This is a genomic window from Pseudomonas zeae, assembly GCF_014268485.2.
In the GTDB taxonomy this organism is placed as follows: Bacteria; Pseudomonadota; Gammaproteobacteria; order Pseudomonadales; family Pseudomonadaceae; genus Aquipseudomonas; species Aquipseudomonas neuropathica.
Genome location: NZ_CP077090.1, coordinates 5,315,409 through 5,373,079 on the forward strand (window position 1 = coordinate 5,315,409; position 57,671 = coordinate 5,373,079).

Here is a 57,671-nt window from a genome sequence, read left to right on the forward strand (position 1 = left end):
CCGACACCACGACCCGTCGGCCGACATGGTCATCGGCAGTCGGGGTTTCGATAAACGGAGTCGCCGGCACGACCTTGTAACGCAAACGCTCATTGGGCTGAGAGCGTTGTGGAGTGCCATTGTGGACGAAGGTTTGAAAAGCCCAGATGGTTGTGATTCCCACCGGCAAACTCACTTCGGCTTCCCAGTTGTCTGATGCGTTCACCTCAATATCCGTCAGCAATGGCTCAGTAGCGCCTTCCAGCCAGACCTCCACCCGCGCGCCAGTTCGGCCAGTGCCAGCAATCTTCGAGGTGCGCGGCGCTTTCCCGCCAGGGATCGGCGTCGTGAATCGAGGCGGCGGCACCACCACCTTGAGTTCGTGCACAGCGCTGTTGGTCGACTCTTGCCCGTTAAGTATCTGTTGCGCATGGAGGAAGTAAGGCCTCAGCTCCAGATCGCGTAGTTCGATCGACCATTTGCCCTCCTCAAGCAATTCGAGCGGAGCACCCAGCGTTCTTCCCATCTGGCTGTCATGCAATTGCATCATCGCGCCCTGCATGCCGTTATCACCTTCAATGGTGACGTCGTACCCCACTTCTGTGCCGGATACCGGCGCGACGATGAGCGGTTGCAACATGACTCTGTGGACAGTGAAGGTTTTCGATGCCGGCACTGAAGGGAGATCGACAACGATCTGGGTAACGGTGACGCGGTGGAGGACTCCAGGTTCAAATGCTTTGGTTCGCTGAAATGCCCAGCGCTCACCCTCCACATCCGCTTCGTACTCCAAGCCGTCGTCGCTGAACCGGAGCTTTACCACCGCTCCAGACCAACAAGTGCCACTGAATATCGGCTCCAGCCCTTCCCCGGAAGGATCATCCAGGCCTGGCGCCAGCGGTGGAATCGTGACGTGCAAGCTGAAAGGACGTTGCGAGGAATGGTCTCCCAGATGCTGTGTAATGCGCACTTCCCGCGTTTTGGTTGGCCCCCACTCCACCAATGCCGGAGTCGACCATTGGCCATTCACGACCACTACACTTCGTGCAGCCTCGGTTGTATCGGGAAACCTGAGCGAGACGGTGGCGCCTGTGTAACCTTTGCCGCTGAAGACGGGTAGATACTCCTCGGTGTAGCTCGCCTCGGTGATATCCGGCATGTTGTTGTGGACTTTGAACTCGAGAGGCTGCGATTCGATCCAGCCATTGGCGTTGTCGGCGATCTTTTGAATCACCGTCACATCGTAGCTGCCCAGAGGCCAGACAACGGGGGCAGTTTCCCACTCGCCTTGCCCATCGACGCGGACGTTGGGAGGCAAAGGCAGCGAGCCGTTGCTGGCAGAGAACTGGATTTCGGTCCTGAGGTTTTGATCGAAATGGCCGTTGCCGGAGAATTTCAAGCTTGAATCGGGGAGAAAGGTGACCTCAGGTATTTCCAGTTGTGGAGGGCGGATCCGGAAAGCACGCGGCTCGCCGCGACCGGAAGGGACGTTTTGAAAAACCTGTTCAGCCACCAGGCTGACCGGCCCCGGCGGCAACTCGGCGACAGACACGCTCCAACTACCGTTAACGTTCGACACCCTGCCCACTCCCACCAGGGAAGTTGTCAGGTCCAGGTACACTACAATCGTTGCATCGCGCAGACCGTTATCGCCCTCAAGAACAAATGACTGATCTTGCGCAAATACAGGTTTCGGGATGCGCGGCCAACCAACAACCATAAAGGTACTGGGATCGGTGTAACCAACCCCAATAGCGAGGTGCTGATATTTGACTTTTACGCTCAATTCACCGCTGTTGATATCCGACATCACCCTAGGCATCTCCCACAACACCGTCGTCGTTTCAAGCGGATCACTCAAAATTACAGAGTGGTTATCTGCCCTGACAATCTGAAGAGTCAAGCCAGGATGCCCAGTACCTTTAAACAATAACGTCCCCGCCCCCACGGTCTCATTGACAGAGGGTGAAGTCAGCTTTGGCACAGTGAGATTAAGGATCCTTTTGGTCTTCCCGTCTCTAGAATGATTTTGAGCATTGTGACTAACGGATTGCCGAATAAAGACGTTTATATAGCCGATAGGTAAATTCTGGGAAACATTGACTCTCCAGTTCCCACCGCCAGAAAATTTCTGACCGATAACAGTAGTATCGTCTCCATCGACGAGTACCGGAACGCATTCGCCAAGCTCACCACCCGACCCGCTCAACACGGTTCCTTGAATATTTTCAGCTATAGGTTCGGAAGTAATGAAATAATTTCGAGTGGTGTAGTCTGAAAACTCGGATCCATACCTCCATCGAATACTCAGTTGAGCGATCCCAGACAAAGTTGAAGAAATCTCCCAATCATGAAACCCCTCAGCGTTAAACCATTCACCGGACAATTCATACGCCCATTCATTAACAACATGGACATATATCCAGACTTGATGAACCCCATCAACCATCGGCAATATAAAACGCAAATTGAATGACTTCTCGACCCAAGCAAGGTTATCCGGTTTAACGACCTGTACCGTATCCGGCTTACGGAGTTCATGGCCACCCGATTCGATATTCCCAGCGTTAGATAATGAACCCGCGTCTGACACTGACGGCCGGAGTTCATCCTTTTTAAACTCTGGCTTGTGTCCGATATCCTTTTCTTCGTCAGATGTCATCTGTCGCGCTCCACAGTCGGCAGTCATTTTCCAAAAAATGACGATTGCTCAGACTACGGCTGCTCTCACAATGCGGGCACCTGTAAAACCTGACAGTCCCGACCAACGGTAATTCTTCCAAAAGCGGCAGACCACCGCCTGCCGGCTAGCACCCTTGGCCCGGAACACAAAGCTGCTCCTACGGATACCTGCACGTCATAGATCGAAGGTGAAGCGAGTGCACGCGAAACGTCTGACAGTTTGAATCAGGCCGAAGCCGGCAACGGCTGAAAACTGAAATAACGCTGCAACGCCTGCACCAGCTGCCCAAATTCCGGCGGGGCGCGTTGCAGGACGAAGCCGGCGTCGTAGTGCAGCGGCGTGGCGTCTTCATGGCACCACACGCAGCACGCGGTGAAGTCGATCACCTGTTGGCAGCCATCGCTGGCGGGGATTTTCAGGCGTAACTGAAAGTCCACGCCGACCATCATGGGCAATTGGCTGATGAGCATCAGCCCGTCTTCGGAGAGGTTGCCGAGAAAACCGATGGGCTTGTCGGTGACGCTGTTGAACACTCTGAGGAAATACGGCAACTGATGCCGTTCAATCCGTTCGGTAAACATGCGCAGTTCGCCATGCAAGGCTCCGTCACAGAGCCGCACCTTGCTTCGGAACGTGCCTGCATCGCAGGCTCGCTCTCCCCGCTTCCGGTGTGACGGTCGCTACGTCGCCGTCACCTTACAACTGCCAGTCGCAGGTGTTGCTCCGGGTTCAGAACGCGGTGCCGAATCCGGGTTATTCGACTATAGCTCAGCTTGTACACACGGCCAGATTTTGTATGACAACTGTCATCAGAAACGGGTCGGGCGCACCACGGCAGCGGCACTGCGCGTCGGGTAATGGCCCAGGCTCTGCAAGGTTTCCAGACGTGCACGGGCGCGATAGGCGTATTCGCTGTTCGGGTACGAGGCGATGATGAACTGATAGGTCTGCGCCGCGTCGACAAACATTTTCTGCCGTTCCAAGCACTGGCCGCGCATCATCGACACTTCCGGCCACACGTAAGGGCGGGCACGGCTGGCGCGTTCGACCTTGGACAGTTCGAGCATGACCTGCTCGCAGTTGCCACGATCGTAGGCGCTGTAGGCGTTGTTCAAATGGTGGTTCATCGACCAACGGGTGCAGCCCGAAACGGCGAGGACGCTGAGGGCAAGGGCGGCAATGGGCAACAATCGCATGGGGGTTCTCCTGTCTTGTGCTCTGTATCGACCCGCGACTGGAAATCTTCAATGCCGCCTTGCACGCTGCAGCGAATCGAGTCGTCAGGAGTCAACGGCATCGTTGTGCGGCGCGGACAGCTCGGACGCGAGATGGATTGTGACGACGGGTGAACGTGGCGAGACTTCTCCGTTGGGTGCAACCTCGACAACGTAGAATCCGAACTGCCGCAGGTCTATCAAATTCGACCAGTCGCCACCAGGGCCAACAGCTTGATTGAAAAGCGGACTCAAAGAATCCTTGGTGCTGTAAGCGCGCACGGTACTGCCAGGAGTAGCGGTCCCCTTCACGACAAACCTTGCACCTGGTCTATCCCCATTTTGCGGTGAAGTAATCACTGGTGGCTCGAGTGCTTCAGATGCGTCTTTTTTTACGGTCATGTCGGCAGCCTCTTCACCTCGCCAACCATTGGCGAGATGCGATTTTTTATACCGACAGGAAAACCGGGTGACACCTGTAAGAAATACCAGTTCCGATGAACGGTGTATTGCCTGGAACGTCGAATTGAAAAACGCTGCGTTCAATAAAGAAAACGATAAGTAGTGCAAACGAACAATGACTACACCCTTCGAGCATAGTAGCCTTCGCTAGCGCTTGAACTCAGGAGTCTTTGCATGTCCGTCCGTCGTACCAAAATCGTCGCTACCCTTGGCCCGGCCAGTAACTCGCCGGAAGTTCTCGAACAGCTGATTCTGGCTGGTCTGGACGTTGCCCGTCTGAACTTCTCCCACGGCACCCCCGACGAGCACAAGGCTCGCGCGAAGCTGGTGCGTGACCTCGCCGCCAAGCACGGCCGTTTCGTCGCCCTGCTCGGCGACCTGCAAGGCCCGAAAATCCGTATCGCCAAATTCGCCAACAAGAAGATCGAGCTGAAGATCGGTGACAAGTTCACCTTCTCCACCAGCCATCCGTTGACCGAAGGCAACCAGCAAGTGGTCGGCATCGACTACCCGGATCTGGTCAAGGACTGCGGCGTGGGTGACGAGCTGCTGCTCGACGACGGCCGCGTGGTAATGCGCGTGGATACCGCCACCGCAACAGAATTGCATTGCACCGTGACCATCGGCGGCCCGCTGTCCGACCACAAAGGCATCAACCGTCGCGGTGGCGGTCTGACCGCGCCGGCCCTGACTGAAAAAGACAAGGCCGACATCAAGCTCGCTGCAGAAATGGAGGTCGACTACCTCGCGGTGTCCTTCCCGCGTGACGCTGCCGACATGGAATACGCCCGTCAACTGCGCGACGAAGCCGGCGGCACTGCCTGGCTGGTGGCGAAGATCGAACGCGCTGAAGCCGTAGCGGACGACGAAACCCTCGACGGCCTGATCAAGGCATCCGACGCGGTGATGGTTGCCCGTGGTGACCTCGGTGTGGAAATCGGCGACGCCGAACTGGTCGGCATTCAGAAGAAAATCATTCTGCACGCACGCCGCCACAACAAGGCGGTGATCGTCGCGACCCAGATGATGGAGTCGATGATCCAGAATCCGATGCCGACCCGCGCTGAAGTGTCCGACGTAGCCAACGCCGTACTCGACTACACCGACGCCGTGATGCTGTCCGCGGAATCCGCCGCTGGTCTGTACCCGCTGGAAGCCGTGCAGGCAATGGCGCGCATCTGCGTCGGCGCCGAGAAGCACCCGACCGGCAAGACCTCCAGCCACCGTATCGGCAAGGAATTCAGCCGTTGCGACGAAAGCATCGCGCTGGCGACCATGTACACCGCCAACCACTTCCCGGGCGTCAAAGCGATCATCGCTCTGACCGAAAGTGGCTTCACTCCGCTGATCATGTCGCGTATCCGCTCCTCGGTGCCGATCTACGCCTTCACCCCGCACCGCGAAGCCCAGGCCCGCGCGGCAATGTTCCGTGGCGTGTACACCATTCCGTTCGATCCGGCTTCGCTGGAACCGCACGAAGTCAGCCAGAAGGCCATCGACGAGCTGACCAAACGCGGCGTTGTGGAAAAAGGCGACTGGGTCATCCTGACCAAGGGCGACAGCTACCACACCACTGGCGGCACCAACGGCATGAAGATCCTGCACGTGGGCGACCCGCAGGTCTGAGTGACGCGCTGAAAAACAAGAGCCCCGGCATGTGAGTGCCGGGGCTTTTTGTTGTCTGCGTTGAATCGAAAGCCCCTCACCCTAGCCCTCTCCCAGAGGGAGAGGGAACCGATTGAGAGATATTGCAGAATTGCACCGACCTGATAGCTCTGCGCTGAATCCGACCGTTTCTTTCAAGTCGATGTATGGCGCATTACACCTCGGTCGTCTCCCTCTCGCTGGGGTGAGGGTTGGCTTTTTAATGCCGTTTGATAAACCCGGTCAACGCCACCATTGCTTCTGGCGAACGAAGGCGCTGGGTGAACAATGCGCCCTCCTCCTCGATCACCTTACGAATCAACTCGCGATCCGGCGCTCGCATCAATTGCTTGCTGATACGCACCGCTTCGGCCGGCAGTTCATCGAAACGCAGCGCCATTTCCCGCGCCTTGCTTAGCGCCGCAGCGCCGCTACCCAATGCTTCGGTCGCAATCCCCCACTGCGCCGCCTGTTCACCGCTGAAGCCTTCGCCCAGTAACAACAACTCTGCCGCTTTGGCCTGCCCAAGCAGACGTGGAAGGATCAGGCTGGAGCCGAACTCCGGGCACAAACCCAGGTTGACGAATGGCATACGCAACCGCGCATCGCGGGCCACATAAACCAGATCGCAGTGCAGCAACAATGTGGTGCCAATGCCCACCGCCGCGCCGGCCACCGCGGCGATCACCGGTTTGCGGCACTCAAGCAGGTTAAGCATGAAGTGAAACACCGGGCTGTCGAGGTCACTCGGTGGTTGCTGGATGAAGTCAGCGATGTCGTTGCCGGCCGTGAAGCACTCGGCGCTGCCGGCAATCAGCACGGCGTTGATCGCCGGGTCGCCATCGGCCTGTTTCAGCGCCTCGGCGAGGCGGCTGTACATGGCGCGGGTCAGGGCGTTTTTCTTGTCCGGGCGGTTCAAGCGCAGGGTCAGCAAACCGCGTTCGCGTTCCAGCAGGATGGCTTCGGTCATGATGTGTCTCGCGTCTGAAATATCAGCGCTCAACCACGGGACAGGAACACGTCAGCCAGTAGTTGATTGCGCGGCAATCCGGCCAGGTACAGACGCCGCGCGAAGGCGTCTACGCTGGCCGTCGAGCCGCAGACTAAGGCCAGGGTTTGCCGGGAGACAAGGCGCAGTTGCGCCAAAGCGGCGGCTGACTCGGCCGCCGTCCAAAGCTCGACACTGAGGTTTTCCCGCTGCGCAGCCAGTGCCGCCAGGGGTTTGGCCAGATAGTGCTCGCGATCGTCATGAGCCACGTGAATGACACGGATCAGGCCCTGGTGATCCTGGCGCAAGGCTTCGCGCAGCACGCCGAACAAAGGGCCCAGACCGGTGCCAGCGGCCAGCAGCCACACGGGGCGACTGTGCCAGTCGGGATCGTAATGCAAAGCACCGCCGCGCAGTTCACCGAGACGGATCGGATCGCCGATCTGCAATTTTCGTGCGGCATCGCTGAATTCACCAGGCTGGCGGCAATCGAGATGGAATTCGAGAAAGCGGTCTTCTTCCGGCAGACTCGCCAGCGAATACGGCCGCGCAATGTGCCCGATCCACAACACCAGATGTTGCCCGGCGCTGTAGCGCAACGGCCGTTGCGGGGTCAGACGCAAGCGCAGGACGCTGTCGCTGAGCCAGTCCAGCGCTTCGACCACTGCCGGGCGACCATCGGTGATCGGGTCGAAGGTGTGCACCTGCAAGTCTTCGACGACCTGACACTGACACGCCAGGCGCCAGCCTTGCTGACGCTGTTCGGCACTCAAGGCGTCCGGCCGATTGTCGGCAGGCAGGCCTTGCACGCATTGCACCAGACAGGCATGGCAACTGCCGGCGCGGCAGCTGTAAGGCACGGCGACGCCATTCTGATTGAGGGCATCGAGCAGATTGCAGCCCGCGGCCACTGACCATTGTCGTTCACCGACGCGAAGTTCAGGCATCGACGTTCTCCCACGCGGCCGCACAACGATTGCGCCCGTCACGCTTGGCCCGATACAAGGCCTGATCGGCGCGCTGCAAGGCGTCGTCCAGATCATCGCCCAACGCCAACAGCGTCATGCCGGCCGACAGGCTGAGGTTGCGCACATTCAGGCCGACCAGTTCAACGTCAGTAAAGGCAATACGCAGACGTTCACAGCAAGCAGTCAGCCGTTCGGCGTCGCAATCGGGCAACAACACAACGAATTCCTCACCACCATAACGCGCCAGCACATCGCCGTCGCGCAGACACGCCTGGGCAACGCCGGCGAAGGCCTGCAACACCTGATCGCCGGCGGCATGGCCGTGCAGGTCGTTGATGCGTTTGAAATGATCGAGGTCGATCAGCGCCAGACCGTGCACGACATCGTCGTCCATTTCATTCAGCTCTCGCGTAGCCAGACGCAGGAAATGCCGACGATTGAACAACCCGGTCAATTCATCGGTGGCGACCAGATCTTCCAGTTGGCGCATCATCCCGCGCAGAGTGTCCTGATGCGCCTGCAAGGCAAACCGGCGCTGACGCTGGCGTTGCCGCGAAACCTGGACGAAGCGCGCATAAAGCACCAGCCACGCCAGCACCATTGCCAGAATGCACACCTGCAAAGCGGCAAGCGCCGGCTCGCGCAAGCGGAAGTTGTAACCGTCCCACAGCGTGATGGCACAGAAACTGAAGAACACCAGCAATGCGCAGCGGATGAACGCCCGTCGACTGAGATGGAACAGGCCGAACAGCAGGATCAGCACGTAGAACACCAGAAAGGCGCCGCGGGCTTCATCCAGATGGGCGATCAGCCAGGTCTGCCAGCCGAGACCGATCAACACCTGCGCTTCGGTCAGGCTGGGATCGGCAAAGCGCAGGTTGCGCCCACTCCAGAACAGTGCGAACAGCACCGACTGGCTGATCACCACCAGCGCACTGCCGACGGTCACAGAAGTCAGGGATTGCTCGTAATGCCCCGTGAAAAACGCCAGCCACAGCAGCAGCAAAGCCAATCCATAGGTGGCCGCAGCGAGGGCAAAGCGTTTGAGCAAAAGACGTTGAATGGCGTTATGGGTCAATCGTTGACTCACCGTGCGATAAGAGGCTGACCGAGTGTCCTACTCTACAGACCGGCTGCCACTTTAGAGGCGTAGTCGATAAATGACCACCGATTTTCGGGCTCGAAATTTGACGTCAAAAGTGTGGCCTGCGTATACCGCCAAAAGCCCCTCACCCTAGCCCTCTCCCAGAGGGAGAGGGGACTGACCGAGTCGATTGTTGGCGATACGCCGACCTGAAATACCGAGTCGAACTCAGATTTGAACAGCACTAACATCGCCCCCCCTTTCCCGAGTCGAACTCAGGTTTGAACAGCATGAAGATCGGCTCCCTTTCCCCCTCGCCCCCTTGGGGGAGAGGGCTGGGGTGAGGGGGTAGCTCTTGAAGTGCACACCCGCTGTCCGATATTCGCCACCCATGCGACCAACGAATGATTGCCGGCGCGTGTACGCCCCACCGAGGCGCGTTATACTGCCGCGCCTTTTTAGCGTCGCGCCAGCAGCCCCGGCGTGCCTTGAAAGGTGCTTGCGACCGACCGATGCACCCAAGCCGCAGGCACCTTATTGAATGTTCCCGTCTTTTAGAGGAGCGCGACTCATGACCGTGATCAAGCAAGACGACCTGATTCAGAGCGTTGCCGACGCCCTGCAGTTCATTTCCTATTACCACCCCGTGGATTTCATCCAGGCGATGCACGAAGCCTACCTGCGCGAAGAATCGCCAGCGGCCCGTGACTCGATGGCGCAGATCCTGATCAACTCGCGCATGTGCGCCACCGGCCACCGCCCGATCTGCCAGGACACCGGTATCGTCACCGTGTTCGTGCGCGTCGGCATGGACGTGCGTTGGGATGGCGCCACCATGGGCCTGGACGACATGATCAACGAAGGCGTACGTCGCGCCTACAACCTGCCGGAAAACGTCCTGCGTGCCTCGATCCTCGCCGACCCGGCGGGCGCTCGGAAAAACACCAAGGACAACACCCCGGCCGTGATTCACTACTCCATCGTCCCGGGCAACACCGTGGAAGTCGACGTGGCGGCCAAGGGCGGCGGTTCCGAGAACAAGTCGAAAATGGCCATGCTCAACCCGTCCGACTCGATCGTTGACTGGGTACTGAAGACCGTTCCGACCATGGGCGCCGGCTGGTGCCCACCGGGCATGCTCGGCATCGGCATCGGCGGCACCGCCGAGAAAGCTGCGGTCATGGCCAAGGAAGTGTTGATGGAATCCATCGACATCCACGAACTGAAGGCCCGTGGCCCACAGAACCGCATCGAAGAAATGCGTCTGGAGCTGTTCGAGAAGGTCAACCAGTTGGGCATCGGCGCCCAGGGCCTCGGTGGCCTGACCACCGTGCTCGACGTGAAGATCATGGACTACCCGACCCACGCAGCCTCGCTGCCGGTGTGCATGATCCCCAACTGCGCCGCCACCCGTCACGCACACTTCGTGCTCGACGGCTCCGGCCCGGCATCGCTGGAAGCGCCACCGCTGGACGCCTACCCGGAAATCGTCTGGGAAGCCGGTCCGTCGGCTCGCCGTGTCAACCTCGACACCCTGACCCCGGAAGACGTGCAGAGCTGGAAGCCGGGCGAAACCGTCCTGCTCAACGGCAAAATGCTCACCGGTCGCGACGCCGCGCACAAGCGCATGGTCGAGATGCTCAACAAGGGTGAAACCCTGCCGGTCGATCTGAAAGGTCGCTTCATCTACTACGTTGGCCCGGTTGATCCGGTCGGTGACGAAGTGGTTGGTCCGGCTGGTCCGACCACCGCGACGCGGATGGACAAGTTCACCCGGCAGATCCTCGAGCAGACCGGCCTGTTGGGCATGATCGGTAAATCCGAGCGCGGCCCGACCGCCATCGAAGCGATCAAGGACAACAAAGCCGTGTACCTGATGGCCGTTGGCGGCGCTGCTTACCTGGTGGCTCAGGCGATCAAGAAGTCGAAAGTGCTGGCGTTCGCCGAACTGGGCATGGAAGCGATCTACGAGTTCGAGGTCAAGGACATGCCGGTCACCGTTGCGGTGGACAGCAAGGGTGAGTCGGTGCACATCACCGGCCCTGCGATCTGGCAACAGAAGATCAGCGAAAGCCTGGCGGTAGAAGTGCAGTAAGCGCTTCGCCTCCATTAAAACGGCCGGTTCATCCCATGGATGATCCGGCCGTTTTTTGTTTGTGCAAACCGATCGCGATAAAAAACCTGCCAATGCATACAAAATGATCTTGCGCACCTGTCAGATCTGACAGGTTCATTTCAATGCCTTTCTTGTTAGCGTCAGCCCATTCACGCCCTCCCCGTGCGCAATGGATTCGACCATGCCTGATCAGCAAGAATTGAGCATCACCACCCCCTCCATCGCCAAAAGCGCATCGATCGCCACCATCGGCAAAAGTTGGGGCGCTGTGGGCCCGACCGGAGCCGCCTCGTTCGAGTTGCCGATTCCGACGTCTGCCGGGCGGGGCTGGGATCCTCGGTTCTCGCTGAGTTACAGCAGTCAGAGTGGCAACGGTCCATTCGGCCTTTCCTGGCACCTGGCCGGCGTGGGTCAGATCAATCGCAGAACCAACAAAGGCGTGCCACGTTATACCGATCACGACGAGATCGTCGGTGCCGATGGCGAAGTGTGGATGCCGGAGCTGGATGCAAACGGTGAAATCAAATTCCGTGAAGAAAACACCTACAACGGCGTCGACATCGGCCCGCACAGAGTGGTGCGTTACTGGCCGCAAATCGAAAGCGATTTTGCCTTGCGCGAGTGCTGGCAGCGGCAGACCCGGGAAGCCAATCCAGCGGTGTTCTGGCTGATCCATGGCGCCGACGGTTCGCTGCACCTTTACGGCAAGACCGAAGCGACACGCGTCGCCGATCCCGAGGCTCCCGGACGCATCGCCACCTGGCTGCTGTGCGAAAGCATGAACGCGCGCGGCGAACACATCTGTTTCGAATATAAGGCCGATGATCAGGATCCCGACCCGCTGCATGACTACCGCTCCCAGCGCTATCTGCGCCGCGTGTGCTACGGCAACTTCACGGCCAGCAGCAATCTGTACAGCTGGACCACGGACAATCCGACCGAACTGGACTGGCACTTTCATCTGCTGTTCGATTACGGCGAACGCAGCACATCACTGACCGATATTCCGGCATATGACGGTGCCCCCCTCAAACCCTGGATCGTTCGCCCAGACAGCTTTTCAACCCACGGTCAGGGTTTTGAACTGGGCACTCGCAGACTCTGCCAGCAGGCATTGCTGTTTCATCATTTTCCCGAGCAATCGACTGACCAACCGAAACTGGTACGCCGCCTGCTGTTGGAATATCACCAACCGCAAAATATCGCGCAGTGGGCCTACAGCCAGATCAGCGCGGCGCACTATCAGGCATTCGATGCGAGCGGCATTGTCGAAAACACGCCGCCGGTCGAGTTCGACTATGCCCCCTTCGACATCAATAAAACCCCGGCGCGCTTCTTCGAACCCGATGTCCAGCCGAGTATCGAGGACGGTGGTTTTTACCAGTGTGTGGATCTTTATGGCGAAGGTGTGCCGGGCTTCCTCTGCCGTTATGACCAGGCCTGGTACTACCGCGAACCATTGCGTGCGGCCAAGGGCACCGATGAAATCGGCTATGGGCCATGGACCGCACTGGAAAAGATTCCGCTCGCCGATCGCAACCGTCCGGTCCAGCAACTGCTGACCGACCTGACCGGTGACGGTCGGCTCGATTGGGTCATCGCGCAACCGGGTATCAGTGGTTTTCGCACCCAGACAGAACAACGCGAGTTTGCCGACTTCGTCCCCTTCAGCAAATTTCCGCCGGAGTTTTTCAAAACCCTCTCGACACTCGGCGATTTTAGCGGCGATGGTTTGAGAAGCCTGGCATTGATCGGGCCAAACTCGGTGCGGCTCTATGCCAACGAGCGCGAACAGGGCTTTGCCGCGCCTGAAGAGGTGCTTCACCAACCCGACGACGACCGCTTGCCACTGTTCAGCAATTCGCGCACAGAACTGGTGCTGTTGGGCAACCTGCTGTGTAGCGACATGCCCGAGCTGTGCCGGATACGCCATGACGAAATCCGCTGCTGGCCGAACCTGGGCCACGGCCGGTTTGGCACAGGCCGCAAGATCAGCGCGTTGCCTTTCAGCTACGAGCAATTCGATTCATCCCGCGTACGTCTGGCCGATCTCGACGGTTCCGGTGCCGCATCGCTGATTTATCTGATGTCAGAATCCTTCGAGATCTACCTGAATCGCGGCGGCAATGGTCTGGAGCAAATACCGATCAGCGTGCCGTGGCCCGAAGGCGTGCGCTACGATCGCCTCTGTCAGGTGAGTTTCGCCGACCTGCAAGGCCTGGGCTGCGCCAGTCTGATCCTGACGGTGACGCACATGCAGCCGCAGCATTGGCGCTACGATTTCGTTTCGGCCAAGCCGTATCTGTTGACCAGCAGTAACAACAACATGGGTTGCAGTGCCAGCGTGGTCTACCGCAGCTCGGCGCAGGAATGGCTGGATGAAAAACGCCGCTTGCCAAGCCTTAGACGCTTTCCGGCTTGCCATCTGCCGTTCCCGGTGGCGGTGGTCAAAAAACAGCAGCAACTGGATGAAATCACCGGCAACTGCCTGACGCAGCGCTTCACCTGGTGCGAGGGTTTTTACGACCGCGTTGAGCGCGAGTTCCGCGGTTTCGGCTTGCTGCAGCAAACCGACAGTGAGAGCGCCAGCAACGATGATGGAGAAGGCTTCAGCGAGCCGATGCGGGTCTTCACCTGGTTTCATACCGGGCAATCGATGAACCGGTCGCGTGACGACTATTTCAATCACGACGCACATTCGGTGCCACTGGGCGATACGCTGTTCAGCCGATATCACGAGGCGGACGACTGCGAGGAACAGCTGGATTCCTCTGACGCCGATACTCGCTACCAGATCTGCCGAGCGCTGGTCGGCTCGGTCACGCGCATCGAGACCTATGCCGATACTGGTGAGGATGTTCCGCGGATCACCACGCCTTATACGGTCGAAGAAATGCGTTATCGGGTGCGTCAAGTGCGCGAGCAAGGCGCCTATGCCGCCGCAGTCTTGCTGCCGCTGGTGGTGGAAAGGATCAGCTACCAGTACGACGGTTTCGTCGATGACCCCATGTGTCGCAACGATGTGGTCCTGCGCTACAACACTTACGGCCAACCGACGCATTCAATCACAGTGAGCTACGCCCGGCGGCTCACCGAAACCGATACGCCACCGTTCGACGACCTTGATCAACGGCAGTGGTGGTGCGACGCCCATGACCCGGCACAACGGTCGTTCTACCTCAATGAAAGCCGTTCTGTGTTCATCGATCTGGACAAGGATCCGCAGCATTGGCGTCTTGGTTTGCCCTATCAACAGCGTGGCAATGCACTGGTCTTGCCCAAAGGCACCCTGCCCACCGGGCTTGAAGCCGCGCAAGTGTCCTATGAGTGCCTGAAGGCACATGAGGATTCGGCGCACTGGAACGCTGAACGGGTGCTGACCACGCAGTCTGTACAGCGCTACTTGAGTACCGATGGCCAACGGCTGGACGACGGCGTTGCCGGATTCGAGGCCCTGGTCGGTCCACTGGAAGTGGCACAACTGGACAAGACGGCGCTGGACGCTTACAGCGTGCTGCCTGCGCCCTTCAACGTGCGCGACGAACTGAAGAAGATCGGCTATCTGCCCATGCCGTTTCTGTTCTGGATAAATCCCTTGGGCAGCACGGAGCATGACCTGTGGTCGGCGAATTTCGGCTACGCCGAATACGCCGGCCTCGACGGTTTCTACAAGGTGCGCCGCTATCGCGAAACCCTCAGCCATGGCTTCACTCACGCCGTATACGACGCGTATGCGCTGGCTGTCACCCTCGTGGAATTGCCGGATGGCTGTACCACCTGCATCGAGTACGACTACCACGCGCTGCAACCGCTGAAAATCATCGATGCCAACCTGAACACTCATCAGGCGTTGTATGAACCCTCCAATCAGCCCTTAGCCACCAGTTTTTTTGGCTCAGAGAACAACAGGGAAGCGGGTTTCAGGCCACTGAGCGAATACAGACTTCCGGAGGACCGGAGCCCGGCTACGGCAATTGCCAACCCGACCGATGCCGTGCAAAAAGCCGCGAGTACCCTGCGCAAGGATCTGTTCAGCTGGATGGGGCAGATGGCCAACGACACCCGCGCCGCCCTGGCATGGATCGCTCAGGGTTATCTGCTGCCCAGCGGCCACATCAGGGCCAGTACACGCCGCCAACTGACCCGGCGCAGCGGCGCCTTGACGCCTGATGAACAGGCGCTGCAAGACGCCATCGCAACAGTGCGTCGCGAACCGGTGCACAGCGTGATCCTCAGTGCCGACCGTTACCCCGACGATCCGCTGGCGCAGATCCAGATCACCAAAGCCTGCGTCGACGGTTTTGGCCGGGCTCTGCAAACCCAGCAATTGGTCGACCCGGGCAAGGCGTATGCCGTGGACGACGACGGCTCGCTGATTATCGAGGATGGTCAGATCAAAGTGGTCGATGCCAACCCGCGCTGGCGCATCAGCGAGCGGGTCGAATACAACAACAAAGGCTTGCCCGTTCGTCAGTACCGCGCGTTTTTCGCCAACACCTATACCTACGTCAACGATCAGTCCCTGCGCACACAGAGTCATCACGATCAGCTTCGCTATGACGTCAAGAGCCGGCAGGTCGGAATGGTCAATGCCAAGGGCGACTTTTCCCGAGAGACGTACCACCCTTGGTATCACACCAGCGAAGACTTCAACGACACCGCCGAGCCGTCATCGCCAACCAAGGCATCGCAGCCATGATTGCCAACGTGCATCGCCGTACACCTGCGCTGGCGGTAAGCGATGCGCGTGGTTTGCCAGTGCGGCAGGTCGGGTACTTGCGCAGTGTGACGGCCGACAGCCCCGTAGCGCTGGTAACCCGTCAGCAGCATGACTACGCCGGCCGTCTAAACGAGCAATGGGATTCGCGCTTGTCGGCACCCTGCCTGACCACGGTTTACAGGCTGGACGGCACGGTATTGAAATCCGACAGCGTCGACGCCGGCTGGCGCCTGACTCTGCCGGGCCTGGCCGGCGAGCCATTGCAACGCTGGGATCAGCGCAACAACCATTGGCGCACGAGCGTCGATGAGCAGCTGCGGGTGGTCGCGGTCGAGGAAAATGGCCAACCCGATGTTGATGTTTTCATTTACGCCGATGCCTCGGCCGAAGCCGGGTACAACCGTCGCGGCCAGTTGCAGGAACAGAAAGACCGTTCCGGTTCGTTGCTCACGGACAGTTTTTCCCTGACCGGCCAGCCGCTGAGCGAAACCCGCACGTTCCACGACGGTGAGCCGTTCACCACTCACCATGCGTTCAGCCCGCTCGGCGCGCTGCTCGAGCAGACCGACGCCGGCGGCCATCGGCGACGCTCGCGCTACAGCCTGGCCGGGCAACTCAAGCAAACGGAACTGCTGATCAAGGATACGTCTGACTGGCAACCGGTATTGCTGGACGCACAGTACAACGCCAACGAGCAGATCATTGAACAACTGGCCGGCAATCGCGTCCTCAGTACGTGGACGTACGACCCGGCAGACAGTCGTCTGCACACTCAGTCCAGTCGCAAAGACACCGGAGCTGTGCTACAGAACCTCGAATATTTCTACGATCCCGTCGGCAATATCACCCGCATCGAAGACCACGCCTTTCAACCACGTTACTTCGCCAATCAGTTGATCGATGGCCACCGCGCCTTCACCTACGACTCGCTCTATCGGTTGACCAGCGCCACCGGCTACGACGACGCCCCGCCACCGGACATTCCCGGCCTGCCGCAACCGGGCGACCCGAACAATCGCCTCAACTACACCCAGACCTACCAGTACGACAACGGTGGCAACCTGATCGAACTGTGTCACGTACGCGCCGGCAACAACTCGACCCGGCAAATGTTCATCGATCTGAAGAGCAATCGCGGGGTGCGTTGGAAAACCGGCGACGAGCCGCCGGATTTCGACACTTTGTTCGATCGCCATGGCAATCAACTGACCGTGCAACCGGGCCAACCGCTGCTCTGGAATGCCCGCGATGAGCTGGAAAGCGTGATCCTGGTCCAGCGCGATGGCGGTTCCAATGATGCCGAGTACTACCGTTACAGCCAGGGTACGCGCGTGTTCAAACGCCACGAAACCTTCGCTGCCAACACCGAACATTTCCACCAGGTGCGCTATCTGCCGGGGCTTGAAATCCGCACCCGCGACAACGGTGAAGAACTGCACGTCATCACCCTCAGTAACGCCCGCTGCCTGCATTGGGCAAAGAACAATCCCAAAGACATCGACGGCGATCAATTGCGTTACAGCCTCGAAGACCACCTCGGTTCCTGTGCAATAGAACTGGATCAGCAGGCACAACTGATCAGCGAGGAAGGCTATTACCCGTTTGGCGCCACGGCGTGGATGACCCCACCTCCGGAGACCGGGGTCAGCTATAAATTCATCCGTTATTCGGGCAAAGAGATGGACGTCAGTGGCATGTATTACTACGGCGCACGCTATTACGCGCCATGGTTGCAGCGTTGGGTCAGTGCCGATCCGGCCGGAGATGTGGATGGGTTGAATCTGTATGCGATGGTGTTGAACAACCCGTTAACTTTTGTGGATGTGCAAGGCAACAGCAAAGAGAAATTCGATATCGTCAATTTCTCAAACTTCGTGACCACTCTCGGTGATTACTCAGCCACAACGCTTGACCAAATGCTGAAAGTATCAAGCGGGCAGTACGGGACTGAACTGCTGGCGAATATTGTTGCAGAATCACTGATAGGCACTGCCGGCTTCTTCGCTGGTTATTTCGGCGGCGGGTTCGCAGGCTCAACACTTACCGCCGCTATGCCCGCCGCCGTCGGCTTCTTGTCGGAGATGATTGCCATGCACGTCAGCGGCGATATCGGCGAGGCGATCGCCAGCAAATACACGTCCTTTGCAAATATGACAGTCCCATTGATTCCACAAACTTCGGCAATGAGCGTCGCAGCCATTGATCAAAAGGTCGGCATCACAGAGCGTTCATCGAGTTTCACGCCGGCCGATGCAGCCAACACCTTACTGAACCGCGGCGTCGGAACATTTGTTCCAGGCGTGGGGGCGACACTTAATATCGGTTCGCGGGTGCAGGAGGTGGAGGACATTAAACAGGGTCTGGATCCGGTCAAGATTGAAAAAATCGAAACGATGCTCGCCGACTGGAAACAAGCCCTCACTTCGCGAATGGCCGATATTGAGAAAGCCTTCAGACGCGTAGGACAAAACACGATCAATTCGGCTGACGTGCTACCTGACAAGAGCCGCTTGATGGCTGCCAAGACCATTCGGCTCGATACCTTGCGAGAGCAGACCAGTGCAATCCTGGGATATATCGAAAGCAGCCAGACCACCCTGAAGTGGCACAAAGAAGACTTGCTGACAGACAACAGATTTTTGCGCAAACAAGCGAAACCAGCGTCGAGATTTCAGACATTTGTTCAGCCCTTCACCAAACACAAATTCGCATGAAATACGACCCCGTTCATAGGCGCACTCCAACGGTAGCGGTGGTCGATGGCCGGGGCTCGCCGATCCGTCAGGTCAGTTACTTGCGCACTCTGGCAGACGACACACCAAAAGTACTCGTGTCGTTTCAGCAATACGATGTGGTCGGCCGTATGGTGGCGCAGCGGGATCCGCGTCTGCCCACTGCGAACCTCATTAACGTCTACTCACTAAACGGTGATGGGGTATTGACCGACAGCGTCGACGCCGGCTGGCGCCTGACTCTACCGGGGCTGGCCGGCGAGCCGTTGCGGCGCTGGGATCAGCGCGGTAGCCATTGGCAGACGATCTTCGATGAGCAACTGCGGATGGTCGCGGTCGAGGAAAATGGCCAACCCGATGTCGATGTTTTCATTTACGCCGATGCCTCGGCCGAAGCCGAGTACAACCGTCGCGGCCAGTTGCAGGAACAGAAAGACCGTTCCGGTTCGTTGCTCACGGACAGTTTTTCCCTGACCGGCCAGCCGCTGCGGGAAACCCGCACGTTCCACGACGGTGAGCCGTTCACCACTCACCATGCGTTCAGCCCGCTCGGCACGCTGCTCGAGCAGACCGACGCCGGTGGCCATCGGCGACGCTCGCGCTACAGCCTGGCCGGGCAACTCAAGCAAACGGAACTGCTGATCAAGGATACGTCTGACTGGCAACCGGTATTGCTGGAAGCACAGTACAACGCCAACGAGCAGATCATTGAACAACTGGCCGGCAATCGCGTCCTCAGTACGTGGACGTACGACCCGGCAGACAGTCGTCTGCACACTCAGTCCAGTCGCAAAGACACCGGAGCAGTGCTGCAGAACCTCGAATATTTCTACGATCCCGTCGGCAATATCACCCGCATCGAAGACCACGCCTTTCAACCACGTTACTTCGCCAATCAGTTGATCGATGGCCACCGCGCCTTCACCTACGACTCGCTCTATCGGTTGACCAGCGCCACCGGCTACGACGACGCCCCGCCACCGGACATTCCCGGCCTGCCGCAACCGGGCGACCCGAACAATCGCCTCAACTACACCCAGACCTACCAGTACGACAACGGTGGCAACCTGATCGAACTGTGTCACGTACGCGCCGGCAACAACTCGACCCGGCAAATGTTCATCGATCTGAAGAGCAATCGCGGGGTGCGTTGGAAAACCGGCGACCCGGAACCGGTGTTTGGCGATCTGTTCGACAGTCACGGTAACCAGAAAGCGATGCACCCCGGCAAGCCGCTGATCTGGAATGCCCGCGATGAGGTGGAGAGCGTGACGCTGATCCAGCGTGAAAACAATCGCAGTGACGCCGAGCATTACCTTTACAGCCAGGGCATTCGCGTGTTCAAACGCCACGAAACCTTCGCTGCCAACGCCGAACATTTCCACCAGGTGCGCTACCTGCCCGGGCTTGAAATCCGCACCCGCGACAACGGTGAAGAACTGCACGTCATCACCCTCAGTAACGCCCGCTGCCTGCATTGGGCAAAGAACAACCCCAAAGACATCGACGACGACCAACTGCGTTACAACCTAGAAGATCATCTCGGCTCCAGCGTGATGGAACTGGATCAAGACGCCGTCATGATCAGCCAGGAAGGCTATTACCCCTTCGGCGAAACCGCGTGGATGGCACCGAATTCGGAAACCACGTACCGCTTCATCCGTTATTCGGGCAAAGAGATGGACGTCAGCGGGTTGTACTACTACGGCGCACGCTATTACGCGCCGTGGCTGCAGCGCTGGATCAGTACCGACCCGGCAGCGGATGTGGATGGGTTGAATCTTTACGCCTTCGTCGGCAACGATCCGATTGGCTATGTCGACGTTAACGGGGAAACCAGGTGGCCGTCTTTGAACGATATTAATGCCGGAGTGGATCGCATCATTGCTTCGCAAAACAAGAGCTATGCCAAAAATGCACAAAGCCTTGCAAAAAAGCGTATGGCCCGCCAAATGAATGATCAGATGATGCAGCACATTGAAATCCTGGGGATCACCCAGCGCCGCACAAGCGATGCCGCAAAGCAACTCGACAGAATGGGTTCAGGCAGCGACATTGCCTTGGCAACAACACGCAGAACGCTGGTAATGGTCGCAAGCAAAGCCCTCAGTTATGGCGTCGGTCTAACGGTCGGTGTCGGTGCTCAGGCACTGGGCGTCGCGGCACCCGGTGTCGGCAACGTGATAGGCGGTGCGATGGGCTACGCCGCAAAAATCGGGGTCAGCGCGCTCATCGACTATGCGGCTGAAAGAACCGGTCTGAGCGCGTCGGTCAATTTGAAAACCTCCAAAGTGTCAGCGAACACTATTATTGAAAAAGCCCAACACAAACAAATGCAGCCGCTTGAATATTTAAACGCCAAACTCCAGGGCATGATTCCCCGCGACAAAAAATCCGGACTCAAGTTGGGGAAGGAGGCAGGCGCTCAACTAACGGCGGCGGGTGTGAAAGGAACGCTCAATTCACTACCTCCCGCAGCGGCCGGCGCCATCGCTAGCGGAGCCGCGGCGTTATGGATGTTGCCGGAAATTGTCAATGAAACGGCTAAGGCCATCTCTGGAAAATCCAGCGAAAAAATGCTTGCATTCGAAGGGCAAATTCTCGGACTTGCACAGGCTATCGAGGCGAGTAACGGCACGGTCCATGAGTATGCTCACGCACTTGGCAGAACAAGCATGAACGGCGTCGATCTCAACGATCTAGACCAGGAAACAGCCCGAATCACCGACATGCTCCACGGTCTGGCATTAACGGTGCAAAAGCATAGAACTGCTCACAACGCCGCCGCGTAAATGGGCGGCTTTCTGAGCGGGGACAATGTTCCCGCCTGCCGACATGCTATCGTGCCCGCCCGTCCTGCCGACCCTTCGCCCAGCATGCTGCCGACTTCCCGTACCTTGCGTCTGTCGTTGTATACCCTGCTGATCATTGCCGGTGCAGCGCTTGCCGCCACGCTTGCGATCCGCCACGCCGAACGCCAGGCGCTGGAGGAAGACGCCGCCCGCGCCAACCAGCAACTGGCGTTGTACGCCAATTCCCTGCACACCCTGATCGACCGCTACCGCGCCCTGCCCGCCGTGCTGGCGCTCGACCCGCAATTGCGTTCGGCGCTGGCCGGGCCGGTCGATGCCGACGAGCAGGCGGCGCTGAACCTGAAACTGGAAAAGATCAACGGCGCGGCGCAATCCTCGACCCTTGAACTGCTTGATCATACGGGCCTCGCCGTAGCGGCGAGCAACTGGCGCTTGCCGAGCAGTTACGTCGGCCACAATTACGGTTTCCGCCCCTACTTCAGCCAGACCCGCACCCAAGGCACCGGGCGTTTTTACGCGGTGGGCGTGACCAGCGGAATTCCCGGCTATTTCCTCTCGAGCGCGGTGCTCGGCGACAACGACGAGTTCCTTGGCGCGATGGTGGTCAAGCTGGAATTCCCCGAACTGGAACGCGAGTGGAGTCAGGGCAATGACACCCTGCTGGTCAGCGATGCGCGCGGGATCATCTTCATCGCCAACCAGCCCGGCTGGCGCTATCGCGCGCTGCGGCCATTGAGCGCCCGCGACATGGATGAAATCAAAGCCACCCGACAGTACGACAAGCAGTCGCTGCAGCCCTTGACTCATTTATCGCTGCGCCGCTTCGATGACAACAGCGACCTGCGCCGCGTCGAAGGCCCGCAAGGCACGGCCGATTATCTGTGGGAATCGCTGCCCCTGAGCGCCGAAGGCTGGACCCTGCACCTGCTGCGCCATCCGCAAGTGGCGTTCGAAGACCTGCGCAACGCCGGGCTGGCCGCCGCCGGGGTGTGGCTGGCGCTGGTGTTTCTGTTGCTGTTTCTCAACCAGCGCTGGCGCCTGTCGAAAATCCGCCAGCGCAACCGTGAGGAACTGGAACAGTTAGTGGAAGAGCGCACCCGCGATTTGCGCACCGCGCAGGACGGCCTGGTGCAATCGGCCAAACTCGCTGCGCTCGGGCAGATGTCCGCCGCGCTGGCCCATGAAATCAATCAGCCGCTGACCGCTCAGCGCATGCAACTGGCGACGCTGCGCCTGCTGCTCGAGCATGGCCGGGTCGACGATGCTTATAAAGCCTTGAAACCGGTAGACGAGATGCTCACGCGGATGGCTGCCCTCACCGGCCACCTCAAGACCTTCGCGCGCAAAAGCCCCAGCGGCTTGCGTGAGCGGCTGGATCTGGCGACGGTGGTCGATCAGTCATTGCAGTTACTCGATGCACGGTTGCGTGACGAACAGGTCAGTCTGGTGTTGCACCTGACGCGTCCGGCATGGGTACGCGGCGATGCGATTCGTCTCGAACAGGTGCTGATCAACCTGCTGCGCAACGCCCTCGATGCGATGCAGGGCAAACCGTGCAAGCGTCTGGAGATCCGTCTGGAAGCCGATGAGCAACTGTGGCGCCTGAGCGTCAGCGACAATGGCGGCGGGATTGCCGAAGACCATTTGGGCCAGGTGTTCGACCCGTTCTTCACCACCAAACCGGTGGGCGACGGTCTGGGTCTCGGCCTGGCGGTATCCTTCGCCATAGTGCATGAATCCGGCGGACGCCTGAGCGCCGAGAATGGCGACAGCGGCGCAGTGTTCAGCCTGACTTTGCCGATCGATCTGGAGGCACACATCTGATGCTCAACTCGGTGATGGTGGTTGATGACGAAAGCAGCATTCGCAGTGCTGTCGAGCAGTGGCTGAGCCTGTCGGGGTTCGCGGTGCAGTTGTTCAGCCGCGCCGAAGAATGCCTCGCCGCCCTGCCCGCGCACTTTGCCGGGGTGATCCTCAGCGACGTGCGCATGCCTGGCATGGGCGGCCTGGCGTTATTGGCCGAAGTGCAGAAACGCGACTCCGATCTGCCAGTGATTCTGCTCACCGGTCATGGCGACGTGCCGATGGCGGTCGAGGCGATGCGCGACGGTGCTTACGACTTTCTGGAAAAACCGTTCAGCCCGGAAACCCTGCTCGGCAGCTTGCGCCGGGCGCTGGACAAACGCCGGCTGATTCTGGAAAACCGCGCACTGCACGAGCAGGCCGACAACCGCGCGAAACTCGATGCGACGTTGCTTGGTGTGTCCCGTGGTTTGCAGACGCTGCGTCGGCAGGTGCTGGACCTGGCGGCGTTGCCAGTCAACGTGCTGATCCGTGGCGAAACCGGCAGCGGCAAGGAATTGGTTGCGCGTTGCCTGCATGATTTCGGCCCACGCGCGGCCAAGCCGTTTGTGGCGCTGAACTGCGCGGCGATTCCTGAGCAGTTGTTCGAGGCGGAGTTGTTCGGTCACGAGAGCGGTGCATTTACCGGCGCCTCGGGCAAGCGCATCGGCAAGCTGGAATACGCCGATGGCGGCACCTTGTTTCTCGATGAAATCGAAAGCATGCCGCTGGCACAACAGGTGAAACTGCTGCGCGTATTGCAGGAGCAGAAGCTTGAACGGCTGGGCTCGAACCAGAGCATTCGTGTTGACCTGCGCATTGTCGCAGCGACCAAACCCGACCTGCTCGATGAAGCCCGGGCCGGACGTTTTCGCGAGGATCTGGCCTATCGCCTGAACGTTGCCGAACTGCGCTTGCCGCCCTTGCGCGATCGCCGCGAAGACATCCCGTTGCTGTTCGAAACCTTCGCCCACAATGCCGCTGAACGCTTGGGCCGCACCTTTCCACCCTTGAGTGGCGCGCAATTGAGCCATCTGCTCAGCCACGACTGGCCGGGCAACGTGCGCGAACTGGCGAACGTTGCCGAACGCCAGGTGTTGGGCCTGGATGAACCGGCGCCGGGGATTGATCCGGGGCAATCGCTGGCGGCGCAGCAGGAAGCGTTTGAAGCGCAGTGTCTGCGCGCGGCGCTGACCCGACACAAGGGCGATGTGAAAGCGGTGCTTGAAGAGTTGCAACTGCCGCGCCGCACGTTCAATGAAAAGCTGCAGCGGCATGGGTTGAGTCGGGAGATGTTTTTGAGCGAGTGAGTCGGGCTTGGGATTTTCGGTGTGGCTGAGATCTTTCCCCCTCACCCCAGCCCTCCCGAAACGTCGGACCGCCCCCAAGGGGGCGAGGGGGAAAGGGAGCCGATCTTCATGCTGTTCGAAACCTGAGTTCGACTCGGTATCTCAGGTCGGTGCAACTCGAACAATCCACTCGGTCAGTCCCCTCTCCCCCTGGGAGAGGGTTAGGGTGAGGGGCTTTTGATCTTCGCCCCAATAAGCGGAAATCCGCTCATCGAACCAAATCCTTCGGCAATATCCCGCCCACCAATCCCGTCACCCCCTCTAAACCGGCCCTCCCCCGGTTGGCACACCTCCTGCTATAGCCCTCGCAGGCTGCGTTTCGACGCGCTCCACAAAAACAATTAAACGAAGGATCCTTCAATGGATAACTCCAACGCCCTGCCACTTGGGTCGGCTGCTGCGCCGGCCAAAGAAAGAACCACCGCCAGCCGGATCAAATCGATCTTCAGCGGTTCCGTTGGCAACATGGTCGAGTGGTACGACTGGTACGTGTATGCCGCCTTCTCCCTGTATTTCGCGAAAACCTTCTTCCCCGCCGGTTCCACCACCGCCCAACTGATGAACACCGCCGCGATTTTCGCCGTCGGTTTTCTGATGCGTCCGATTGGCGGCTGGCTGATGGGCATGTACGCCGACAAGGTCGGCCGTAAAAAAGCCTTGATGGCCTCGGTCTACCTGATGTGCTTCGGCTCGCTGCTGATCGCCCTCAGCCCGAACTACGAAACCATCGGCATCGGCGCGCCGATCCTGCTGGTGTTCGCGCGCTTGCTGCAAGGCCTGTCGGTCGGTGGCGAATACGGCACTTCGGCGACCTATCTCTCGGAGATGGCGACCAAGGAACGTCGCGGCTTCTTCTCCAGCTTCCAGTACGTGACCCTGATCTCCGGCCAGCTCATCGCGCTGGGCGTGCTGATCGTGCTGCAGAACGTGCTGACCACTGAACAGCTGTACGCGTGGGGCTGGCGTATTCCGTTCGCCATCGGCGCGCTGTGTGCGGTCGTGGCGCTGTATCTGCGTCGCGGCATGGAAGAAACCGAGTCGTTCACCAAGAAAGAGAAGTCCAAGGAAAGCGCCATGCGCACCTTGATGCGCCATCCCAAAGAACTGTTGACCGTGGTCGGCCTGACCATGGGCGGCACCCTGGCGTTCTACACCTACACCACCTACATGCAGAAATACCTGGTGAACACCGTCGGCATGAGCATCTCCGACTCGACCACCATTTCTGCCGCCACGCTGTTCCTGTTCATGTGCCTGCAACCGATCATCGGCGGCCTCTCGGACAAGATCGGCCGTCGCCCGATCCTGATCGCCTTCGGTGTACTGGGGACGATCTTCACCGTGCCAATCCTGATGACCCTGCACACCGTTCAGACCTGGTGGGGCGCGTTCTTCCTGATCATGGCAGCGCTGATCATCGTCAGCGGCTACACCTCGATCAACGCGGTGGTGAAAGCCGAACTGTTCCCGACCGAGATCCGCGCGCTGGGCGTTGGCCTGCCGTATGCACTGACCGTGTCGATCTTCGGCGGCACCGCCGAATACATCGCGTTGTGGTTCAAGAGCATCGGCATGGAAACCGGTTACTACTGGTATGTGACGGCGTGCATCGCGGTGTCGTTGCTGGTGTACATCACCATGAAGGACACCCAGAAGCATTCGCGCATCGTTACTGACTGACCGGTGTAGATTCAGTCACCATTGTGGTGATTGTTCTGGCCCCTTCGCGAGCAAGCTCGCTCCCACATTGGATCTGTGATCGACACAAATCCCCTGTGGGAGCGAGCCTGCTCGCGAATGCCTCAACCCGGTTTCAGATCAATCAAGACATTTCGGCAGCCGCACCCTGCCTGCCATAACGTTTCTGCGCATACGAAGCGCCAACAATCATCACCAGCAGAATCCCCGCCAGCACCGCCGACGAACCGATGGTGCCAAAGTCCAGCCCGCCCTTCTCATGGGGCTTGGTCATCAAGTCACCCAACGTCGCGCCAAACGGCCGGGTCAGCACGAACGCCACCCAGAACAGCACCACCGTGGAAATCTTCGTGAAGTATTTCAGCAGCACGACCACGGCAATCGTCGAGCCGATCAGTAACGCACCACCGGCAAATCCCAGGCCCGAGTCGTCGGCCAGGTAATCGCCCAGCGCGGTGCCGAGGGTGTTGGAGAACAGAATCGCCATCCAGTAGAACATCTCGCCACGGAAGGTCTGCACCTTGCTGACGTTGAGCGAATCACCGCTCAGGCGCCAAGCGGCGAAGATCGCCAGCAGGATCGCGATAAGGATCATCGAGCCGGTGGCGTAACCGAGTCCGAGGGTGCGGTCCATGAAGTCTGACATGGTCGTGCCGGCGGTGCTGGTGGACAGGATCACGATCCAGTACAGCAGCGGCTTGTAGGTCTTGGCCATCAACTGCGTGATCAGCGTCAGCACAAACACGCTGATCAGGATCAGCGAGCTCATGGCGTAGCCGACGTTGAGGGTCATCGACAACAAATCGCCCGCGGTTTCCCCCAGGGTCGTCGCGCAGATTTTCATGACCCAGAAGGCCAAGGTGATTTGAGGCAGTTTATTCATCGCAGGCAACGCTCCAGTGTGTGACGGCCGGTTCTTGGTTTTCTGGCCACGGGCAGACTGGCGTTGCAACGGTGAAAAAGCGGTCGGCAAAGTATGAAAAATCTGTCATGCCGCACAAAACAACGATTAATCGCTAATTAATGCTGCCCCCTCATCCTGCAATCACCTGATCGATGACCTGCGCGACGCTCGCTGCGACGACGAAAGCGAATTCAACGCGCCGCCTTTAACATCTAGTTAATCGATTGTTTTTAGCATTATTTTGCGCTTTTTAATCAATTTATTTGGCGTAGCATTAGACCCATGCAACACACATCGCCAACGAATCTGGAGTAACCGACATGAAAACCAAACTGATCCTCGCCCTGACCCTGTCCGTACTGGCTGCCAATACCTTCGCTGCCGACGGCTCGGATCGCACCAAATCCGCCGACTTCATCAACGGCGCCAGCGCCGCCATCGAAACCAGCCACACCGGCACTTATGCTGCTGATGGATTTGATAAAACCAACATCGGCAAAGCTGTTGCTGCCGATGGCTTCGATAAAACCAACCTGGGTAAAACGGTCGCTGCTGACGGCTTCGACAAAACCGGCACCGCCGCTGCCATCAGCTAAGTATCAGCAGTCCTCCCACAGCCCGGCTTTGGCCGGGCTTAGTCATTTCTGAATCCCACACAAACCCCTTGTAGGAGTGAGCCTGCTCGCGATAGCAGTGGGTCAGTCAAACATCTATCAACTGACACACCGCTATCGCGAGCAGGCTCACTCCTACAGGGGTTTTGCGTCCGGCTGGAAATATGCGGGGCGTCCTTGCACTATGGCTGCATCCGAAACTCAGCCTCAGGAATTCACCCGCCATGCCCGATGACATCCACTTCTACGAACCCGCCAACGGCCACGGTCTGCCCCACGATCCGTTCAACGCCATCGTCGGCCCACGCCCGATCGGCTGGATTTCCTCGCAGGATGCCAACGGCCGCTTGAACCTGGCGCCATACAGCTTCTTCAATGCCTTCAACTACATTCCGCCGATCATTGGTTTTTCCAGCGTCGGGCGCAAAGACAGCCTGAACAACATCGAGCAGACCGGCGAGTTCGTCTGGAACCTCGCCACCCGGCCGCTGGCCGAGCAGATGAACCAGAGCTGCGCGATGGTCGCGCCTGAGGTCAACGAGTTTGAATTGGCGGGTTTGACGACAGTGGCGTCAAAAGTGATTTCAATACCACGGGTCGCAGAAAGTCCGGTGTCCTTCGAATGCAAGGTCACGCAGATCATTCAATTGCAGCGCGCTGATGGCGAGACGGTGCCGAGCTGGCTGATCCTCGGCGAAGTGGTCGCCGTGCATATCGCCAAGTGGCTGTTGAAGGATGGAATCTACGACACCGCCGCGGCAGAACCGATTCTGCGCGGCGGCGGGCCGGCGGATTATTTCCAGTTGGGGCCTGAGGCCCTGTTCAAGATGTGGCGTCCGGGCGCCAACAAGTAACGCGTTACCAGATCAACTCGGCGTCTTCAGTGACGCCATTGAGGTTATCCAGCTCCTTGATGGCCGCTTCATCAGCGGCAATGGCGCCGGGGAAGATCTGGTCATTCAACAGTTTGTGAAAGCGTGGTGCACCGCCATCGACCAGGGCCTTGACCGCGATTGCCGCGTGATAGCCCTTGTTGCCGCCCAACTCGACGGGGACGACTGCGGAAACTGCTTCGAAGTGTTCGAACTCTTTACGTGCCATGTCACATATCCCGGCTCAGACAAACAAGCCGGACATTAAACCCTCAACCGACGAGTTTGTGTACCGGCGCCAGGCATTGACCGAGGGCTTGCGCCGCCGACACGTCCTTGAAGGTGTGGAAGTCGAGGCTGTTGACCACCAGTTCCTGCACCAGCTCGGCGAAGATTTCCATCGATGGGCTGTTGAAATAGTTGGTCATCATTTGCTGGCTGCTCCAGAAGCCGGAGACCAGCCACAACTCGGGATCACACTGCGAATGCTGCAAGGCAAAGCTCAGGCAACCGGGGGCGGCGCGGGACGGCTCAATCAACGCGCTCAGGCGTACACCGAGTTCCGCCGAACGCCCGGCGCGCGCTCGAACGAAGGCCATATGACTGACGGGAATCTGCTTGGACATGTTCAACCCTCCCAGGGAGTCGCGTGGCAGCCGGGGGACGGGCTGCGACAGGATCAAAGGTTAAGGGCCGCACGCCAGCCGCCGTTAGTCGATTCCTGTCGCTGCGTTGCACAATCCTGCGAGACTGTGCAGAAGACCTGTAACAACCTGTAAAACTGCGTCACACGGTTGTCATACGGCGTATCAAGCAACTTTGCTGCCCTACAACCTGCTATGGCTGAGCCCGCCCACAATCCCATGCAGGATCAGGCAAGCATTTCGCAGGATGTGTCTACCGCTGGCGCTTGCACAAACATATGCTCTGCTCCATTCCACCTCCCCTGCCGAGGATGCCGTGCATGACGTCATTCGATCGTTTTCAAGCCGAACCCACCGCTGACATGGAAAAACAGCGCGCGGAACTGGCGGCGATCATCCGCCGCAACACCACCGACGATGGCAGCTACGAGACCGCCATCGGCTCGCTGTTCATGTCGCGTCACACCCGATCCCACGACTTTGCCCCGGTGCTCGCGCAACCGGCGCTGTGCATCATGGCGCAGGGACGCAAAGAGGTGCGGCTGGCCGACGAGTTCTTCAATTACGATCCGCTGAATTACCTGGTGGTGTCGGTTTCGATGCCATTGAGCGGGCGCGTGGTGAATGTCTCGCCGGAAGAACCGATCCTCGCCGTGCGCCTGGATATCGACCCGACCGAAATCACCGCGCTGATCGCCGACGCCGGTCCGATGGGCGTGCCGACGCGGCCGACCGGGCGGGGTTTGTATGTCGAGCAGATCGACAGTTCGATGCTCGATGCCGTGCTGCGTCTGGCGCGCCTGCTCGATGCACCGAAAGACATCGCCATGCTCGCGCCGCTGATTCGCCGGGAGATTCTTTATCGCCTGTTGCGCAGCCCGCAGGGCCATCGTTTGTATGAAATCGCGATCGCCAATAGCCAGAGCCATCGCATCAGTCAGGCGATCAAATGGTTGAACGGCAACTTCGAACAGCCGCTGCGCATTGATGATTTGGCGAAAGAAGTGAACCTCAGCGTCTCGACCTTGCATCACCGTTTCAAGGCGATGACGGCGATGAGTCCGTTGCAGTATCAGAAGCAGTTGCGCCTGCAAGAGGCGCGGCGGTTGATGTTGGCGGAGGGGCTGGAGGCTTCGGCGGCGGGGTATCGCGTCGGGTATGAAAGTCCGTCGCAGTTCAGCCGTGAGTACAGCCGGCTGTTTGGTGCGCCGCCGTTAAGGGATTTGGCGCGGTTGAGACTTTCGGTGTGACCGTTAGAAGCCCCTCACCCTAGCCCTCTCCCTGAGGGAGAGGGGACTGAATGGGGGATATTGAAGAAGTACGCTGACCTGAAAGTACTTTGCCGAATCCATAATCGACTCGATATCTCAGGTCGATGGATAGCGCCAGACACCTCGGTCGGCCCCCTCTCCCTCCGGGCGGTCCGACGTTTCGGGAGGGCTGGGGTGAGGGGCGATTTGGAGTCAGCCCCCAATCTAAGCTCCCAACACCCGACAAGCCTCCACCGGCAACGTCACCGACACCGGATGCCCGATCGCCAATCCGATCCCCTGACACGGCGTACTCAACGCCGTAAACGTCACCCCGGAACACTCCACCGTGGTCTCGATGGTCGCGCCGATATCACGCACAAACGTCACCTTGCCGAGCAAGCGATTCCCCGCCGTCGCCTGCGCTGCCGACAGTTGCAGGTCTTCGGGGCGAATCAGCATCTTCACTTTCTGCCCCACGACAATGCTGCTACAGATCGGCACTTGCAGCGCGTCACCACCCGGCAGGCTGACCTTGCCATCGCCCAGCGCCGTGGCCGGGAAAATATTGCCCGAGCCGATGAAGTCCGCGACAAACTCATTGGCCGGATGCCGATAGATTTCGATCGGCGTACCGACCTGCTGCACCTTGTGTTCGCCCAGCACGACGACGATATCGGCCATGGTCATCGCTTCGCGCTGATCGTGGGTGACCATGATCGTGGTGATGTTCAGGCGCTGCTGCAGTTGGCGGATTTCCACCTGCATCGACTCGCGCAGCTTGGCGTCGAGCGCCGACAGCGGCTCATCGAGCAGGAGGATTTTCGGGTGCGAAGCAATCGCCCGGGCAATTGCCACGCGCTGCCGCTGGCCGCCGGAAAGTTTCGCCACCGGGCGATCGATCATCGCTTGCAGCTGAATCAGCTCCAGCAACTCCACCACGCGTTTGTGTTGATCAGCCTTGCTGACGCCGCGCAACTTCAGCGGGTAGGCGATGTTCTCGCCGACGGTCATGTGCGGGAACAGCGCCAGCGACTGGAACACCATGCCGAAGTTGCGCAGGTGCGCCGGGGTCTGGCCGATATCTTCGCCGTCCAGGCGTATCTCGCCGCCAGTGAGGGTTTCCAGCCCGGCGATCATCCGCAGCAAGGTGGTTTTGCCGCAGCCGGAAGGGCCGAGGAAACACACCAGTTTGCCTTCCGGCAAATGCAGGTTGACGTCTTGTACCGCGCACGCCGAGCCGTAGAATTTCTCGACGTTTTCCAGAATCAGACCAGTCATGTTGCACCTCAAATCAAAAGGAAACGCCGCCCTCGCCCACCAGCTTCTCCAGCGCCCAGATCAGGACGAAGTCGATCAGCACGATCAGCACGGCAAACGAGAACACGGTAGGGTCGAGCGATGACACGGTGCGGCTGTACATCCAGATCGGCACGGTCATGACGTCGATGGTGTAGAGGAAATAGGTCACGGTGAATTCGTTGAACGAGACGATGAACGCCAGCAGCATGCCCGCCAGAATCCCCGACTTCATCAACGGCACCACCACATCGACGATGGCCCGCAGCGGTGAGGCGCCAAGCATCCGCGCCGCTTCCTCGACTTCGCTGCCGATGGAAAGCATCGCTGCGGTGCAGTTCTTCACCACAAACGGCAGCGCCAGAATCACGTGGGCAATCACCAGCCGCGAAGTGGTCAGGTGGAACGGCAGGCTGTCGAACACCAGCAGCAAGGCCAGGCCCAACACCACCATCGGGAACACCAGCGGCAGCGACATCAGTTGCAGCGCCACGGCCTTGCCACGGAATTCGCAGCGGGTCAGCGCATACGCGGCGGGTACGGCGATCAGCGTGGCGAAAACCATCGTCAGGCACGACACCAACAGGCTGGTGGCCATGGCCTGACCGAGACTGAGCACGTCGCTGGCGTCCGGCGAAACAAAGGTGTGCCAGGCCGCTTTGTACCATTGCAGGCTGTAGCTGCTCGGTGGGAAGTCGAGGTTCGACGCACCGCTGAACGACATGACGATCATGGTCAGGATCGGCAACACCGCCAGCAGCAGAATGAAGCCGGAGAGGATGCCGGCGAACTTGCCGGTTTCGCCGGGCAGCAGCGCCATACGCTTCTTGGTCAGGGCACTCATTGCGAAGCCTCCAGCAGACGCCGACGACGGCCAGTGATGTATTCAGAGAGAGTCATGATCGCCAGCGTGGTGACAATCAGCACCACCCCGGCTGCCGACGCGGCAGGCCAGTTCATCAGCGGCGCGATCTGGTCATGCACCATCACCGCCAGCATCGGCACGCGACGGCCTCCGAGCAGCAACGGCACCACGAAGCTGCTGGCGTTGTAGGCGAACACCAACGTTGCACCGGTGATGATCCCCGGCAAACTCATCGGCAGAACCACTTGGCGGAACACTTGAAAACGGCTGGCACCGAGGGTCGCAGCCGCTTCCTCATAGGTGCGGGCGACGCCGCGCATGGCGCTGGCGATCGGCAGCACGGCGAGCGGAAACGCTGTTTGCACCAGGCCCATCAGGACGCCGTTCTGGTTGTACAGCAACATGATCGGCCGCTTGATCAGGCCGAGGCCCATCAGCGCCTGATTGAGCATGCCGCCGGGACCGAGAATCACCAGCCAGCCGTAGCTTTGCAGCAGCAGATTGACCAGCAGTGGCAACAGCACCGCTGCGAGGAAAATCCGCCGCAGAAACGGCGAGGTCAGCCGCGACATGGTGTACGCCACCGGAATCGCCAGCACCACGGCAATCACCGCGCTGATCAGCGCCAGACGCAAGGTCAGCAGTAAGGATTTCAGGTAGTACGGTTCGAGCAACTGGGCGTAACTGGCCAGGCTGAAACCGCTCCACTCCGCGCCTTTGGTGCCGACGCTCATGCGCAGCACCAGCAGGCTGGCGGCGATCAGCACGCCGAGAAACAGCATCGACGGCGTGAGGAAAAGCCACGCCCGTGCAGTCGGAGAAACGCCGCGCGCCGGGCGCACGGCAGCGGCGCCGACCGCTTGGGTCAGGGATTGATGTTCCATAGCAATAATCTCGTCAATGGAAAAACAACTGACGAACACAACTCTCCAAACCACCCCCGCCCCCTTGTAGGAGTGAGCCTGCTCGCGATAGCGGTGTGTCAGCCACCTAATAGGTTGACTGGTATGACGCTATCGCGAGCAGGCTCACTCCTACAGGGGATTTGTGGTGTTCTGAAGGTTTGTGTTCGGCTCAGGAAGAAAAAATTTCCGTATAGCGACGAATCCATTGGTCATGCACGGTGGCCAGGAAGGCGTTGTCGTGCATGATCGCCTTCTCGGCAATCTGCTCCGGCGTCAGAATGAACGGGCTCTTGCGCGCTTCGGCGGAGATGATCGCCTTGGCGTTGACCGGGCCGTTGAAGATGTCCTCGGCCATCTTGCCCTGCACCAGCGGGTCGAGGGAGTGGTCGATGAAGGTGTAGGCCAGGTCGGTGTCGCCCGGCCGATTCTTCGGCATCACCGAGAGCATCAGGTCGGTGTAGAACCCTTCCTTCATGCCGAACGTAGCGCCGAGGCCGTAGTTCGGATCGCGGATCTGTTTGGGGAAAAATGCCGGGGCATAGAGGCCGCCCATGTCCAGCGAACCGGTGCGGAACAGCTCGGCAATCTGGTTCGGGTTTTCGCCCAACGTCACCACGCGATCCTTGAGTTCGGCGAGCTTCTTGAAGCCCGGCTCAATGTTGTGTTCGTTACCGCCAGCCAGTTTCGCGGCGATGATGATCAGGTCCATCGCCTCGGTCCAGTTCGGCGGTGGCAGGAAAATATTCGGCGCCAGATCGGCATCCCACAACGCGGCATAACTGCTCGGCGCCTCTTTCTGGGTGCGAGTGCTGTAGACCAGACTGTTGCACCACAACAGGTAACCGATGCCGTGCCCGTTGGCGCCGGTACGGTATTTTTCCGGGACGTCGACCAGGTTGGGAATGCGGTTGAGGTCGGGTTTTTCCAGCAGCCCGGCGGCCGCCAGACCTTCGGCGCCGACGCCTGCCAACGTGATGATGTCGTACTGCGGACGATCACCGCCGGCCTTGAGTTTGGCGACCATTTCCGAAGTGCTGCCGGTGCGGTCGGCGATGACCTTGGCGCCAGTCTTGGCTTCGAACGTGGCGGCGATGTTGCGCAGTGCCGCGAGGCCGGTGTCATCCGACCAGGTCAGCAATCGCAGGGTCTTGCCGGCGAAGCGGGTGTCGCTGGCGCTCGCCCGGATGAAGGGCATGCTCAGGGCAGCCGCCGCCACCGAGGCGACGCCGACGGTTTTAATGAATTGACGCCTGTTCAGATCGTGCTCGCCCATGACGGACCCCCTTTGTTCTTTTAAGTATGAGGTTGGTCGCAACCGTTGCATCCGCGCGGCCGGATCCGCTGCAGGCCTTGTTTTCAAAGGCCTGCAGCGCTGCCGACGGGTTCATCCTGAGGTCGTGCAAAACAGCTGACTATCGATAAAAACTCATTGAAGCCATGACGCCGACGCATGCCTCGTTGCGAGGCATGCGCTGACCTTTTTCGGGCGTTCAGAGCGCCCGGATCACGTGTTTGATTTCCTGAAACGCGGCCAGGCCCCACGGCCCCAATTCGCGGCCGATGCTGCTCTGCTTGTAACCGCCCCACGCGGTTTGCGGGAAGATCACTTGCGGCGCGTTGAGCCACACCAGCCCCGCCTGCAGGGCGTTGGCGACCCGCTCGGCGGTCTCGGCGTTACGCGTCACCACACTGGCGACCAGGCCGAACTGGCTGTCGTTGGCCAGGGCAATTGCCTCGGCTTCGCTGCTGAAACGGCGCACGCACAGCACCGGGCCGAAAATCTCTTCGCACCACAGCGCACTGTCGAGGGGCACGTCGGTGAACACGGTTGGCTGCAAAAAATATCCGCGCGGCAGATCTGCCGGACGATTGCCGCCGCACACCAGCTTCGCGCCAGCGCTCAGCCCCCGGTCGATGTGACCAAGCACGCGCTGGTATTGCGCCTGATTGACCAGTGCGCCCATCTCCACGTCCGGGTCGAACGGATCTGCCACGCGAATCGCTTGAGCACGCTTGTGCAAACGTTCAAGGAATTCATCCGCCAATTCATCGGCAACCAACACACGGCTGGTGGCCGAGCACATCTGCCCGGCATTGAAGAAACCGCCACCGCAAGCCAGCTCGACCGCCAGTTCCAGATCAGCATCCTTGAGCACCAGCAGCGAAGATTTGCCGCCCAGTTCCAGGCTCACGCCCTTCACCGTTTCGGCGGCACGCTGCATCACCTGGACACCGACGGCGTTGCTGCCAGTGAAAGAAATCTTGGCGATGCGCGGATCCGCCGACAGTGGTGCACCGACCGCCAGACCGGTACCGCAGACGACGTTGAACACGCCGTTGGGCAGGCCGGCTTCAGCGATGATCGCCGCCAGTTCCAGCTCCGGCAGCGGCGTGACTTCCGACGGTTTCAGCACCACGCAGCACCCGGCGGCGAGGGCCGGCGCGAGTTTCCACGCGGTGGTGACCATGGGGAAATTCCACGGCACGATCAGCCCGACCACGCCGCAGGGCTCGCGGCGCAAGCGTGCGCTGAAATCATCGCTGGGCAGCGGCACATGGCTGTCCTGTCTCGCGTCGAGGCCTTCAGCGAGTTCGGCGTAGTACTCGAAGGTGGCGATCACATCGTCAACGTCGATGGCCGCTTCGAACTGCGGTTTGCCGTTGTTGCTCGATTGCAGTTTCATCAAGTGATCGCGACCGTTGCGCACGCCATTGGCGATGTTGCGCAGAATCGCGCCGCGCTCGGCACCGCTGGTTTGCGACCAGTCCTTGAATGCTTCAGTCGCAGCGCTCACGGCCTGGCTCACCGCGTGCTCGTCACCGCCATTGACCGTGGTCAGCAACGCCTCGGTGGCCGGGTTGATCACCCGCAGATGTTCGCGGCCGGCCGACCATTGGCCGTTGATGTAGAGCCCGTCGAGTGTGGTTGGAAAATTGATCATTGGGCCACCGCCTGCATCCACTGGTTCTGGTCGATTTCGATCACGGTCGGGCCTTGGCGATCGGTGGCGGCACGCAGTGCACTGCGCAAATGTTCCACCGAGTTGATCGCTTCGGCGGCGCAGCCGAGGGCCTTGGCCACGCCAACGAAATCCGGGGTGTAGATGTCGACGCCGACCGGTTCGATGGCGCGGTTGACCATGTATTTCTTGATCTCTTCGTAGCCCTGGTTATTCCACAGCAGGACGATCACCGGGGTGCGCGCTTCGACGGCGCTGGCCAGTTCCGGCAGGGTGAACTGCAGACCGCCGTCGCCGATCAGGCACACCACCGGTGGCCGTGCACCTTTATCGGGTTGTCCACCGAGCCATGCGCCAATCGCTGCCGGCAACGCATAGCCGAGGGTGCCGTAGCCGGTCGATGAGTTGAACCAGCGACGCGGACGCTCCGGGTTGAAGGTCAGGTTGCCGGTGTACACCGGTTGCGTGGAGTCGCCGACGAACACCGCGTCGGGCAATTCGTGCAGCACGGTTTCGAGGAAACGGGTTTGCGCCAGCGTCGCTGCATCCCAGGTCACGGCCAGATCATCACGCAGACGCGCCGCGCGCACCTGGCCCCAATCGTTGCGGCGCTCGGCCAACGCTTTGTGCGACAAGGCGCTGAGCAATGCCTGCGCGGCATTGCGCGAATCGGCAACCAGGGCGACGTGTGGCGGATAGTTACGCACGGTCTGATCGGCGTCGATGTCGATGCGCAGCAGTTTGCCGGGAATCTCGAAACCACCGGCGAAGGTCACGTCGTAATCGGTTTCGGCCAGTTCAGTGCCGATCGCCAGCACCACATCGGCATCGGCGACCAGTGCGCGGGTGGCAACCAGGCTTTGCGTCGAGCCGATCAGCAGCGGATGCGCCGACGGCAACATGCCTTTGGCGTTGATGGTCAGCGCCACCGGTGCGTCGAGCAGTTCGGCCAGTTCGGTAAGCTCTGCTGCGGCATCGATCGCACCGCCACCGGCGAGAATCAACGGACGTTGGGCGCCGGCCAGCAACGCACTCATACGGCTTACGGCAGCGGGCGCGGCACCGGCGCGGTCGATGTTGACCGGGACACTGGCGAGCAGCTCATCGGCCTCTTCCACCAACACGTCCAGCGGAATTTCGATGTGCACCGGACGCGGACGCCCGGCCTGGAACAAGGCGAATGCGCGAGCGAGCACGCCGGGCAATTCCGAAGCCGACATCAGGGTGTGAGAGAACGCCGCGACGCCAGCGACCAGTGCGCTCTGGTTCGGCAACTCGTGCAGCTTGCCGCGCCCGCCGCCCAACTGATTGCGGCTCTGCACGCTGGAGATCACCAGCATCGGGATCGAGTCGGCGTAAGCCTGGCCCATGGCGGTGGTGATGTTGGTCATGCCCGGGCCGGTAATGATGAAGCACACACCCGGTTTGCCGCTGGTCCGCGCATAACCGTCGGCCATGAAACCGGCGCCCTGTTCATGTCGTGGGGTGACGTGGTTGATGCTCGAACGGGCCAGCCCGCGATACAGCTCCACGGTGTGCACGCCGGGAATGCCGAACACCTGCTCGACCCCATAACCTTCGAGTAACTTGACCAGTACTTCGCCACACGTCGCCATGTCATTGCCCTTTTGTCAGCTAAAAACACAGATCCCTTGTGGGAGCGAGCCTGCTCGCGAAAGCGCTGGATCAGCCAACATCAATGCTGAATGTGAAACAGCCTTCGCGAGCAGGCTCGCTCCCACATGACCTGAACATGGGCTCATTGAACGGTCGGCAGGTAGCGGCAACAATCGATTAAAAGTCATACTAGCCATGTCCTCACGTCATACCTTGGATCCCCATGAAACGACTGCCTCCCCTGCCCGCCCTGCACACGTTTCTGATCACCGCGCAGTGCTGCAACTTCACCCGGGCCGCCGAGCAATTGCACATCACACAAGGCGCGGTGAGCCGGCAGATCGCCGGGCTGGAAGATCATCTGGGGTATGAACTGTTCATCCGTCTGGCCCGTGGCCTGGAGTTGACGGCCGAAGGCCGGGAGTGGTTGCCACGGGTGGAGAAGGTCTTCGGACTGATCACTGAGGCCACCGAGCAGATCGGTCTCAAGCGCGAAACCCTGCAACTCAAGGCGCCCAGTTGTGTGATGCGCTGGCTGGTGCCGCGCCTGCTGCAATGGCAAAAGGAACGCCCGGATGTGCCGGTCAAACTGACCACGACGTTGGCCCATGGCGTGGACTTTCAGCGCGAGCAGTTCGACGCGGCGGTGATCTATGGAGCGCCGCCGGACAACTCCTCGACCGCGCTGCATCTGTTCGATGAACAACTGACCCCGGTTTGCTCACCGGCACTTTTGAAAGGCCCACCGGAACTGTCCGACCCGGCCGATCTGCAACAGCATCTGTTGTTGCATCCGACCCGCGACACTCAGGACTGGAAGGTCTGGCTGACGGCGGCCGAACTGCAGTTGAATAACGTCAACATGGGCCAGCATTTCGAAACGCTGGATCAGGCGATGTCGATGGCGTCGCATGGGACGGGGGTGGCGATTGGCGACTGGTCGTTGATCGGCGACGACTTGCGTGCCGGACGGCTGGTGATGCCGTTTGAATTGAAGGTGAGGACGGGGTTGGCGTATTACGTGGTGGTGCCTGCGGGAACCGAGCCTTCGCCGCAGCTGGAGGAATTGATGATCTGGCTGGTTGAGCAGGCGCATTTGCGGTGAGGCCTTCCCCCTCACCCTAACCCTCTCCCAGAGGGAGAGGGGACTGACCGGGTTGTTTTGTCGAGTTACACCGACCTGAAGGTGCTGTACCGAATCCATAATCGACTCGATCACTCAGGTCGATGTACAACGCCAGACACCTCGGTCGGCTCCCTCTCCCTCCGGGAGAGGGCTGGGGTGAGGGTAAAGCTGTATATCAATACCCGACAGTAAACCGCTCACGCGAATGCTTCGGCGTTTCCACTTCGTCGATCAGCGCAATCGCGTAATCGGCAAAGGTGATCCAGCTACGCCCTTCAGCGCTCACCAGCAAGTGATCCTGACCGACACGGAAACTACCCGTACGCTCACCTTCGACAAACTCCGCCGAAGGCGACAGAAAGGTCCAGTCCAGCTCCTGCTCCTGACGCAACGCCTCAAGAAACGCCGCACCCGCACTGGCTTCAGTTTTGTACTCGGCCGGAAACCCCGCACTGTCGATCACTCGCGTGTCGTCCGGCAGCAACAACGAACCGGCACCGCCCACTACCAGCAAACGCTGAACGCCTGCCTGCTTCACCGGCCCGACAATCGCCTCCGCAGGCACGGTGGCAAAATGCGCGGCGGTGATCACCACATCATGACCGGCCACGGCGTCCTGCAACGCGGCCGAATCCAGCACATCGACTTTCTTGCTGACCACACCGCTACGGGCGCCGATCTTCGAGGTATCGCGGGCGATAGCGGTGACGCTATGGCCGCGACGCAGGGCTTCTTCCAGCAGTTGGCTACCGGCGCGGCCGGTGGCACCAATGATTGCAATCTTGCTCATGACATTCTCCAATTGGCTTGAGAGTGCTGCGTTTTCAGAATCGGCTTACCACTGCATTTCGCCCTTGGCGACTTTCGCGCTCAGCTCCAGCGAACTTTCTTCGCCGAGTGTCGGGTAGCGCTTTTTCATCGCGGCGATCAGTGCGGCGGAATCTTTGGCCTTGGCGGTTTCCGCGTCGAAAGCCTTAATGTAGTCGGCGGTGAATTTCACGCTGGCCAGCGAGCGGCTGCTGTCACCCAGGTAGTGACCCGGCACCACGGTGTTCGGTTTGAGGGTTTCGATCGAGTGCAACGTTTCCAGCCAGTCGGCGTGGGATTGCGCGCTCTGGGTATCGGCCATCCATACGTGGATGTTCTCGGCGACAACCACACCACCGACCACGGCTTTGAGCGACGGGATCCACACAAAACTGCGATCCGGTTGTTTGCCGTCGAGACCGATGACCTGCAATTTCTGCCCTTCGAGCATCAGGCTGTCACCCTTGAGCACGCCCGGCACGATGGTTTTCGCCGGCACGTCGGCGCCCATTTTCGGGCCCCAGAAGGCCAGTTTGCCGGCGACGATTTTGTTGATGTGATCAACCGTCGGCTGCGAGGCCAATACCTTGGCCTCCGGGAATGCCTTGGTCAGGGTATCAAGGCCGAAGTAATAATCCGGGTCGCCATGGCTGATGTAGATGGTGGTCAGGTGCTTGCCGCTGGCGCGGATCTTTTCCACGACTTGCTCGGCCTGGGATTTGCCGAATTGCGCATCAACGAGGATCGCGTCTTTCTCACCGCTGACCAGCACCGAGGTCACCGGAAAAATCGCGTTTGTCCCTGGGTTGTAGACATCCAGGGTCAGATTGGCAGCCGCTGCATGCGCGGCGAAACCCAGGGAAGCAGTGGCGAGCAGAACGCGTTTGAGTGTGGTGAAGCCGATCATCTGTTGCTCCGATGTCCGAATGCCGTATTTGGCGATGGAACAGAGCTTAGTTGCCTGACTCAGTACAAAAAATGCGATGCTTGAACATAGTTTGTTTCTGAAAGCGGGCAAATCATGGATCGTCTCCAAGCAATGCGGGTGTTTGTCACCGTGGTGGACCTGGGCAGCCAGTCGGCAGCGGCCGATCATCTGGACCTTTCGCGGCCGGTGGTTTCACGTTATCTGGCAGAGCTGGAGGACTGGGTCGGCGCGCGCCTGATGCACCGCACCACGCGCAAGTTGAGCCTGACCGCCGCCGGCAGTGAGATTCTGCCGCGCTGCCGGCAGATGCTGGAGTTGTCGAGCGACATGCAGGCCGCCGTCAGCGAACCCCACGATGCCCCGCGCGGGCTATTGCGGATCAGCGTCAGCACTTCGTTCGGCCAGGCCCAACTGGCGGATGCGATGGCCGCCTACGTCAAACGCTATCCGGGTGTGAGCATCGATCTGCAAATGCTCGATCGCACGGTGAATCTGGTCGATGAGCGCATCGACCTGGCGATTCGCACCAGTAACGATCTCGACCCCAACCTGATCGCCCGGCGCCTGACCGTTTGTCGTTCGGTTGTCTGCGCCGCCCCGGCCTATCTGCGAGAACAGCCGGCGCCATTACGGGTCGAGGATCTGAGCAGACACAATTGCCTGACGCACTCGTATTTCGGCAAAAGCCTGTGGCATTTCGAGGAGGATGGCGAACCGGTTTCAGTGCCGGTGCAGGGCAATATCAGCGCCAACGAGGCCAGCACGTTATTGCGCGCGACACTGGCTGGCGCGGGGGTGGCGATGCTGCCGACCTATCAGGCCGGGGTGCATATTCACAGCGGCGAACTGGTCCGCCTGCTGCCCCATGCCGAGCCGCGACAGATGAACATCTACGCGGTGTACGCCTCACGCAAACACATGCCGGCGGCGCTGCGCAGCATGCTGGATTTTCTGGTGCTCAGGTTCCCCGAAAACCCCGAATGGGATATCGGCCTGTAAACCCAATCCACTGTGGGAGCGAGCTTGCTCGCGAAGAGGGAATTTCATTCGAAATCTGCATTGGCTGACACGCCCTCTTCGCGAGCAAGCTCGCTCCCACAAAGCGTCCATCAGCGTGCTGAATGGTCGGTTAAATCCTCGAGCACACTCGCTGGCAACTCCCCATCGCTGACCTATGCTGAAGGTAATACCGCAGGGTATGTCGTTCAGAGGTCAACGCCATGAACATCAAAACAAGAAGGTATGTCGCGATTTTCATCACCTGCGCCGCCACGCTGGCGCTGTACGGCACCGCCGCCTGGCGGGTCGAACAGCTGCGACAACTGCCGCGCGAGTATGCGAGCTGCAACTTCGAGCGCTGCATTCCGCACAATGCCACTCTGAACGCATTGCGCTGATATTCAACTGTAGGAGTGAGCCTGCTCGCGATAGCGGTGTGTCAGTCAAACTTTATTGTATGACACACCGCTATCGCGAGCAGGCTCACTCCTACAGGGGTGTTGTGGTGTCTGTGGATCAGTGTTCGGCCTTCAGGCTGTCGCGGAAAGCCTTTGGTGAAATCCCCACCCGGCGCCGAAACAGGCGCGTGAAGTTGGTCGGATCGGAAAACCCCAACAACTCCGACATCTCGTAAATCGTCATGCTGGTGTAGGTCAGCAAGCGCTTGGCTTCCAGCAACTGACGCTCGTGCATGATCTGCAACGCCGGTTGCCCCGCCAGTTCACGGCAAGTGCCGTTAAGGTGCGATACCGAAATCCCCAGCCGATGCGCCAGGTCTTCAACCTTCACATGCTGGCGATAAGTTTCCTCGACCAATTGAATAAAGCCATTGAGGTATTCGCGCTGACGTTGCGGCCGCTGACTGGCTTTGTGCCGCACGATCGCCTGACGGCTGACCCAGACCATGATCACGCTGACCAGCGAATGCATGAGCATTTCCCGCGCCGGTTGATGACCGTTGTATTCGGCCTGCAATGCCGAGAACAGGCTGTTGAGGTAATCACCGTCGGTGCCTGCCGGGTAGTTTTCTGCACTGGCCAGTGCGTGCACCGAATCGCCCAGTTGCGCCTGCAAGTGATTGATCAGCGGTGTGGCGAGGGTAACGATGAATCCTTCGACGTCTTCGGAAAAGCGAAAGCCGTGCACCGATAACGGTGGCAGCACTTGAATCGCCGGGGTGTGGAGTTGCGTGCGCTGCCCTTCGATCTCAAGCTCTGCCTGACCTTTGAAGACGAAGAGCAACTGGCACAAATCAGCATGGCGGTGGGGTTTGATTTCCCACTCATGTTCGCGACTGCGGGAGGAAATGGTTTCACAGTGCAGCAAGTCAGGGGTCGGCCAGTCCAGGCTTTCACCGTAGAGCTTGAACACTGGAATCGAAGGCAGCTCAGGCTTGTTCATCACTTCAATCCAGGCCTCGGGGTTGTGGGCGATAATCGCACCGATTGGCAGAATGTACAGGTATCAGCTCAGTTTTCACCTTCAATTGACAGACCCGCAAGGGAAAAATGCAAGCACTCGATCCATAAAAAATATTCACCGGCGCTTGTCGCGTGAAGCTTGCGAGCCATAAAAACAATGAAAACGCTGAAAACCCAAGTCGCCATTATCGGCGCCGGTCCGTCCGGATTGCTCCTCGGCCAGTTGCTGCACAACGCTGGTATCGACACCCTCATCCTTGAACGCCAGACACCTGATTACGTGCTCGGACGCATTCGCGCCGGGGTACTTGAACAGGGCATGGTAGAGCTGTTGCGTCAGGCTGGCGTGAGTCAGCGCATGGACGCCGAAGGTCTGGTGCATGGCGGTTTCGATCTGGCCCTGGACGGACGTCAGGTGCACATCGATCTGCACGCGCTGACCGGTGGCAAGAGCGTGATGATCTACGGCCAGACCGAAGTCACCCGCGACCTGATGGCCGCTCGTCGGGAGGCTGGTGCGCCGACCATTTACCAGGCGAGGGATGTCGTTCCTCACGGCATGAAAAGCGACGAGGCATTTGTTACCTTCGAAAAGGACGGCGAAACCTTTCGCGTCGATTGCGATTACATCGCCGGTTGCGACGGTTTCCACGGGGTCGCGCGGCAGTCGATTCCGGCCGATAGCCTGAAGGTCTTCGAGCGGGTTTATCCGTTTGGCTGGCTGGGGATTCTGGCCGACACGCCGCCGGTGCATGAGGAGTTGGTCTACGCCCGCCATGAACGTGGCTTCGCTCTGTGCAGCATGCGTTCGGCCACCCGCACCCGCTATTACCTGCAAGTGCCGGCGGATGAAAACGTCGACGACTGGAGCGATCAACGCTTCTGGGATGAGTTGAAAAATCGCCTGCCGGTGGCGCTCGCGGAGAAACTGGTCACAGGCCCTTCGATCGAGAAAAGCATCGCGCCGCTGCGCAGTTTTGTCGTCGAGCCGATGCAGTACGGACGGATGTTTCTCGTCGGCGACGCGGCGCATATCGTCCCGCCCACTGGCGCCAAGGGTTTGAATCTGGCCGCCAGCGACGTCAGCACGTTGTTCAATATTCTGCTGAAGGTTTATCGCGACGACCGCACCGATCTGCTGGAGAAATACTCGGAAATCTGCCTGCGCCGCGTGTGGAAAGCCGAGCGCTTTTCCTGGTGGATGACCTCGATGCTGCATCGCTTCGATGACCACGATGCGTTCAGCCAGCGCATCAGCGCTTCGGAACTGGACTACTTTGTCAGTTCAGAAGCAGGGCGAAAAACCATTGCAGAAAATTACGTCGGACTTCCTTATGAGGCTATCGAATAGCCTGCTACCGACTTACACTGGCGAGCATCCCCGCTCGCCTGATGATCTGCGGGACTCTCACTGCCCGCAGGTTTTGCCCGTGACCAATCTCAATCACCCCGAAACGCCCAAACCGGCCATTCGCAGCGTGCTGGTCGCGCTGATGATGGCGATCTTTCTCGGCGCGCTGGACCAAACCATTGTCGCCGTGTCGATGCCGGCCATTTCTGCGCAGTTCAAGGACGTCAGCCTGCTGGCCTGGGTGATTTCCGGGTACATGGTCGCGATGACGGTGGCCGTGCCGATCTACGGCAAGCTCGGCGACTTGTACGGGCGGCGCAAACTGATGCTGTTCGGCATGGGCCTGTTCACCCTCGCCTCACTCTTTTGCGGCATGGCGCAGAGCATGGAGCAACTGGTGCTGGCGCGGATCCTTCAGGGCATCGGCGCCGGCGGGATGATCTCGGTAAGTCAGGCGATCATCGGTGACATCGTGCCGCCGCGTGAACGCGGGCGTTATCAGGGTTACTTCAGCAGCATGTACGCGGTGGCCAGTGTCGCCGGCCCGGTACTCGGTGGTTACATGACCGAGTACCTGTCGTGGCGCTGGGTATTTCTGATCAACCTGCCGCTGGGCCTCGGTGCCTGGTGGGTGGCGCGGCGCAATCTGCGTGGCCTGCCGATTCCCCAGCGCAAACCGGTCATCGATTACCTCGGCACGCTGCTGATGATCATCGGCCTCACTGCCCTGCTGCTGGGCATCACTCAGGTTGGCCAGGGTCATTCGTGGCGCAGCAGCGAAGTGATCGCTCTGTTTGCATGTGCGGTGGTGGTGTTGGCGCTGTTTGTCTGGCACGAACGCCGGGCGCGGGAGCCGTTGCTGCCGATGCACCTGTTCGCCAATCGCAACGCCCTGCTGTGCTGGTGCACGATTTTCTTCACCAGTTTCCAGGCGATTTCGTTGATCGTGCTGATGCCGCTGCGCTTTCAAAGCGTTACCGGGGCCGGGGCCGACAGTGCCGCGTTGCACTTGCTGCCGCTGGCGATGGGGCTGCCGATTGGTGCGTTTTTCGCCGGGCGTCGCACGTCGATTACCGGACGCTACAAACCGCAGATTCTGACCGGTGCGATGCTGATGCCGGTTGCGATCTTCGGTATGGCGTTCAGCCCACCCGAGGCGACGCTGGTCAGTGGTCTGTTCATGTTGCTCTGCGGTATCTCCAGCGGCATGCAATTCCCGACTTCGCTGGTCGGCACGCAAAACTCGGTAGAGCAACGCGACATCGGCGTAGCGACCAGCACCACCAACCTGTTTCGCTCCCTCGGCGGCGCAGTGGGTGTGGCGTTGATGTCGGCGCTGTTGCTAGCGTTGTTACAGGACTCCAGCTTCGCCCATCTGGCAAGCAGTTCACTGATGAGCGAAGGGCATTCGGGCAACGTCCTGCTCGATGGTCTGAACGCCGCGCCGGGTGATGCGCAGAACGCCTTGCGCGCGGAATTGCTGGTGACATTCCGGCATTTGCTGTGGGTAAGTGCGGCGGTGTCGTTGCTGGGATTGGCGGCAGCGATTGCGATGCCGAACAACCTGCTGCGCGGACGCGAGCACGGCGCCAAATAATTCAAACAACGCAGACCCCTTGTAGGAGTGAGCCTGCTCGCGATGCGGTATGTCAGTTGACATCATCGCTAAATGACACACCGCATCGCGAGCAGGCTCACTCCTACAGGAAGCCGGTGTTTCACTCAGGGGCTGTAGTAACCGACGGCTACAAGGAAATGCCCGGCCTTCTTCAGGTAAGCATGTTTGTCCTCAACCTTGCCGGTCACCGGGTTCTTCCAGCGATATTCATACTCACCGTCATCCTGCTTGCCGATCAGCGCCAGAATCGGCTCGCCCACCGGTTTGCCATCCGGATCCTTGATCTTGCCGAAGTCGGTGTTGATCAAGCGCAGATTGGTGCCGTGGGCAACGTAGCGCTGGGTGTTCAGATCAACCACAAACACATACAAGTCGTCCTGCAAGTAGCCACCCTTGAGCGAGTTGATCGCCGTCAGCGTGGCCTTCTCGTCTTTGCCCAAATCAGTCGCAGCTTTGTCGAGCAGTGCTTTGGCCTGCTCGGCCGAGGCTCGCGGCAAGTAGTAACCCACCGCCAGAATCCGCTGACCGATGCGCTGGTAATACACATGCTTGCGCTCGACCTTGCCGTCCGACCAGTTCTGCCAACGGTATTCGGCCTGCTGGATGCCGTTGCCTTCCGGCACTTTCAACGCGTCCTTGAAGGTTTTCTGCAAATCCGGGCCGAGCACTTCACTGACGTCACGACCGATCAACGCTGATGAAGGCCCGCCGCTGGCGAGCATCACGCCTTTGGTGTCGACCACGAACACGTAGCGATCCTTGTCGACGAACTCGCCCTGCCGGCTGAACGCGGCGAACGCCTTGTCGCCATTGTCGTGGTAATAGGCCAGGGCTTTTTCCAGCAAGGCGATGGCGGCCTGACTGTCATCCTTGGCGGTCGTGGCGGCGCTGGCCTGGCCGAAACCGGCCAGTAACATCACGCTGAGCCAGGCCACTTTATGCAAAAACCCCATAGCGCATCCCTCGTTCTTGTTGGTGTTTCAAGAGCGTAGACGGCTTGGGCTGATGTATGGATATTCAGAGGGTTTCTGAACGTTTCGCGGCTTAAGTGGTGAGGCAAGCCTCACCACTGTTGAGCAAGTCTTACGGGCGGGAATTGATCTGCTGCTGCAGGTTCTGAATCTGCGCCTGAAGGGTATTGATGTTGCGGGTCATCTGCCCGCGGAAAGCGTCGAACTCGGCGGTATTGCCGCCTTGCGGGGCTGCCGGGCGGTTGTCCTGCTCGCTTTTGAGGACGACGATTTCCTGTTCGAGGCGATCAATCGCCGCGCTCGGGTTGCCCTGCTTCTTCAACGCCGCGATATCGGCACCGAGGCTTTTGAACTGAGCGTCAAAGGCCTTCAACTGAGCGTCGACCTTGCTGGTGTCGGCCGGCGTGCTTTTCACCGTCGCCAGTTCCGCAGTCAAGGCTTTGACCTGCGCCTGCAACTGGGTATTGGCGTTCTGCTGTTCAGTGGTCTGCGCGGTCATCTGTGCCAGTCGTTTGTCCAGATCACTGGCCTGCCCCGCGACGCCTTGCTGCTGTTTGCTCTGATCGAGCAGCTTGCCTTCGAGCTGTTTGATCTGCAGCTTGAGGGCTTCGCTGTCACTGGTGACGTTGGACTGGCTGGCCACGACCTTGCCGGAAATGTCCTGCAAGCGCCCCGCCGCTTCTTCACTGATGCGCGCGAAACTTTCCTGAGTCGCAACCAGTTGCTGCTCCATCAACGAGATTTGCTGGAAACTCCACCAGGCCAGACCGACGAAGGCGAAAAACAGTGCGCCGACCAACGCCCACAACGGGCCGGTGCTGGCAGCCTTGACCTTGACCACGGGCGGCGTGCGCGAATGCACGGAGGTGCGAGCGGTGGTCGGAATGTCATCGTCGTCGAAGGTGTCGGCCCGCAGGCTCGGAACATCATCGAAATCGTCGTGGGCATCATTACGCATGGACATTGAGGCAACCTTTGTGAAACGCGGTGATGGCTAAATGCTGCGAAGTATAACCGCCGCAGCCGCAGGGATTGACCCCCAAGCGGCTACACGGTTCATTGCCGCCCGGCCGAATCGTTTCAACGGATGTCCTGAGCTTTCCACCAGCCGCAGAACTCATCCAGCGCCGACCACAGGCTGACTTTCGGATCGTAGTCCAGATAATGCCGGGCGCGGCTGATGTCGAGGGTGAAATTTTTTTTCATTACCTGCATGCCGAGCCGCGACAGGGTTGGCTCCGGACGCCCGGGCCAGAGCTTGCATGCACCTTCGTTGAGCGCCGCGACGCTGTAGGCCAGACCATACGATCTGTACTTGGTGACCTGCGGCACTTCCATCTTGCGCATCACGTAATTGACCACATCCCACAACGGTACCGGCGCACCGTTGCTGATGTTGTAGGCCTTGCCCAGCGCGGAACCGGCGGCCAGCAAACTGCTGAGCATCGCTTCGTTGAGGTTCTGCACGCTGGTGAAATCGACTTTGTTCAGGCCATTGCCGATGATCGCCAGGCGGCCCTTGCGCTGCATATTAAGCAGGCGCGGGAAGATGCTCATATCACCGGCGCCGGTGACGAAACGCGGGCGCAGGGCAATGGTTTCCAGGCCGAACTCCTGCGCACCGAAAACCTTTTGCTCAGCCAGATATTTGGTCGCGGCGTAGTGATGCTTGAAGCGCTTGGGTACTTGCTCTTCCGTCAGGTTGAAATGATCGCGGCCATCGAAATAGATCGATGGCGACGACAGATGCACCAAACGGCGGACGCGCTGTTTCAGACAGGCTTCGACAACGTTTTCGGTGACCTGCACGTTGCCTTGATGAAAGTCCTGATAGCGCCCCCACAGCCCGACGGCGCCCGCGCAATGCACCACGGCTTCAACATCGGAACACAACTCGCGGACCAGATCGGGATCGGTCAGGTCGCCGGGGACAAACTCGGCGCCACGGCGCACCAGATGTTCGACGCTCTCGGCCCGGCGACCGTTGACCCGCACGTCCAGGCCCTGCTCCAGGGCGAAACGCGCAAAGCGTCCGCCAATGAAGCCGCTTGCGCCGGTGACCAGAATTTTCATGTAAAGCTCCGATGTCTTTCGTTTTGCCTGATTCGAGTGTCTTGACGCTGGCCCTCAGTCCAACGGCACTAGCCATTGCGCCGAAGAACGCAGCAATTGCTCGGTCAGCAAGCCCAGCAACTGACCGCCATTACGCCAATGATGCCAGTACAACGGCACGTCGATCGGTTTATCTGGCAGCAGTTCACGCAATAACCCGCGTTGCAATTGATCGCGCACTTGCAGTTCCGGCACCAGGCCCCAGCCCAGTCCGGCTTCGATCAGGCGGATAAAACCTTCCGAGGAAGGACATAAATGGTGTTCGAATCCGCCATCGACGCCCAACGAGGCGAGGTAACGATGCTGGAGGAAGTCGTCCGGGCCGAACACCAGCGCCGGGGTGCGTGGCAGTTGCTCGGCGCGCACGCCGTCGGGGAAATGCCGTGCGATGAACGCCGGGCTGGCCAGCGCGCGATAACGCATCGCCCCGAGCAACACACTACGTGCGCCGGCCACCGGTCGTTCACTGGCGCAGAGGCACGCGGCCACTTCACCGGCGCGCATGCGTTTGAGGCCGACGGTCTGGTCTTCGACAATCAGATCGAGCAGCAAATGTTGTTCGGCGCAAAAATCTCCCACCGCTTTGGCCCACCACGTGGCGAGGCTGTCGGCATTAAGAGCGATGCGCAAACGTTCCGGCCCCCCCTCCTCGTCCAGCGCGGGCACAAGAGTTTGCAGGTCACGCTCGAGCAGACGCACCTGCTGCACATGGTTGAGCAGACGCCGGCCTATCTCGGTCGGCGACGGCGGCGTGCCGCGAATCAACACCGGCTGGCCGACCCGCGCTTCGAGCAGTTTGATCCGCTGCGAAATCGCCGATTGCGACAAACCCAGCACCTGCGCGGCCCGTTCGAAGCCGGCCTGCTCGACCACGGCGGCCAGAGCAGAAAGCAATTTGTAGTCGAACATCAGTTTTCCTAATGAGCGATCAGCACTATTGGTTTTTCTTATACAGGTTTCGCCCGGAGAATAGCCAGCAAGCACTCTTTATCAAGGATCACTGCAATGGCTGGCGAAACCTCACTCACAACCTTGTTGCGCAGCATGAGCCCGCAACTGAACGCCGGCGAATACGTATTCTGCACCCTGCCCGACGGCGTGTTACCGAGGGATCTGGAGATCGTCGGCAGCTTCCGCGAACAGGAAGGCCTGACCGTGATTCTCGAACGCTCCCAAGCTGAACAGGCCGGTTTCAGTTTCGACTACGTCGCCGCGTGGATCACCCTCAACGTGCACTCGGCCCTGGAAGCCGTGGGCCTCACCGCCGCATTCGCCACGGCACTGGGCAAGGCCGGGATCAGTTGCAACGTGATTGCCGGCTATTACCACGACCATTTGTTCGTCGGCCAGGCCGACGCCGAACGCGCCATGCAAGTGCTGCGCGATCTCGCAGCCAACGCGGAGTAATTGTTATGTGGCAAAGCTATGTGAACGGCCTGCTGGTGGCGTTCGGGCTGATCATGGCGATCGGCACGCAGAACGCTTTTGTATTGGCGCAGAGCCTGCGTCGTGAACATCACCTGCCCGTGGCGGCGTTGTGCGTGGTTTGCGATGCGCTGCTGGTGGCGGCCGGAGTATTCGGGCTGGCGACGATTCTGGCGCAGAACCCGATGCTGCTGGCGATTGCCCGTTGGGGCGGCGCGACGTTTCTGATCTGGTACGGCAGCCAGGCGCTGCGCAGGGCGTGTTCGAAACAGAGCATGGGGCAAGGCGAGAATCAGACCGTGCGTTCGCTGCGTGCGGTAATGCTCAGCGCTTTGGCGGTGACGCTGCTCAACCCGCACGTTTACCTGGATACGGTGTTGCTGATCGGCTCGCTCGGCGCGCAGCAATCGGTGCCGGGCGCTTATGTAGTGGGCGCGGCGAGTGCTTCGTTGCTGTGGTTTTTCACGTTGGCACTGGGTGCTGCGTGGTTGGCGCCATATCTGGCCCGGCCGAGTACCTGGCGGATTCTTGATCTGGTGGTGGCGCTGATGATGTTCACGGTCGCCGGGCAGTTGATATTGGCGAGCTGATTTATTCCAAACCGCTCTGGAACCTCTATCCCACACAGTTGTTGCGTGGTTATGGCGCAACCCCGGTGCTATGATCGAAACCCTGCGCCGCAAAGAGTAAAAACTCGCCGGTGCATTTCTGGCCGCCCGTGATCGGCCTTGCGCTCACCGCAACAGACCTGATTAGGAGAATCATCATGGCTTTCGAATTGCCGCCGCTGCCTTACGCACACGATGCCCTGCAGCCGCACATTTCCAAGGAAACCCTGGAATACCACCACGACAAGCACCACAACACCTATGTCGTGAACCTGAACAACCTGGTGCCAGGCACCGAGTTCGAAGGCAAGACCCTGGAAGAAATCGTCAAGACTTCCTCGGGCGGTATCTTCAACAACGCCGCTCAGGTCTGGAACCACACTTTCTACTGGAACTGCCTGGCGCCAAACGCCGGCGGTCAACCAACCGGCGCGCTGGCTGAAGCCATCAATGCTGCTTTCGGTTCGTTCGACAAGTTCAAGGAAGAGTTCAGCAAAACCTCGATCGGCACCTTCGGTTCCGGCTGGGGCTGGCTGGTGAAAAAGGCTGACGGTTCCCTGGCTCTGGCCAGCACCATCGGCGCCGGCAACCCGCTGACCAGCGGCGACACCCCGCTGCTGACCTGCGACGTCTGGGAACACGCTTACTACATCGACTACCGCAACGTTCGTCCGAAGTATGTCGAAGCGTTCTGGAACCTGGTCAACTGGAAGTTCGTTGCTGAGCAGTTCGAAGGCAAAACCTTCACCGCTTAAGCTGCGCGCCAGTCAAAAAACCCGGCTTTTGCCGGGTTTTTTATGCCTGCATTTAAATAGCGTTTTTCTCACGCTTAAAGCTGTCTGCCGCTGCTTGCCGCCATGCCACAGCGGGCTAACATCAAAAAGAGGAAAAAATGCTGCGAACCGCTCAAGTTGAGGGGCGAAACTACCGACATAGTACAAATTAGGGCTAATACTCCAGACAGCAGCATTTCGGCCAAGGCTATGGGCGAATCGTCCCCGGTCTGATTGTCCCTTTGACTGCAAACTCGGGATTGCCAATACTCATGGCAACTTGACGCTACCCGCACGGAACAAGGAATAACCCTTTGAAGCTGGAACTCAAGAACAGCTTGTCGGTGAAGTTGCTCCGGGTCGTGCTCCTGTCGGCATTGATCGTCGGCGTAGTCTTGAGCTGCGCACAGATCGTTTTCGATGCTTACAAAACCCGCCAGGCCGTTGCCGGCGACGCCGAACGCATCCTCGACATGTTCCGCGATCCCTCGACCCAGGCGGTTTACAGCCTCGACCGGGAAATGGGCATGCAGGTGATCGAAGGCCTGTTCCAGGACGATGCCGTGCGTCAGGCTTCTATCGGCCATCCCAACGAAGCCATGCTCGCGCAGAAGTCCCGCGAATTGCAGCAGTCCAACAGCCGCTGGCTGACCGACCTGATTCTCGGCCAGGAACGCACCTTCACCACGCAACTGGTAGGGCGTGGTCCGTACAGCGAGTACTACGGCGACCTGAGCATCACCCTCGACACCGCCACCTATGGCGAGGGCTTTATCGTCAGTTCGGTGATCATCTTTATTTCCGGGGTTTTGCGCGCACTGGCCATGGGCCTGGTGTTGTATCTGGTCTATCACTGGCTGCTGACCAAGCCGTTGTCGCGGATCATCGAGCACCTCACCGAGATCAACCCCGATCGCCCCAGCGAACACAAGATTCCGCAGCTCAAGGGCCACGAAAAAAACGAGCTGGGGATCTGGATCAACACCGCCAATCAGTTGCTTGAATCGATCGAACGCAACACCCATCTGCGTCATGAAGCGGAAAACAGCCTGCTGCGCATGGCCCAGTACGACTTCCTCACCGGCCTGCCGAATCGCCAGCAACTCCAGCAGCAACTGGACAAGATTCTGGTCGACGCCGGCAAGCTGCAACGCCGGGTCGCGGTGTTGTGCGTGGGGCTGGATGATTTCAAAGGCATCAACGAGCAATTCAGCTACCAGACCGGCGACCAATTGTTGTTGGCCCTGGCCGATCGTCTGCGCGCCCACAGCGGCCGCCTCGGCGCCCTCGCCCGCCTCGGCGGCGACCAGTTCGCACTGGTACAAGCGGATATCGAGCAACCTTACGAAGCGGCCGAACTGGCGCAAAGCATCCTTGATGATCTGGAGGCGCCGTTCGCCCTCGACCATCAGGAAATCCGCCTGCGCGCGACCATTGGCATCACCCTGTTCCCGGAGGACGGCGACAGCACCGAGAAGCTGTTGCAGAAGGCCGAGCAGACCATGACCCTGGCCAAGACCCGCTCGCGCAACCGTTATCAGTTCTATATCGCTAGCGTCGACAGCGAGATGCGCCGCCGCCGCGAGCTGGAAAAAGACTTGCGCGATGCACTGTTGCGCGATCAGTTCTATCTGGTTTATCAACCGCAGATCAGCTATCGCGATCACCGCGTGGTCGGCGTCGAAGCGCTGATTCGCTGGCAGCATCCGGAACACGGTCTGGTGCCGCCGGACCTGTTCATTCCGCTGGCAGAGCAGAACGGCACGATCATCGCCATTGGCGAATGGGTGCTCGATCAGGCCTGCAAGCAATTGCGCGAATGGCACGATATGGGTTTCGCCGACCTGCGCATGGCAGTGAATCTATCGACCGTGCAACTGCACCACGCCGAATTGCCGCGCGTGGTCAACAACCTGCTGCAGATGTACCGCCTGCCACCGCGCAGTCTGGAACTGGAGGTCACCGAAACCGGCCTGATGGAAGACATCAGCACCGCCGCCCAGCACTTGCTCAGCCTGCGCCGCTCTGGCGCTTTGATCGCCATCGATGACTTCGGCACCGGCTATTCATCCCTGAGCTATCTGAAAAGCCTGCCGCTGGACAAGATCAAGATCGACAAGAGCTTCGTTCAGGACCTGCTCGATGACGACGACGATGCGACCATCGTTCGCGCGATCATTCAACTGGGCAAGAGCCTGGGCATGCAGGTGATTGCCGAGGGCGTGGAAACCGCCGAACAGGAAAGCTACATCATCTCCGAAGGCTGCCACGAAGGTCAGGGTTACCACTACAGCAAACCGCTGCCGGCCCGGGAACTGGGCGCCTATCTCAAACAGGCGCAACGCAGTAACGCGGCCATTCTCTAGAAGATCAAAAGATCGCAGCCTGCGGCAGCTCCTACATTTGGAATGCGTTCCCACTGTAGGAGCTGCCGCAGGCTGCGATCTTTTGATCTGCGTAAATAAGAAATATTTCCAGCCACAACCCTTTACACATAATGCGAAAGATTTGCATTATGTCGCAGTTTTGCGCACCCCCAGCGCGAGTCCACTCAACTATCGAAGCAGGATGTTCGCCATGATTCGTATGCCTCTGGCTACCGCCAGTCTGCTGGCCATCGCTATTTCCCTCGCCGGTTGCGGCGAAGGCAAAGACAAGGCCGCCGCTCCGGCCGCACCGACCCCAGCCGCCAGCACCACCGCACCTGCGGCGGCGCCTGCCACTGCCGGTAAAGTCGACGAAGCCGCCGCCAAGGCTGTGGTCGCGCACTACGCCGACATGGTCTTCGCCGTTTACAGCGATGCCGAATCCACCGCGAAAACCCTGCAGACCGCCGTCGACGCCTTCCTCGCCAAGCCGAACGCCGACACCCTGAAAGCCGCCAAGGCTGCCTGGGTCGCCGCGCGCGTTCCGTACCTGCAGAGCGAAGTGTTCCGCTTCGGCAACACCATCATCGACGATTGGGAAGGTCAGGTTAACGCCTGGCCTCTGGACGAGGGTCTGATCGACTACGTCGACAAATCCTACGAGCACGCTCTGGGTAACCCGGGCGCCACCGCCAACATCATCGCCAACACCGAAGTTCAGGTCGGCGAAGACAAGGTCGACGTCAAAGACATCACCCCGGAAAAACTCGCCAGCCTCAACGAGCTGGGCGGTTCCGAAGCCAACGTCGCCACCGGCTACCACGCGATCGAGTTCCTGCTGTGGGGCCAGGACCTCAATGGCACCGGCCCTGGCGCTGGCAACCGTCCGGCCTCCGACTACCTGGAAGGCGCCGGCGCCACTGGCGGTCACAACGATCGTCGTCGTGCTTACCTGAAGTCCGTGACCCAACTGCTGGTCAGCGACCTGGAAGAAATGGTCGGCAACTGGAAGCCGAACGTGGCTGACAACTACCGTGCCACCCTGGAAGCCGAGCCGGGCGAAACCGGTCTGCGCAAAATGCTCTTCGGCATGGGCAGCCTGTCCCTGGGTGAACTGGCGGGCGAACGTATGAAGGTTTCCCTCGAAGCCAACTCCCCTGAAGACGAGCAGGATTGCTTCAGCGACAACACCCACAACTCGCACTTCTACGATGCCAAAGGCATTCGTAACGTCTACCTGGGCGAGTACACCCGTGTTGACGGCACCAAAATGACCGGCGCCAGCCTGTCGTCGCTGGTGGCCAAGGCCGACCCGGCTGCCGACACCGCACTGAAAGCCGATCTGGCCGCTACCGAAGCGAAGATCCAGGTCATGGTCGATCACGCCAACAAGGGTGAGCACTACGACCAACTGATCGCTGCCGGCAACACTGCGGGCAACCAGATCGTTCGCGACGCCATCGCCTCGCTGGTCAAGCAGACCGGTTCGATCGAAGCCGCTGCCGGCAAACTGGGCATCAGCGACCTGAACCCGGACAACGCTGATCACGAGTTCTGATCAACTGCGTCTGCGTCAAAAAAAGGCGACCTTCGGGTCGCCTTTTTCATATCTGCCCTACACAAAACCCTGCTCCATGGTGTGTTCGATATCAGGTACACCACCCATCCCTGTGGGAGCGAGCCTGCTCGCGAAGGCTGTATCGGCCGCCACATTTTCAGCGCGTCGGACACCGCTTTCGCGAGCAGGCTCGCTCCCACAGGGTTTCCATGGTGTTCAAGGCTTGCGCGATATCAAGCAAACGATAATTCCTCTTATTCAAACTCCTTCGCCCTGTTAGACTTTGCGCCTTTATTTTCGCCCGTCCGCAGGATGTCTGATGCCCTCGCTGCCTCTTCGCTTGTCCGCACTGTTGCTGGCCCTGGGCCTGAGTGCCTGCGATGACGCCCCGCGTTTCACCAAGGCTGAGCCGGGTGAAGCACGTTCGGGCGGTGCAGCGACCGTGCGCAAGACCGATCAGAACGCATTCTCCCTGCCCTCGGCCAACCTGCCACCGTCACGGCGAGTGGATTTCAGTGTCGGCAACAGTTTCTTCCGCAGCCCATGGGTGATCGCACCGTCGACCACCACGGCGCGCGATGGCCTCGGCCCGTTGTTCAACACCAACGCCTGCCAGAACTGCCACATCAAGGACGGTCGCGGCCACCCACCGACGCCGGATGCGGCCAACGCGGTGTCGATGCTGGTCAGGCTGTCGATCCCCGACGCGCCGGAATATGCCCGGCTCATCGAGCAGGCTGGCGTAGTGCCTGAGCCGGTCTACGGCGGCCAGTTCCAGGACATGGCCGTGCCCGGCGTCGCCCCGGAAGGCAAAGTGCGCGTCGATTACACGCCAGTGCCCGTGCGTTTCAAGGACGGCACCGAAGTCGAATTGCGCAAGCCAGTGTTGCAGATCACCCAACTGGGCTACGGCCCGATGCACCCGGACACGCGTTTCTCGGCCCGCGTTGCCCCGCCGATGATTGGTCTGGGCCTGCTCGAAGCAATCCCCGAAGAAGCGATTCTGGCCAACGCCGCCGCGCAAGCCAAAGACAACAAAGGCATCAATGGCCGTCCCAATCAGGTCTGGGATGATGCGTTGCAGAAGACCGTCATGGGCAGATTCGGCTGGAAAGCCGGGCAACCGAACCTCAATCAACAGAACGTCCACGCGTTTTCCGGTGACATGGGCCTCACCACCAGCCTGCGCCCATTCGATGACTGCACCGAGGCGCAAACTGCCTGCAAACAGGCACCGAACGGCAATGGCCCGGACGGCGAGCCGGAAGTCAGCGATAACATTCTGCGTCTGGTGCTGTTCTACAGCCGTAACCTCGCTGTGCCGGCACGTCGTGGCGTCAACGATGCACAAGTGCTGGCCGGCAAGAGCCTGTTTTTCCAGGCCGG

General features: G+C 59.7%; 45 protein-coding genes (2 of these 45 cut by a window edge). 22 read left to right on the forward strand and 23 right to left on the reverse strand.

The genetic code is table 11. The annotated features are described in order from the left end of the window. The 4 genes from HU754_RS23465 to HU754_RS23480 all read right to left on the reverse strand — a co-directional run. Window positions 1–2,641, reverse strand: the 5' portion of a protein-coding gene (locus tag HU754_RS23465; protein WP_225919936.1) for an Ig-like domain-containing protein. It extends 497 nt beyond the left edge of the window; 2,641 of the gene's 3,138 nt are visible here — the first part of the coding sequence; its start codon is at window positions 2,639–2,641; its stop codon lies beyond the left edge, outside the window. Window positions 2,642–2,886: 245 nt separating this feature from the next. Further along, entirely contained in the window at window positions 2,887–3,243 is a 357-nt protein-coding gene (locus tag HU754_RS23470) for a PilZ domain-containing protein (protein WP_093430706.1), read from the reverse strand. A 228-nt stretch (window positions 3,244–3,471) separates the two neighbouring features. Beyond that, window positions 3,472–3,858: a tetratricopeptide repeat protein gene (locus tag HU754_RS23475; RefSeq protein WP_093430516.1), complete on the reverse strand. Its 387-nt coding sequence runs from the start codon at window positions 3,856–3,858 to the stop codon at window positions 3,472–3,474. Between the two features lie 84 nt (window positions 3,859–3,942). Continuing rightward, on the reverse strand, window positions 3,943–4,422 hold the full coding sequence (locus HU754_RS23480; RefSeq protein ID WP_186623828.1) for a hypothetical protein: 480 nt from the start codon (window positions 4,420–4,422) through the stop codon (window positions 3,943–3,945). A 90-nt stretch (window positions 4,423–4,512) separates the two neighbouring features. On the opposite strand from HU754_RS23480, the gene pyk reads away from it, so the two are divergent. Beyond that, window positions 4,513–5,964 carry a pyruvate kinase gene (gene pyk, locus HU754_RS23485; RefSeq protein WP_093430517.1) on the forward strand — a complete coding sequence of 484 codons (1,452 nt, stop codon included), beginning with the start codon at window positions 4,513–4,515 and terminating at the stop codon, window positions 5,962–5,964. A 238-nt stretch (window positions 5,965–6,202) separates the two neighbouring features. Here pyk and HU754_RS23490 read toward each other — a convergent pair whose 3' ends face one another. From HU754_RS23490 to HU754_RS23500, 3 genes are read right to left on the reverse strand one after another with little or no spacing between them, the layout of a single operon-like run. Beyond that, the gene (locus tag HU754_RS23490; RefSeq protein ID WP_186623827.1) at window positions 6,203–6,952 is read right to left on the reverse strand and encodes an enoyl-CoA hydratase-related protein; all 750 of its coding nucleotides are present in this window, start codon (window positions 6,950–6,952) and stop codon (window positions 6,203–6,205) included. Window positions 6,953–6,981: 29 nt separating this feature from the next. Then, complete coding sequence (locus HU754_RS23495; protein WP_093430519.1) at window positions 6,982–7,917, reverse strand: iron-sulfur-binding ferredoxin reductase; 936 nt, start codon at window positions 7,915–7,917, stop codon at window positions 6,982–6,984. Beyond that, on the reverse strand, window positions 7,910–9,016 hold the full coding sequence (locus tag HU754_RS23500; RefSeq protein ID WP_186623826.1) for a GGDEF domain-containing protein: 1,107 nt from the start codon (window positions 9,014–9,016) through the stop codon (window positions 7,910–7,912). Before HU754_RS23500 ends, HU754_RS23495 begins: the two co-directional genes overlap by 8 nt. A 577-nt stretch (window positions 9,017–9,593) precedes the next feature. Between HU754_RS23500 and HU754_RS23505 the strand changes: the two genes are divergently transcribed. The 7 genes from HU754_RS23505 to HU754_RS23535 all read left to right on the forward strand — a co-directional run bounded on the left by HU754_RS23505 (window position 9,594) and on the right by HU754_RS23535 (window position 26,274). Next, window positions 9,594–11,117: a fumarate hydratase gene (locus HU754_RS23505; RefSeq protein ID WP_007916251.1), complete on the forward strand. Its 1,524-nt coding sequence runs from the start codon at window positions 9,594–9,596 to the stop codon at window positions 11,115–11,117. A gap of 202 nt (window positions 11,118–11,319) precedes the next feature. Continuing rightward, window positions 11,320–15,837 (forward strand): SpvB/TcaC N-terminal domain-containing protein, encoded by a 4,518-nt coding sequence (locus HU754_RS23510; protein WP_186623825.1) that lies wholly within the window; start codon window positions 11,320–11,322, stop codon window positions 15,835–15,837. Next, on the forward strand, window positions 15,834–18,572 hold the full coding sequence (locus HU754_RS23515; RefSeq protein WP_186623821.1) for an RHS repeat-associated core domain-containing protein: 2,739 nt from the start codon (window positions 15,834–15,836) through the stop codon (window positions 18,570–18,572). The genes HU754_RS23510 and HU754_RS23515 overlap by 4 nt, the downstream gene beginning before the upstream one ends. Continuing rightward, the gene (locus HU754_RS23520; RefSeq protein WP_186623819.1) at window positions 18,569–21,382 is read left to right on the forward strand and encodes an RHS repeat domain-containing protein; all 2,814 of its coding nucleotides are present in this window, start codon (window positions 18,569–18,571) and stop codon (window positions 21,380–21,382) included. The genes HU754_RS23515 and HU754_RS23520 overlap by 4 nt, the downstream gene beginning before the upstream one ends. A gap of 84 nt (window positions 21,383–21,466) precedes the next feature. Continuing rightward, window positions 21,467–23,227, forward strand: a complete 1,761-nt coding sequence (locus tag HU754_RS23525) for a sensor histidine kinase (protein ID WP_186623930.1) — start codon at window positions 21,467–21,469, stop codon at window positions 23,225–23,227. Then, on the forward strand, window positions 23,227–24,555 hold the full coding sequence (locus tag HU754_RS23530) for a sigma-54-dependent transcriptional regulator (protein ID WP_186623817.1): 1,329 nt from the start codon (window positions 23,227–23,229) through the stop codon (window positions 24,553–24,555). The genes HU754_RS23525 and HU754_RS23530 overlap by 1 nt, the downstream gene beginning before the upstream one ends. 399 nt (window positions 24,556–24,954) lie before the next feature. Further along, on the forward strand, window positions 24,955–26,274 hold the full coding sequence (locus HU754_RS23535; protein WP_186622813.1) for an MFS transporter: 1,320 nt from the start codon (window positions 24,955–24,957) through the stop codon (window positions 26,272–26,274). A 142-nt stretch (window positions 26,275–26,416) separates the two neighbouring features. On the opposite strand, the gene HU754_RS23540 is transcribed toward HU754_RS23535, so the two are convergent. Beyond that, a complete protein-coding gene (locus HU754_RS23540) occupies window positions 26,417–27,175 on the reverse strand; it encodes a COG4705 family protein (protein ID WP_186622814.1) in 759 nt (252 codons plus the stop codon). Between the two features lie 341 nt (window positions 27,176–27,516). On the opposite strand from HU754_RS23540, the gene HU754_RS23545 reads away from it, so the two are divergent. Together HU754_RS23545 and HU754_RS23550 are read left to right on the forward strand one after the other, a co-directional pair. Then, window positions 27,517–27,792 (forward strand): hypothetical protein, encoded by a 276-nt coding sequence (locus tag HU754_RS23545; RefSeq protein WP_034153461.1) that lies wholly within the window; start codon window positions 27,517–27,519, stop codon window positions 27,790–27,792. Between the two features lie 242 nt (window positions 27,793–28,034). Continuing rightward, window positions 28,035–28,664, forward strand: coding sequence for a flavin reductase family protein (locus tag HU754_RS23550; RefSeq protein ID WP_186622816.1), 630 nt, complete (start codon window positions 28,035–28,037; stop codon window positions 28,662–28,664). A gap of 4 nt (window positions 28,665–28,668) precedes the next feature. Here the strand turns inward: HU754_RS23550 and HU754_RS23555 are convergent, their stop codons facing one another. Then, entirely contained in the window at window positions 28,669–28,911 is a 243-nt protein-coding gene (locus tag HU754_RS23555; protein ID WP_116255098.1) for a hypothetical protein, read from the reverse strand. A gap of 43 nt (window positions 28,912–28,954) precedes the next feature. Continuing rightward, the gene (locus tag HU754_RS23560) at window positions 28,955–29,308 is read right to left on the reverse strand and encodes a putative quinol monooxygenase (RefSeq protein WP_186622819.1); all 354 of its coding nucleotides are present in this window, start codon (window positions 29,306–29,308) and stop codon (window positions 28,955–28,957) included. Between the two features lie 338 nt (window positions 29,309–29,646). On the opposite strand from HU754_RS23560, the gene HU754_RS23565 reads away from it, so the two are divergent. Next, window positions 29,647–30,576: an AraC family transcriptional regulator gene (locus HU754_RS23565; RefSeq protein ID WP_093430530.1), complete on the forward strand. Its 930-nt coding sequence runs from the start codon at window positions 29,647–29,649 to the stop codon at window positions 30,574–30,576. A gap of 225 nt (window positions 30,577–30,801) precedes the next feature. Here the strand turns inward: HU754_RS23565 and HU754_RS23570 are convergent, their stop codons facing one another. The 6 genes from HU754_RS23570 to HU754_RS23595 all read right to left on the reverse strand — a co-directional run bounded on the left by HU754_RS23570 (window position 30,802) and on the right by HU754_RS23595 (window position 38,221). Next, entirely contained in the window at window positions 30,802–31,857 is a 1,056-nt protein-coding gene (locus HU754_RS23570; protein WP_099757031.1) for an ABC transporter ATP-binding protein, read from the reverse strand. A gap of 13 nt (window positions 31,858–31,870) precedes the next feature. Next, window positions 31,871–32,719: an ABC transporter permease gene (locus HU754_RS23575; RefSeq protein ID WP_093430532.1), complete on the reverse strand. Its 849-nt coding sequence runs from the start codon at window positions 32,717–32,719 to the stop codon at window positions 31,871–31,873. After that, a complete protein-coding gene (locus tag HU754_RS23580; protein WP_186622821.1) occupies window positions 32,716–33,624 on the reverse strand; it encodes an ABC transporter permease in 909 nt (302 codons plus the stop codon). Before HU754_RS23580 ends, HU754_RS23575 begins: the two co-directional genes overlap by 4 nt. Window positions 33,625–33,814: 190 nt before the next feature. Beyond that, on the reverse strand, window positions 33,815–34,918 hold the full coding sequence (locus tag HU754_RS23585; RefSeq protein ID WP_186622823.1) for an extracellular solute-binding protein: 1,104 nt from the start codon (window positions 34,916–34,918) through the stop codon (window positions 33,815–33,817). Between the two features lie 217 nt (window positions 34,919–35,135). Continuing rightward, window positions 35,136–36,587 carry an aldehyde dehydrogenase family protein gene (locus HU754_RS23590; RefSeq protein WP_186622825.1) on the reverse strand — a complete coding sequence of 484 codons (1,452 nt, stop codon included), beginning with the start codon at window positions 36,585–36,587 and terminating at the stop codon, window positions 35,136–35,138. Beyond that, window positions 36,584–38,221: a 5-guanidino-2-oxopentanoate decarboxylase gene (locus tag HU754_RS23595; RefSeq protein ID WP_186622827.1), complete on the reverse strand. Its 1,638-nt coding sequence runs from the start codon at window positions 38,219–38,221 to the stop codon at window positions 36,584–36,586. The genes HU754_RS23590 and HU754_RS23595 overlap by 4 nt, the downstream gene beginning before the upstream one ends. A gap of 224 nt (window positions 38,222–38,445) precedes the next feature. Between HU754_RS23595 and HU754_RS23600 the strand changes: the two genes are divergently transcribed. Then, a complete protein-coding gene (locus tag HU754_RS23600; RefSeq protein WP_116255101.1) occupies window positions 38,446–39,327 on the forward strand; it encodes a LysR substrate-binding domain-containing protein in 882 nt (293 codons plus the stop codon). 196 nt (window positions 39,328–39,523) lie between these two features. On the opposite strand, the gene HU754_RS23605 is transcribed toward HU754_RS23600, so the two are convergent. Both HU754_RS23605 and HU754_RS23610 read right to left on the reverse strand, forming a co-directional pair. Then, complete coding sequence (locus tag HU754_RS23605) at window positions 39,524–40,138, reverse strand: NAD(P)-dependent oxidoreductase (RefSeq protein WP_186622829.1); 615 nt, start codon at window positions 40,136–40,138, stop codon at window positions 39,524–39,526. Window positions 40,139–40,183: 45 nt separating this feature from the next. Further along, window positions 40,184–41,062: an MBL fold metallo-hydrolase gene (locus HU754_RS23610; protein ID WP_186622831.1), complete on the reverse strand. Its 879-nt coding sequence runs from the start codon at window positions 41,060–41,062 to the stop codon at window positions 40,184–40,186. A gap of 114 nt (window positions 41,063–41,176) precedes the next feature. On the opposite strand from HU754_RS23610, the gene HU754_RS23615 reads away from it, so the two are divergent. Together HU754_RS23615 and HU754_RS23620 are read left to right on the forward strand one after the other, a co-directional pair. Beyond that, window positions 41,177–42,082 (forward strand): LysR family transcriptional regulator, encoded by a 906-nt coding sequence (locus tag HU754_RS23615; RefSeq protein WP_202894554.1) that lies wholly within the window; start codon window positions 41,177–41,179, stop codon window positions 42,080–42,082. A 221-nt stretch (window positions 42,083–42,303) separates the two neighbouring features. Continuing rightward, window positions 42,304–42,480 (forward strand): hypothetical protein, encoded by a 177-nt coding sequence (locus HU754_RS23620; RefSeq protein WP_007912636.1) that lies wholly within the window; start codon window positions 42,304–42,306, stop codon window positions 42,478–42,480. Between the two features lie 118 nt (window positions 42,481–42,598). Here the strand turns inward: HU754_RS23620 and HU754_RS23625 are convergent, their stop codons facing one another. Continuing rightward, window positions 42,599–43,483: a helix-turn-helix domain-containing protein gene (locus tag HU754_RS23625; RefSeq protein WP_186622833.1), complete on the reverse strand. Its 885-nt coding sequence runs from the start codon at window positions 43,481–43,483 to the stop codon at window positions 42,599–42,601. A 177-nt stretch (window positions 43,484–43,660) separates the two neighbouring features. On the opposite strand from HU754_RS23625, the gene pobA reads away from it, so the two are divergent. After that, window positions 43,661–44,854, forward strand: coding sequence for a 4-hydroxybenzoate 3-monooxygenase (gene pobA / locus HU754_RS23630; protein WP_186622835.1), 1,194 nt, complete (start codon window positions 43,661–43,663; stop codon window positions 44,852–44,854). Between the two features lie 79 nt (window positions 44,855–44,933). Then, on the forward strand, window positions 44,934–46,451 hold the full coding sequence (locus HU754_RS23635; protein WP_186622837.1) for an MDR family MFS transporter: 1,518 nt from the start codon (window positions 44,934–44,936) through the stop codon (window positions 46,449–46,451). 125 nt (window positions 46,452–46,576) lie between these two features. Here the strand turns inward: HU754_RS23635 and HU754_RS23640 are convergent, their stop codons facing one another. From HU754_RS23640 to HU754_RS23655, 4 genes are all read right to left on the reverse strand, one after another. Further along, the gene (locus tag HU754_RS23640; protein WP_099757038.1) at window positions 46,577–47,425 is read right to left on the reverse strand and encodes a cache domain-containing protein; all 849 of its coding nucleotides are present in this window, start codon (window positions 47,423–47,425) and stop codon (window positions 46,577–46,579) included. A 130-nt stretch (window positions 47,426–47,555) separates the two neighbouring features. After that, entirely contained in the window at window positions 47,556–48,407 is an 852-nt protein-coding gene (locus HU754_RS23645) for an ATPase (protein WP_116255103.1), read from the reverse strand. Between the two features lie 116 nt (window positions 48,408–48,523). Next, window positions 48,524–49,516 carry an NAD-dependent epimerase/dehydratase family protein gene (locus HU754_RS23650; protein ID WP_102901065.1) on the reverse strand — a complete coding sequence of 331 codons (993 nt, stop codon included), beginning with the start codon at window positions 49,514–49,516 and terminating at the stop codon, window positions 48,524–48,526. A gap of 54 nt (window positions 49,517–49,570) precedes the next feature. Further along, on the reverse strand, window positions 49,571–50,464 hold the full coding sequence (locus tag HU754_RS23655; protein ID WP_186622839.1) for a LysR family transcriptional regulator ArgP: 894 nt from the start codon (window positions 50,462–50,464) through the stop codon (window positions 49,571–49,573). A 96-nt stretch (window positions 50,465–50,560) separates the two neighbouring features. Here HU754_RS23655 and HU754_RS23660 point away from each other — a divergent pair, with 96 nt between their 5' ends. The 6 genes from HU754_RS23660 to HU754_RS23685 all read left to right on the forward strand — a co-directional run. Further along, window positions 50,561–50,962, forward strand: coding sequence for an ACT domain-containing protein (locus tag HU754_RS23660; protein WP_186622841.1), 402 nt, complete (start codon window positions 50,561–50,563; stop codon window positions 50,960–50,962). 5 nt (window positions 50,963–50,967) lie between these two features. Then, window positions 50,968–51,570 carry a LysE/ArgO family amino acid transporter gene (locus HU754_RS23665; RefSeq protein WP_093430549.1) on the forward strand — a complete coding sequence of 201 codons (603 nt, stop codon included), beginning with the start codon at window positions 50,968–50,970 and terminating at the stop codon, window positions 51,568–51,570. A gap of 176 nt (window positions 51,571–51,746) precedes the next feature. Then, window positions 51,747–52,343, forward strand: a complete 597-nt coding sequence (locus HU754_RS23670; RefSeq protein WP_007918933.1) for a superoxide dismutase — start codon at window positions 51,747–51,749, stop codon at window positions 52,341–52,343. A gap of 332 nt (window positions 52,344–52,675) precedes the next feature. Beyond that, a complete protein-coding gene (locus HU754_RS23675) occupies window positions 52,676–54,727 on the forward strand; it encodes a putative bifunctional diguanylate cyclase/phosphodiesterase (protein WP_093430550.1) in 2,052 nt (683 codons plus the stop codon). A gap of 211 nt (window positions 54,728–54,938) precedes the next feature. After that, window positions 54,939–56,285, forward strand: coding sequence for an imelysin family protein (locus HU754_RS23680; protein ID WP_095125863.1), 1,347 nt, complete (start codon window positions 54,939–54,941; stop codon window positions 56,283–56,285). Between the two features lie 319 nt (window positions 56,286–56,604). Further along, window positions 56,605–57,671, forward strand: partial view of a di-heme oxidoreductase family protein gene (locus HU754_RS23685; protein WP_186622843.1) — the 5' portion only. Its footprint extends 361 nt past the window's final position; 1,067 of the gene's 1,428 nt are visible here — the first part of the coding sequence; its start codon is at window positions 56,605–56,607; its stop codon lies beyond the right edge, outside the window.

Bases quoted from the DNA above. Each gene is read 5' to 3' on its own strand.
- HU754_RS23470 (WP_093430706.1), bottom strand. From the start codon at position 3,243: ATGTTTACCGAACGGATTGAACGGCATCAGTTGCCGTATTTCCTCAGA.
- HU754_RS23475 (WP_093430516.1), bottom strand. From the start codon at position 3,858: ATGCGATTGTTGCCCATTGCCGCCCTTGCCCTCAGCGTCCTCGCCGTT.
- pyk (WP_093430517.1), top strand. From the start codon at position 4,513: ATGTCCGTCCGTCGTACCAAAATCGTCGCTACCCTTGGCCCGGCCAGT.
- HU754_RS23490 (WP_186623827.1), bottom strand. From the start codon at position 6,952: ATGACCGAAGCCATCCTGCTGGAACGCGAACGCGGTTTGCTGACCCTG.
- HU754_RS23495 (WP_093430519.1), bottom strand. From the start codon at position 7,917: ATGCCTGAACTTCGCGTCGGTGAACGACAATGGTCAGTGGCCGCGGGC.
- HU754_RS23505 (WP_007916251.1), top strand. From the start codon at position 9,594: ATGACCGTGATCAAGCAAGACGACCTGATTCAGAGCGTTGCCGACGCC.
- HU754_RS23510 (WP_186623825.1), top strand. From the start codon at position 11,320: ATGCCTGATCAGCAAGAATTGAGCATCACCACCCCCTCCATCGCCAAA.
- HU754_RS23515 (WP_186623821.1), top strand. From the start codon at position 15,834: ATGATTGCCAACGTGCATCGCCGTACACCTGCGCTGGCGGTAAGCGAT.
- HU754_RS23520 (WP_186623819.1), top strand. From the start codon at position 18,569: ATGAAATACGACCCCGTTCATAGGCGCACTCCAACGGTAGCGGTGGTC.
- HU754_RS23525 (WP_186623930.1), top strand. From the start codon at position 21,467: ATGCTGCCGACTTCCCGTACCTTGCGTCTGTCGTTGTATACCCTGCTG.
- HU754_RS23530 (WP_186623817.1), top strand. From the start codon at position 23,227: ATGCTCAACTCGGTGATGGTGGTTGATGACGAAAGCAGCATTCGCAGT.
- HU754_RS23535 (WP_186622813.1), top strand. From the start codon at position 24,955: ATGGATAACTCCAACGCCCTGCCACTTGGGTCGGCTGCTGCGCCGGCC.
- HU754_RS23540 (WP_186622814.1), bottom strand. From the start codon at position 27,175: ATGAATAAACTGCCTCAAATCACCTTGGCCTTCTGGGTCATGAAAATC.
- HU754_RS23545 (WP_034153461.1), top strand. From the start codon at position 27,517: ATGAAAACCAAACTGATCCTCGCCCTGACCCTGTCCGTACTGGCTGCC.
- HU754_RS23550 (WP_186622816.1), top strand. From the start codon at position 28,035: ATGCCCGATGACATCCACTTCTACGAACCCGCCAACGGCCACGGTCTG.
- HU754_RS23555 (WP_116255098.1), bottom strand. From the start codon at position 28,911: ATGGCACGTAAAGAGTTCGAACACTTCGAAGCAGTTTCCGCAGTCGTC.
- HU754_RS23560 (WP_186622819.1), bottom strand. From the start codon at position 29,308: ATGTCCAAGCAGATTCCCGTCAGTCATATGGCCTTCGTTCGAGCGCGC.
- HU754_RS23565 (WP_093430530.1), top strand. From the start codon at position 29,647: ATGACGTCATTCGATCGTTTTCAAGCCGAACCCACCGCTGACATGGAA.
- HU754_RS23570 (WP_099757031.1), bottom strand. From the start codon at position 31,857: ATGACTGGTCTGATTCTGGAAAACGTCGAGAAATTCTACGGCTCGGCG.
- HU754_RS23575 (WP_093430532.1), bottom strand. From the start codon at position 32,719: ATGAGTGCCCTGACCAAGAAGCGTATGGCGCTGCTGCCCGGCGAAACC.
- HU754_RS23580 (WP_186622821.1), bottom strand. From the start codon at position 33,624: ATGGAACATCAATCCCTGACCCAAGCGGTCGGCGCCGCTGCCGTGCGC.
- HU754_RS23585 (WP_186622823.1), bottom strand. From the start codon at position 34,918: ATGGGCGAGCACGATCTGAACAGGCGTCAATTCATTAAAACCGTCGGC.
- HU754_RS23590 (WP_186622825.1), bottom strand. From the start codon at position 36,587: ATGATCAATTTTCCAACCACACTCGACGGGCTCTACATCAACGGCCAA.
- HU754_RS23595 (WP_186622827.1), bottom strand. From the start codon at position 38,221: ATGGCGACGTGTGGCGAAGTACTGGTCAAGTTACTCGAAGGTTATGGG.
- HU754_RS23600 (WP_116255101.1), top strand. From the start codon at position 38,446: ATGAAACGACTGCCTCCCCTGCCCGCCCTGCACACGTTTCTGATCACC.
- HU754_RS23605 (WP_186622829.1), bottom strand. From the start codon at position 40,138: ATGAGCAAGATTGCAATCATTGGTGCCACCGGCCGCGCCGGTAGCCAA.
- HU754_RS23610 (WP_186622831.1), bottom strand. From the start codon at position 41,062: ATGATCGGCTTCACCACACTCAAACGCGTTCTGCTCGCCACTGCTTCC.
- HU754_RS23615 (WP_202894554.1), top strand. From the start codon at position 41,177: ATGGATCGTCTCCAAGCAATGCGGGTGTTTGTCACCGTGGTGGACCTG.
- HU754_RS23620 (WP_007912636.1), top strand. From the start codon at position 42,304: ATGAACATCAAAACAAGAAGGTATGTCGCGATTTTCATCACCTGCGCC.
- HU754_RS23625 (WP_186622833.1), bottom strand. From the start codon at position 43,483: ATGAACAAGCCTGAGCTGCCTTCGATTCCAGTGTTCAAGCTCTACGGT.
- pobA (WP_186622835.1), top strand. From the start codon at position 43,661: ATGAAAACGCTGAAAACCCAAGTCGCCATTATCGGCGCCGGTCCGTCC.
- HU754_RS23640 (WP_099757038.1), bottom strand. From the start codon at position 47,425: ATGGGGTTTTTGCATAAAGTGGCCTGGCTCAGCGTGATGTTACTGGCC.
- HU754_RS23645 (WP_116255103.1), bottom strand. From the start codon at position 48,407: ATGTCCATGCGTAATGATGCCCACGACGATTTCGATGATGTTCCGAGC.
- HU754_RS23650 (WP_102901065.1), bottom strand. From the start codon at position 49,516: ATGAAAATTCTGGTCACCGGCGCAAGCGGCTTCATTGGCGGACGCTTT.
- HU754_RS23655 (WP_186622839.1), bottom strand. From the start codon at position 50,464: ATGTTCGACTACAAATTGCTTTCTGCTCTGGCCGCCGTGGTCGAGCAG.
- HU754_RS23660 (WP_186622841.1), top strand. From the start codon at position 50,561: ATGGCTGGCGAAACCTCACTCACAACCTTGTTGCGCAGCATGAGCCCG.
- HU754_RS23665 (WP_093430549.1), top strand. From the start codon at position 50,968: ATGTGGCAAAGCTATGTGAACGGCCTGCTGGTGGCGTTCGGGCTGATC.
- HU754_RS23670 (WP_007918933.1), top strand. From the start codon at position 51,747: ATGGCTTTCGAATTGCCGCCGCTGCCTTACGCACACGATGCCCTGCAG.
- HU754_RS23680 (WP_095125863.1), top strand. From the start codon at position 54,939: ATGATTCGTATGCCTCTGGCTACCGCCAGTCTGCTGGCCATCGCTATT.